This window comes from Canibacter oris, from assembly GCF_014197205.1.
Lineage (GTDB): Bacteria > Actinomycetota > Actinomycetes > Actinomycetales > Microbacteriaceae > Canibacter > Canibacter oris.
In genome coordinates this window covers 1-57671 of the sequence record NZ_JACIFD010000009.1, presented here as the reverse complement: position 1 = coordinate 57671, position 57671 = coordinate 1, and the positions used below count along the sequence as shown (strand labels likewise).

At 55.8% G+C, this 57671-nt stretch carries 47 protein-coding genes, 1 tRNA gene, 3 rRNA genes and 1 other RNA gene (1 of these 52 running past the window's edge); 17 read left to right on the top strand and 35 right to left on the bottom strand.

From position 1 onward, the window contains the following. The 3 genes from F5897_RS05285 to F5897_RS05275 form a co-directional block, all read right to left on the bottom strand. A protein-coding gene (locus F5897_RS05285; RefSeq protein WP_183304752.1) for an aspartate kinase crosses the window boundary here: on the bottom strand, positions 1 to 1152 show its 5' portion. The gene continues 123 nt to the left of window position 1, outside the view; only the first 1152 of its 1275 coding nucleotides appear in the window; the start codon lies at positions 1150 to 1152; its stop codon lies off the left edge, out of view. A 66-nt stretch (positions 1153 to 1218) separates the two neighbouring features. After that, positions 1219 to 1824 (bottom strand): recombination mediator RecR, encoded by a 606-nt coding sequence (gene recR, locus F5897_RS05280; protein WP_183304751.1) that lies wholly within the window; start codon positions 1822 to 1824, stop codon positions 1219 to 1221. Then, positions 1824 to 4433 (bottom strand): DNA polymerase III subunit gamma and tau, encoded by a 2610-nt coding sequence (locus F5897_RS05275; protein ID WP_183304750.1) that lies wholly within the window; start codon positions 4431 to 4433, stop codon positions 1824 to 1826. The genes recR and F5897_RS05275 overlap by 1 nt, the downstream gene beginning before the upstream one ends. A gap of 86 nt (positions 4434 to 4519) precedes the next feature. On the opposite strand from F5897_RS05275, the gene pta reads away from it, so the two are divergent. The 3 genes from pta to F5897_RS05260 are packed head-to-tail and all read left to right on the top strand — an operon-like array spanning position 4520 to position 8732. Then, on the top strand, positions 4520 to 6631 hold the full coding sequence (pta, locus tag F5897_RS05270) for a phosphate acetyltransferase (RefSeq protein ID WP_183304749.1): 2112 nt from the start codon (positions 4520 to 4522) through the stop codon (positions 6629 to 6631). Positions 6632 to 6633: 2 nt separating this feature from the next. Further along, on the top strand, positions 6634 to 7824 hold the full coding sequence (locus F5897_RS05265) for an acetate/propionate family kinase (protein WP_183304748.1): 1191 nt from the start codon (positions 6634 to 6636) through the stop codon (positions 7822 to 7824). 5 nt (positions 7825 to 7829) lie between these two features. Beyond that, the gene (locus F5897_RS05260; protein WP_183304747.1) at positions 7830 to 8732 is read left to right on the top strand and encodes a DUF808 domain-containing protein; all 903 of its coding nucleotides are present in this window, start codon (positions 7830 to 7832) and stop codon (positions 8730 to 8732) included. 102 nt (positions 8733 to 8834) lie between these two features. Here F5897_RS05260 and F5897_RS05255 read toward each other — a convergent pair whose 3' ends face one another. The 3 genes from F5897_RS05255 to ffs form a co-directional block, all read right to left on the bottom strand. Further along, positions 8835 to 9227, bottom strand: coding sequence for a hypothetical protein (locus F5897_RS05255; RefSeq protein ID WP_183304746.1), 393 nt, complete (start codon positions 9225 to 9227; stop codon positions 8835 to 8837). Positions 9228 to 9231: 4 nt separating this feature from the next. Then, positions 9232 to 9777, bottom strand: coding sequence for a hypothetical protein (locus F5897_RS05250; RefSeq protein ID WP_183304745.1), 546 nt, complete (start codon positions 9775 to 9777; stop codon positions 9232 to 9234). 130 nt (positions 9778 to 9907) lie between these two features. Continuing rightward, an RNA gene (ffs, locus tag F5897_RS05245) (signal recognition particle sRNA small type) lies at positions 9908 to 10004 on the bottom strand. Positions 10005 to 10176: 172 nt separating this feature from the next. On the opposite strand from ffs, the gene F5897_RS05240 reads away from it, so the two are divergent. Beyond that, entirely contained in the window at positions 10177 to 11508 is a 1332-nt protein-coding gene (locus F5897_RS05240; protein ID WP_183304744.1) for a hypothetical protein, read from the top strand. Continuing rightward, a complete protein-coding gene (locus F5897_RS05235) occupies positions 11454 to 12011 on the top strand; it encodes a hypothetical protein (protein WP_183304743.1) in 558 nt (185 codons plus the stop codon). Before F5897_RS05240 ends, F5897_RS05235 begins: the two co-directional genes overlap by 55 nt. On the opposite strand, the gene F5897_RS05230 is transcribed toward F5897_RS05235, so the two are convergent. The 6 genes from F5897_RS05230 to F5897_RS05205 all read right to left on the bottom strand — a co-directional run bounded on the left by F5897_RS05230 (position 11956) and on the right by F5897_RS05205 (position 16414). Further along, positions 11956 to 12597 (bottom strand): SA1002 family membrane protein, encoded by a 642-nt coding sequence (locus F5897_RS05230; protein WP_183304742.1) that lies wholly within the window; start codon positions 12595 to 12597, stop codon positions 11956 to 11958. The two genes, F5897_RS05235 and F5897_RS05230, sit on opposite strands and share 56 nt — an antisense overlap. Before the next feature lie 217 nt (positions 12598 to 12814). Continuing rightward, complete coding sequence (gene rplL / locus F5897_RS05225; RefSeq protein ID WP_124825154.1) at positions 12815 to 13198, bottom strand: 50S ribosomal protein L7/L12; 384 nt, start codon at positions 13196 to 13198, stop codon at positions 12815 to 12817. A gap of 93 nt (positions 13199 to 13291) precedes the next feature. Continuing rightward, positions 13292 to 13807 (bottom strand): 50S ribosomal protein L10, encoded by a 516-nt coding sequence (gene rplJ, locus F5897_RS05220; RefSeq protein ID WP_124825155.1) that lies wholly within the window; start codon positions 13805 to 13807, stop codon positions 13292 to 13294. A gap of 303 nt (positions 13808 to 14110) precedes the next feature. Next, on the bottom strand, positions 14111 to 14824 hold the full coding sequence (locus F5897_RS05215) for a response regulator transcription factor (protein WP_183304741.1): 714 nt from the start codon (positions 14822 to 14824) through the stop codon (positions 14111 to 14113). A gap of 61 nt (positions 14825 to 14885) precedes the next feature. After that, entirely contained in the window at positions 14886 to 15533 is a 648-nt protein-coding gene (locus F5897_RS05210) for a PH domain-containing protein (protein WP_183304740.1), read from the bottom strand. Positions 15534 to 15589: 56 nt separating this feature from the next. Next, entirely contained in the window at positions 15590 to 16414 is an 825-nt protein-coding gene (locus F5897_RS05205; RefSeq protein WP_183304739.1) for a biotin--[acetyl-CoA-carboxylase] ligase, read from the bottom strand. A gap of 59 nt (positions 16415 to 16473) precedes the next feature. Here F5897_RS05205 and F5897_RS05200 point away from each other — a divergent pair, with 59 nt between their 5' ends. The 3 genes from F5897_RS05200 to mscL all read left to right on the top strand — a co-directional run bounded on the left by F5897_RS05200 (position 16474) and on the right by mscL (position 18980). After that, complete coding sequence (locus F5897_RS05200) at positions 16474 to 18072, top strand: acyl-CoA carboxylase subunit beta (RefSeq protein WP_124825159.1); 1599 nt, start codon at positions 16474 to 16476, stop codon at positions 18070 to 18072. 18 nt (positions 18073 to 18090) lie between these two features. Next, a complete protein-coding gene (locus F5897_RS05195; RefSeq protein ID WP_183304738.1) occupies positions 18091 to 18354 on the top strand; it encodes a hypothetical protein in 264 nt (87 codons plus the stop codon). A gap of 227 nt (positions 18355 to 18581) precedes the next feature. After that, positions 18582 to 18980, top strand: coding sequence for a large conductance mechanosensitive channel protein MscL (mscL, locus tag F5897_RS05190; protein ID WP_124825161.1), 399 nt, complete (start codon positions 18582 to 18584; stop codon positions 18978 to 18980). A 124-nt stretch (positions 18981 to 19104) separates the two neighbouring features. Here mscL and F5897_RS05185 read toward each other — a convergent pair whose 3' ends face one another. The 4 genes from F5897_RS05185 to F5897_RS05170 form a co-directional block, all read right to left on the bottom strand. Then, a complete protein-coding gene (locus F5897_RS05185) occupies positions 19105 to 19311 on the bottom strand; it encodes a hypothetical protein (RefSeq protein ID WP_183304737.1) in 207 nt (68 codons plus the stop codon). Then, the gene (locus tag F5897_RS05180) at positions 19286 to 23782 is read right to left on the bottom strand and encodes an AAA family ATPase (RefSeq protein WP_183304736.1); all 4497 of its coding nucleotides are present in this window, start codon (positions 23780 to 23782) and stop codon (positions 19286 to 19288) included. Before F5897_RS05180 ends, F5897_RS05185 begins: the two co-directional genes overlap by 26 nt. A 165-nt stretch (positions 23783 to 23947) precedes the next feature. After that, positions 23948 to 25219 (bottom strand): uracil-xanthine permease family protein, encoded by a 1272-nt coding sequence (locus F5897_RS05175; RefSeq protein ID WP_183304735.1) that lies wholly within the window; start codon positions 25217 to 25219, stop codon positions 23948 to 23950. A 143-nt stretch (positions 25220 to 25362) separates the two neighbouring features. Further along, positions 25363 to 26157, bottom strand: a complete 795-nt coding sequence (locus F5897_RS05170) for a CYTH domain-containing protein (RefSeq protein WP_183304734.1) — start codon at positions 26155 to 26157, stop codon at positions 25363 to 25365. 151 nt (positions 26158 to 26308) lie between these two features. Between F5897_RS05170 and F5897_RS05165 the strand changes: the two genes are divergently transcribed. After that, entirely contained in the window at positions 26309 to 26815 is a 507-nt protein-coding gene (locus F5897_RS05165) for a hypothetical protein (RefSeq protein WP_183304733.1), read from the top strand. On the opposite strand, the gene F5897_RS05160 is transcribed toward F5897_RS05165, so the two are convergent. After that, positions 26798 to 27463: an ATP-binding cassette domain-containing protein gene (locus F5897_RS05160; protein ID WP_183304732.1), complete on the bottom strand. Its 666-nt coding sequence runs from the start codon at positions 27461 to 27463 to the stop codon at positions 26798 to 26800. The two genes, F5897_RS05165 and F5897_RS05160, sit on opposite strands and share 18 nt — an antisense overlap. 239 nt (positions 27464 to 27702) lie before the next feature. Between F5897_RS05160 and F5897_RS05155 the strand changes: the two genes are divergently transcribed. The 6 genes from F5897_RS05155 (at position 27703) to F5897_RS05130 (ending at position 31567) form a co-directional block, all read left to right on the top strand. Next, positions 27703 to 28671 (top strand): tyrosine-type recombinase/integrase, encoded by a 969-nt coding sequence (locus tag F5897_RS05155; protein WP_183304731.1) that lies wholly within the window; start codon positions 27703 to 27705, stop codon positions 28669 to 28671. Beyond that, complete coding sequence (locus F5897_RS05150; RefSeq protein ID WP_183304730.1) at positions 28668 to 28892, top strand: hypothetical protein; 225 nt, start codon at positions 28668 to 28670, stop codon at positions 28890 to 28892. The genes F5897_RS05155 and F5897_RS05150 overlap by 4 nt, the downstream gene beginning before the upstream one ends. A 5-nt stretch (positions 28893 to 28897) precedes the next feature. Then, a complete protein-coding gene (locus F5897_RS05145) occupies positions 28898 to 29218 on the top strand; it encodes a hypothetical protein (RefSeq protein ID WP_183304729.1) in 321 nt (106 codons plus the stop codon). Between the two features lie 281 nt (positions 29219 to 29499). Further along, positions 29500 to 30222: a hypothetical protein gene (locus tag F5897_RS05140; RefSeq protein ID WP_183304728.1), complete on the top strand. Its 723-nt coding sequence runs from the start codon at positions 29500 to 29502 to the stop codon at positions 30220 to 30222. Positions 30223 to 30408: 186 nt separating this feature from the next. Beyond that, positions 30409 to 30597, top strand: a complete 189-nt coding sequence (locus tag F5897_RS05135) for a helix-turn-helix domain-containing protein (protein WP_183304727.1) — start codon at positions 30409 to 30411, stop codon at positions 30595 to 30597. Between the two features lie 202 nt (positions 30598 to 30799). After that, positions 30800 to 31567 carry a hypothetical protein gene (locus F5897_RS05130; RefSeq protein ID WP_183304726.1) on the top strand — a complete coding sequence of 256 codons (768 nt, stop codon included), beginning with the start codon at positions 30800 to 30802 and terminating at the stop codon, positions 31565 to 31567. Positions 31568 to 32399: 832 nt separating this feature from the next. On the opposite strand, the gene F5897_RS05125 is transcribed toward F5897_RS05130, so the two are convergent. Next, a tRNA-Arg gene (locus tag F5897_RS05125) sits at positions 32400 to 32472 on the bottom strand. Between the two features lie 107 nt (positions 32473 to 32579). Between F5897_RS05125 and F5897_RS05120 the strand changes: the two genes are divergently transcribed. Continuing rightward, positions 32580 to 33155, top strand: a complete 576-nt coding sequence (locus tag F5897_RS05120) for a hypothetical protein (RefSeq protein WP_183304725.1) — start codon at positions 32580 to 32582, stop codon at positions 33153 to 33155. 125 nt (positions 33156 to 33280) lie between these two features. Here the strand turns inward: F5897_RS05120 and F5897_RS05115 are convergent, their stop codons facing one another. From F5897_RS05115 to F5897_RS05035, 17 genes are all read right to left on the bottom strand, one after another. After that, the gene (locus tag F5897_RS05115) at positions 33281 to 34531 is read right to left on the bottom strand and encodes a hypothetical protein (RefSeq protein WP_246332250.1); all 1251 of its coding nucleotides are present in this window, start codon (positions 34529 to 34531) and stop codon (positions 33281 to 33283) included. 251 nt (positions 34532 to 34782) lie between these two features. Then, positions 34783 to 34899: ribosomal RNA gene (gene rrf, locus F5897_RS05110) — 5S ribosomal RNA — on the bottom strand. 172 nt (positions 34900 to 35071) lie between these two features. Beyond that, positions 35072 to 38185: ribosomal RNA gene (locus F5897_RS05105) — 23S ribosomal RNA — on the bottom strand. 458 nt (positions 38186 to 38643) lie between these two features. Next, positions 38644 to 40164 (bottom strand): 16S ribosomal RNA (locus F5897_RS05100). Together the 16S, 23S and 5S rRNA genes form the textbook arrangement of a ribosomal RNA operon. Positions 40165 to 40531: 367 nt before the next feature. After that, positions 40532 to 41329, bottom strand: coding sequence for a 6-phosphogluconolactonase (locus tag F5897_RS05095; RefSeq protein WP_183304724.1), 798 nt, complete (start codon positions 41327 to 41329; stop codon positions 40532 to 40534). A 3-nt stretch (positions 41330 to 41332) separates the two neighbouring features. Beyond that, complete coding sequence (locus F5897_RS05090; RefSeq protein WP_183304723.1) at positions 41333 to 42055, bottom strand: N-acetylmannosamine-6-phosphate 2-epimerase; 723 nt, start codon at positions 42053 to 42055, stop codon at positions 41333 to 41335. Then, positions 42048 to 43034, bottom strand: a complete 987-nt coding sequence (locus F5897_RS05085; protein WP_183304722.1) for an ROK family protein — start codon at positions 43032 to 43034, stop codon at positions 42048 to 42050. The genes F5897_RS05090 and F5897_RS05085 overlap by 8 nt, the downstream gene beginning before the upstream one ends. A gap of 7 nt (positions 43035 to 43041) precedes the next feature. Continuing rightward, positions 43042 to 43965 (bottom strand): dihydrodipicolinate synthase family protein, encoded by a 924-nt coding sequence (locus F5897_RS05080; RefSeq protein WP_183304721.1) that lies wholly within the window; start codon positions 43963 to 43965, stop codon positions 43042 to 43044. 58 nt (positions 43966 to 44023) lie between these two features. Next, positions 44024 to 44839 carry an ABC transporter ATP-binding protein gene (locus F5897_RS05075; protein ID WP_124824862.1) on the bottom strand — a complete coding sequence of 272 codons (816 nt, stop codon included), beginning with the start codon at positions 44837 to 44839 and terminating at the stop codon, positions 44024 to 44026. Next, positions 44839 to 46818, bottom strand: a complete 1980-nt coding sequence (locus F5897_RS05070; protein WP_246332251.1) for a dipeptide/oligopeptide/nickel ABC transporter permease/ATP-binding protein — start codon at positions 46816 to 46818, stop codon at positions 44839 to 44841. The genes F5897_RS05075 and F5897_RS05070 overlap by 1 nt, the downstream gene beginning before the upstream one ends. A gap of 6 nt (positions 46819 to 46824) precedes the next feature. Beyond that, positions 46825 to 47781 carry an ABC transporter permease gene (locus F5897_RS05065; RefSeq protein ID WP_183304719.1) on the bottom strand — a complete coding sequence of 319 codons (957 nt, stop codon included), beginning with the start codon at positions 47779 to 47781 and terminating at the stop codon, positions 46825 to 46827. Between the two features lie 165 nt (positions 47782 to 47946). Further along, the gene (locus F5897_RS05060) at positions 47947 to 49512 is read right to left on the bottom strand and encodes an ABC transporter substrate-binding protein (protein WP_183304718.1); all 1566 of its coding nucleotides are present in this window, start codon (positions 49510 to 49512) and stop codon (positions 47947 to 47949) included. Between the two features lie 173 nt (positions 49513 to 49685). Next, positions 49686 to 51002 carry a tyrosine--tRNA ligase gene (gene tyrS / locus F5897_RS05055; protein WP_183304717.1) on the bottom strand — a complete coding sequence of 439 codons (1317 nt, stop codon included), beginning with the start codon at positions 51000 to 51002 and terminating at the stop codon, positions 49686 to 49688. A gap of 146 nt (positions 51003 to 51148) precedes the next feature. Beyond that, positions 51149 to 51550 carry a hypothetical protein gene (locus F5897_RS05050; RefSeq protein ID WP_183304716.1) on the bottom strand — a complete coding sequence of 134 codons (402 nt, stop codon included), beginning with the start codon at positions 51548 to 51550 and terminating at the stop codon, positions 51149 to 51151. Positions 51551 to 51799: 249 nt separating this feature from the next. Beyond that, the gene (gene sucD, locus F5897_RS05045; RefSeq protein WP_183304715.1) at positions 51800 to 52702 is read right to left on the bottom strand and encodes a succinate--CoA ligase subunit alpha; all 903 of its coding nucleotides are present in this window, start codon (positions 52700 to 52702) and stop codon (positions 51800 to 51802) included. 39 nt (positions 52703 to 52741) lie between these two features. After that, positions 52742 to 53905: an ADP-forming succinate--CoA ligase subunit beta gene (gene sucC, locus F5897_RS05040; protein WP_183304714.1), complete on the bottom strand. Its 1164-nt coding sequence runs from the start codon at positions 53903 to 53905 to the stop codon at positions 52742 to 52744. 179 nt (positions 53906 to 54084) lie between these two features. Next, positions 54085 to 56517 (bottom strand): ATP-dependent helicase, encoded by a 2433-nt coding sequence (locus F5897_RS05035; protein WP_124824870.1) that lies wholly within the window; start codon positions 56515 to 56517, stop codon positions 54085 to 54087. A 153-nt stretch (positions 56518 to 56670) separates the two neighbouring features. Between F5897_RS05035 and F5897_RS05030 the strand changes: the two genes are divergently transcribed. Then, a complete protein-coding gene (locus F5897_RS05030; RefSeq protein WP_183304713.1) occupies positions 56671 to 57513 on the top strand; it encodes a Bax inhibitor-1/YccA family protein in 843 nt (280 codons plus the stop codon). Positions 57514 to 57671: the final 158 nt, after the last annotated feature.

Below are 57671 nucleotides of genomic sequence, written 5' to 3'. Positions count from 1 at the left end.
ACTGGTTGAGATCATTTCGATGTTGATTCCAGCTTCAAACAGTGCTTTGAAGAGTTTCGTGGCCACGCCCGCATTAGTGCGCATCCCAGCGCCAACGACCGCGATTTTTGCGATTTGGTCGTCAAACTGCAGCGACTCGTAGCCGATTGCGCTCTCTGCTGCGCGCAGCGCGGTGACCACGGCTGGACCGTCTTGCATCGGCACGGTGAAGCTGATGTCGGTGCGTTTGGTGTCGTTTGCTGACACGTTTTGCACGATCATATCCACGTTAACGTTGGTGGCGCCCACAATTTCAAAGATTTGCGCGGCACGGCCCGGGGCGTCGGGCACGCCCACAACCGTGATTTTAGCGTCGTTCTGGTCTACTGCGATGCCGGTAACGATTGACTCTTCCACGGTTGCTCCTTCTGGGTATCCTTTTTCTGGATCAAAAACTAGTGTGCCTTGCTGGTTGCTGAACGAGGATCGCACGTGAATGGTAACCCCGTGGCGGCGCGCAAACTCTACCGCGCGCAGGTGCAGCACTTTGGCGCCGGCCGCGGCAAGCTCCAGCATTTCTTCACTGGTGATGGAGTTGATTTTGCGAGCCAGCGGCACCTGCCGCGGATCTGCGGTGAAGACTCCGTCAACATCGGTGTAGATTTCGCACACGTCTGCGTGCAAAACCGCGGCGAGCGCAACCGCGGTGGTGTCTGATCCACCCCGCCCTAAAGTGGTGACGTCACCGGTTGCGGTTGTGCCTTGAAACCCGGCAACAATCACAATTGCGTCGTTGTCTAGCGCTTCGCGCACTCGGTCTGCGCTGATGCGCTGAATTTTAGCGGAGCCGTGTTTTTCGTCGGTTACGATACCGACTTGCTCACCGGTATAGGAAACCGCGTCTGAGCCCATGCTCTTAATCGCCATTGCCAGCAGCGCCATAGAGATTCGCTCGCCGGCGGTCAGCAGCATGTCTAATTCGCGTGGATCCTGCAGCGGTGTGATTTCGTTGGCGAGGTCTTGCAGCTCGTCTGTGGTATCTCCCATTGCGCTGACGACCACTACCACATGGTTGCCGGCGCGGCTGGTTTCGACGATGCGTTTGGCAACTCGTTTAATGCTGTTGGCGTCCGCTACTGACGAACCGCCGTATTTTTGCACTATCAGAGCCATTGGCTTCCCTATCTAAAATCTGTGTTTATCTTTTAATAATATCTTGCTCAGCGACGGCGTAAAGCGCTAATTTCCGCCGCCGATTTGGGTGCGTCCTTCAAAAGCGCGCCCCAGGGTGACCTCGTCTGCGAACTCCAGGTCACCGCCCACCGGCAGGCCACTGGCGAGGCGCGAGATTCGCACTCCGATGGCGGTCAGCATCCGGGTGAGGTAGGCTGCGGTTGCTTCGCCCTCGACGTTCGGGTCGGTGGCGATAATCACCTCTTGCACTGTAGTGTCTGCAACGCGACTGAGCAGCTGGGAAATGTTGAGATCATCAGGGCCGACACCGTCGATTGGGCTGATGGCGCCGCCCAGCACATGGTATAGCCCTTTGAATTGCCGCGTGCGCTCGATGGCGACCACGTCTTTGGGCTCCTCAACCACGCAAATCAGGGAGCGATCGCGGCGATCATCGGTGCAGATCGCGCATTTTTCGGCTTCGGCGACGTTGGCGCACACTTCGCAGAATTTCACACGCTCGCGCACCTCAGCGAGCAGTTCAGCAAGGCGGCTGGGGTCGTAGTTTTGGGTTTGCACCACGTGGAAGGTGATGCGCTGGGCAGACTTTGGGCCGATGCCAGGCAGCCTGCCAAACTCATCGATTAGCTCCTGCACAATTGCGGTATACACTAGCGTTCACCAATCAGTCGCGGGTTAAAAACCTGGCGCACCACCGATTCGCCGACGCGCTCGATGTCTGCGAGCTGCGGCGCTGTATCCGGCGCTGTTTCGGAGCTGCCTGCCGCTGGTGTTGCTGCCGCGCTGTCTGCAGCGGGCGTGGCAGGCGCAGCACTTACTGTTTCGGGCGCAACATGCCCAGTGGTGGGCAGTTCAGGCACGACAGGCGCAGCGGTTGCAGGCACCTCAGACGCGGCAGGCGCAGCGGTTGTAGGCATAGCAGGTTCAGGCTGCACGGCAGCGGGCTGCGGCAGCACCGGTTTCGGAGCCTGCGGCACTGCCCACGCTGATGTGGGCAGGGTGGATCCCGGCGGTGCCGCGTCAACAGCAGCCGGCGCGGGTGGTGCAGTCGGCGTAGCCGGCGCCGCAGGCTCTGACTGAGCTGCCGCAGGCTGCCCACCTGGCTGTGGCTGTTCGTTGCTCGTGACTCGCCGTGGCTTGTATCCGAGGGTCACTCCGAGGGCGCCGAAAAGCACCTCCCGCAGCGGAGTTGCGCCGTGCTGCTTAAAGTTTTCCAGATCAGCTTTAGTACGCAAACCGATAATGAAGTTACCGCCGGTGATTTGCAGCGGAGTGATGCGTTGCACAGCGCTAAACACCATCGGGTCTGCTGTTTCCAGCTCCTCTAGAATTTCTTGCCACAGCTCGGCAAGTGCGGCGCCGTGCAGTTCAATCTCGCTATTTTCAGATGCGCTCTGCTTTGCGGGCGCAGGTTCCGGGGCAGCCGGAGCTACTGCGGGCTCGAACGCAGCTGGCACCGCGGCGGCACTGACAGCTGGTGCAGTCGCTGCGGGCTCAGGCGCCGACGCAGCAACTGGCTCTGAAACAGTCTGAGACTCTTCCTGCTGCGGGGTCACCGAGACCACGGTGAAGCCACCCTGCGGCGCTGTGACAGCGGCAGGCGTGGCAGGATCGGGAACTGCCACGGGCGCAGCGGTCGCAGCCGCGGCTATTTGCGGCGCCGCTGCCGGCTCTGGTGTCGGAGCCGGGCCTGGTGTTGGCTCTTCAAGGAAAGCAGTTGATGGTGGCTGGGAAGCGATCCGGTCCATTTCTTTCTGCAAGAAAGCTCGGGCACCTGCCAAAGCTGCTGCTGCGTTCAGCCCTGTCCCGGTTTCCCCGCTTTGCGGCGGCAGGGCCTGCGATGCTTCTTGCAGCGGCGCTGCCGCCTGCGCAGCTGCATCATGCTGCGGCGCGCTCTGAGTTTGCGGCGCACTCTGAGTTTGCGGCGCGCTCTGGACTGGCGCGATGGTCTGCGCGGCAGCTGGCGCGGTCACTGGCGGAGTCGGCGGCGGGGTCGCTGGCGTAACTGGCTGCACGGGATTCTGCGTGGCAGCGGCCAAGGGCTGCTGCTGCGCTGCAGTTGGTTGGGTAGCAACACGCGGTGCTACTGCTGGGGGCTGCTGCGCACCCGCAGTTCGCTGTGCCACTGCGGGCTGCTGTGCCGCTGCGGGCTGCTGTGCGGCAACGGCGAGCGCGCGCGCCATCATCAGTTCCAACTGCAGCCGCGGTGCGGTTGCCCCGCTCATGGCGTTCAGCGCGGAGTTTACAACCTCCGCAATTGCGGTCAGCTGCGCCTGCGCAAACAGGGTGCCCTGCGCAAACAGCCGCTCCAACTCATCCTGCGGCACGCCTCGAAACACCGCTGCTGCACCGCCCGGATTAGTGGCGCTGACCACAATCAAATCCCGCAGCCGCACCAGCAAATCTTCGGTGAAGCGGCGCGGATCCTGCCCGGTCTGCACCACCCGATCAACGCTCTGAAACAGGCTTGCACCATCGCCGGCGGCGAGCGCCTGCACCACCTCGTCAATCAGCTCAGAACTGGTGTAACCGAGCAGTGCGGTGGCGCGATCCAGCGTTACAATACCGTTTTCGGAGCCGGCGATCAGCTGATCCAAAATTGACAGGGTGTCGCGTGCGGAGCCACCGCCGGCACGCACCAGCAGCGGCAGCACACCCGGCTCAGTTTGCACGCCTTCGCTGTCACACAGCTGCTGCACGTAATCAATCAGCACACCCGGAGCAATCAGCCGGAATGGATAGTGGTGAGTGCGGCTGCGGATCGTGCCGAGCACCTTCTCCGGCTCCGTGGTCGCAAAAATAAACTTCAGATACTCCGGCGGCTCCTCCACGATTTTCAGCAGCGCGTTAAAGCCCTGCGAGGTTACCATGTGGGCCTCGTCAATAATGAAAATCTTGTAGCGGTCGCGTGCTGGCGCGTAAGTGGCGCGCTCTCGTAGCTCCCGGGCGTCATCAACGCCGCCATGACTTGCGGCGTCAATTTCTACCACGTCAATCGATCCGGCACCGCCGCGGCTGAGCTCAACACAGCTCGGACACTTCCCGCAGGGGTTATCAGTCGGGCCTTCGGCGCAGTTGAGGCAGCGCGCCAACACCCGCGCAGAGGTGGTTTTTCCACAGCCGCGTGGCCCGCTAAAAAGGTATGCGTGGCCGATTTTGCCACTCCGTAACGCCGCCATCAACGGCTCAGTGACGTGCGCCTGGCCGATCATCTCAGCAAATGATTCGGGGCGGTATCTACGATAAAGAGCGGAAGCCATAAGAACAATCGTACCTGGTAAAACAGTGAATTCGCTCCGCTATTTTTCGTAGCATTTCCTCTGTTTATACCAGTAGGCTTATAGATGTGACTGCCCGAATTTACCTGACCTCTGTTGAAGGCCGCTCCGGCAAAAGTTCCGTTGCTATCGGCGTTGTTGCCGCGTTGCTGGGCGAGGCGCCGCGCGTCGGCGTGTTCCGCCCCCTGATCCGCTCACACACAGAGCGAGATCGCGTGCTGGAGATGCTGCTAACCGCGACTCGCACCGACCTCAATTACGAAGACTGTGTTGGGGTTACATATGAAGATGCGCACCAGAACCCCGACGCCGCGCTCACCGAGATTGTGCAGCGCTTTAAGCGGCTCGAAAAAATGTGTGATGTGGTGGTGATTGTCGGCAGCGACTTTACTGATGTCACCGTGCCGACCGAGCTGGCTTTTAATGCGCGGATCGCCGCCAACCTTGACGCCCCGGTGATGCTCGTGCTGGGTGGCCGGTCACACACCGAGATCGAAAGCCTGGGGCAGCTGGCGCCACGCTCCGCGGCTGATTTAGCAACGGTTGCGGAGGTCGCTAAATTCCAGCTTGCGGAAGCTCACGCGCGGCTTCTGGCGTGTGTTGTCAACCGCGCTGATCCTGAACATCTGCCCGAAATTAAGGCAGCGGTGCAGCGAGCGCTGAGCACTGATACGCCGGTGTGGGCGGTGCCAGAGAACTCTCTGCTGGTGGCGCCTTCTGTTACCGCTGTGATGGAGGCCGTCGAAGGGCGCCTAATTCGCGGCAGCACCGATTTGCTGGGCCGTGAAGTGCAGGGTTTGATTGTTGCCGGGATGACGATGGAGCATGTGCTCCCCCGCATCACCGAGGGTTATGCAGTGCTGTGCGCAGCTGACCGCTCCGAAACCCTTTTGGCGCTCACCATGGCGCATGAGGCGAGCACTTTCCCGACGCTGTCGGCGATTGTGGTTAACGGCGATTTTGAGATTTCTCCTGACGTAGAGCGGCTGCTTGACGGCATCGACTCCAGTCTGCCGATTATTCGCGTTGGTAAATCCACCTTTGAGACCGCGCAGGCGATCTCTCGCGCTCGCGGCGTGATTGAGCCGGGCGCGCGCCGCAAAATTGATACGGTTTTGGCGATGTTTAACGAGCATGTTGATATCGGCCTGTTGCGCAGCCGCCTTGCAGTTGACAAGGGCGGTGTGCGCACCCCAATCATGTTTGCCTACGAGCTGTTTGAGCGCGCAAAAGCAGCCGGCAGTCATATTGTGCTGCCGGAGGGCGATGACGACCGGATTCTGCAGGCAGCCAGCACACTGCTGGCTCGCAGTATTGCGCGCCTGACCATCCTCGGCGATCCCGCTGCGGTGCGCCAGCGCGCCAGCGAGCTGGGTCTTGATATCAGCGCTGCACAGGTGGTGGATCCACGCACCAGCGAACTGCTGCCACGGTTTGCCGAAGAATACGCCAGGCTGCGCGCCCACAAGGGTGTCAGCTACGATGATGCTCTCGATAGATTAACCGACGTCAGCTATTTCGGCACCATGATGGTGCACCTGGGCTATGCAGATGGCATGGTCTCCGGCGCAAAACACACAACCGCTCACACTATCCGGCCGAGCTTTGAAATTATCAAAACTGTGCCTGGGGTTTCGGTGGTGTCGAGTGTGTTCTTTATGGCGCTGGCTGACCGGGTTTTGGTTTACGGGGATTGCGCTGTGAACCCTGATCCAACCGCCGCCCAACTGGCTGATATCGCGATTTCCTCCGCTGACACTGCGGCGCAGTTTGGGGTGGTGCCGAAGGTTGCGATGCTGTCATACTCCACCGGTTCTTCCGGTTCTGGCGCCGATGTTGATAAAGTGCGTGAGGCAACCCGGCTGGCGCAGCAGAAACGCCCTGATCTGCTTTTGGAGGGCCCGATTCAGTACGATGCCGCGAGCGACCCCAAAACCGGCGCAAAAAAGATGCCTGGCAGCGAGGTTGCGGGGCAAGCCACAGTGTTTGTGTTCCCTGATTTGAACACCGGCAACAACACCTATAAAGCGGTGCAGCGCTCCGCCGGCGCGGTTGCTGTGGGGCCGGTTTTGCAGGGGCTTAATAAACCCGTTAATGATCTCAGCCGCGGCGCCACTGTTGTGGATATTCTCAACACGGTTGCAATCACCGCGGTGCAGGCGGGGATGGGCAAGGAGTAACAATGGCAACTATCCTGGTAATCAACAGCGGCTCGTCTTCGCTGAAGTATCAGTTGATTCGACTCACCGCTGACTCTGGCGAGCGTCTCGCCAAGGGACTGATTGAGCGGATCGGCGAAAGCGCCGCTAATATTAGTCACAGCGGCGGCGATAACAACTATCAAAAGAGCATTGCGATTGCTGATTTCAGCGCCGCGATGCGGGAGATGGAGCAGGCTTTTGCCGCAACCGGAATGCCGCTTGCGGAGCTTAATCTGACCGCGGTTGGGCACCGCGTAGTGCAGGGCGGCAGCCGCTTCACAGAACCAACCGTTATTACACCTGAGGTGGTGCAGGAGATTACCGCACTCTCCCCCTTAGCGCCGCTGCACAACCCGGGTCACGTCGCCGCGATTACCGCTGCGCTAGAAATTTTCAAGGTGCCCCATATTGCGGTTTTCGACACCGCTTTCCATCAGACGATGCCCGCTGCCGCATACACTTACGCAATTGCTGCCGATGTTGCTGAGGAGCAGCAGATTCGCCGCTACGGTTTCCACGGCACCAGCCATCAGTATGTCTCTCGGGCTGCTGCAGAGTTCTTGCAGCGACCGCTTCCCGATTTGCGCCAGATAATCCTACACCTGGGTAATGGTGCTTCTGCTTGCGCGGTTGCCGGCGGAGTTTCCATCAACACTTCTATGGGCTTAACTCCGCTTGAGGGGCTGGTCATGGGCACTCGCAGCGGCGATGTTGATCCCTCAATCATTTTTTATCTGCAACGCCAAGCAGGCATGAGCGCCGAGGCAGTAGATGAGCTGTTAAACAAGCGCTCTGGGGTTTTCGGCATCAGTGGATCAGCCGATATGCGAGATGTCACCGAGCGAGCTGCGGCGGGTGATGCTGCAGCCGAGTTAGCCCTGCAGATTTACGCGAAACGGGTGCGACACTACATCGGCGCTTACACCATCGACTTGGGTGGCTTAGACACTCTTGTGTTCACTGCCGGCGTCGGCGAAAATAATGCCCCCGCACGCGCGGCTATTTGTGCTGGGCTTGAGCCTTTCGGTATTGTTTTAGACCCGGAGCTAAATGCTTTGCCTAACACTGGGCCGCGCATCATTAGCACCGCCGCTTCTCGGGTGCAAATTCTGGTTGTGCCAACTAACGAGGAACTAGAAATAGCACGGTTGACACAGAAAGCACTAGGTTAAAACACATGGCATCAGGTTTAGCTGCTCTCCTTGACGATATCGCAGCGATTGCGAAGGCTGCGGCGGCGAGTGTCGATGATGTAGCAACCCTCGCGGGTAAGGCCACCGTGAAAGCTGCCGGCGTTGTGGTTGATGACGCGGCCGTGGCGCCGCGCTTCGTAGACGGTGTAACCCCGGCACGGGAGTTGCCAATTATCGGCAAGATCACTCTCGGTTCGCTGCGCAACAAGCTTTTGATTATTCTGCCAGCAATTTTGTTGCTGAATCACTTTTTGCCGTGGGCGCTGACTCCGCTTTTGATGCTGGGCGGTGCCTATTTGTGCTTCGAAGGCGCCGAAAAACTGTGGGAGCTGCTTTTTAAGCGGGGCCACCATGACGCGGTTGGTGCAGCAGAGCAGGATGAAAAGACCCTGGTGCGGGGCGCGATCCGCACCGATTTTATTCTGAGCGCGGAGATTATGGTTATCTCCCTAAACGAAGTCGCCGCAGAGAGGTTCTGGCAGCAGCTAGCAACCCTGGTGGTGGTTGCTCTGGGTGTCACCCTCGGTGTTTACGGCGTGGTTGCGCTGATCGTAAAAACTGACGATGTGGGGTTGCGTTTCGCGTCTCAGCCGCAGCCGGCTATGCAAAAACTGGGGCGGCTGCTGGTGCACGCGATGCCGGTGGTGCTGCAGGTAATCAGCACGGTGGGGATTTTTGCGATGCTGTGGGTCGGCGGGCATATTATGCTGAGCGGCGCTAACACTCTGGGGTGGCACGCGCCTTACGAGCTGGTGCATCATCTCAGCCACGTCACCGCCGTACCGGTTTTGATGTGGCTAATCGAGACTTTCCTCTCTCTGGTTGTTGGTGTAATCGTCGGCAGTATTCTGATGCCTGTGGGTAAACTGCTGCACAAAAAACACTAATAGCGCCGGTTGCAAAGCAGAAAGCATTTCCTGTTTTCAAACGTAAAAGTGTGGGGCTACTTAAATAGGAGTAACCCCACACTTGTTATCATTTAGGACTTGTTATCTTTTAGGTTCCAGCAATGGTTTACAGTGAGGAATCCACTTTGAAGAGGTTTCGCGAAACTCCCTGCTGTAAATTTCTTGCGATGAATAGGGCAGTGGCAGACCGGATCGAGAAATACCCAGCTTCACGATACCATTTTCGTCAGGTTCACACTGCACAACTATGGTCATAAACATGCGTCCTTCGGGGTCAAGATAATTCTTGTAATCCTCGCCGTACACCTGCTCTGTGACATCATAGATGATTACATTCTCTACACCGAGCTGTTCAATGTACCAGGATGCATCAGTTGTAATCCCTAACTGTTGCGCCGGATTAACCGGGTCGCTCCACCCCGGAACACTCAAGCCGAGTAGTAAGCCAGCAAATATAGGTATATTTCTCCACATGATGTTACTCCACTACGCAGTGAATGCCCCAAGGGTCAAAGGCGTATAAATACCCACTCGTGGTTGAACCCACGCGTGAAGTGGTTTTCTTAATCTGATAGCGCTTCCATGTACCGTAAGGATAGACCACTAATCTTTGTCCTTGCGCAAGTGTTCTGGTACAACTTCCAGTGACCGTCTGGGCACTAGATGAAGAGATACCGAGTTGAGATGCAGTTGTACCCCAATTCGCCCCCAACGCCAATTCAATTGATCGTGTTGCACTAAACGCAACATGATTACCGCATGTTACGCCGTGTGATCCAGCACTACAAGCGAAATACCTTTGATTGAAATTAGCGCCTGACCAAGAACTCACGTTAACAACCTGATATGTCGTTACTGGAAGCGGTGCTGATGGTTCATGGACACGACCAGTTTCTCCAGCATAGCCAGTCTCGCTTGATTCATGTGCTTCGTCTACACCTGTCTCTGTTGCATAAGTCGGCGAAGCTGCTAAAGGCGTAAGCACAAAGAGTGCGGAGAAAATTAAAACAAATATTTTTTTCATTTTAGTCCTCCTTTGAACTTCCTCACTCATTGCCTCTAAGTGAGTTAACGAAATGGTACATCAAAACACTTTATATTGCAACAATAACCCCGAAGCCATAATCTACATTGCACATGGCGGGCAGTTAGAAAGCAAAAGCTCCTCACGCACCCGCAAGAGCTCAGGTACCCTTGCTGCGTTTCCGCCCTGGGGGGGTTAACCAAGATTGCGTCACATGAGGAGCAACAACAACTTTACCGGGTTTAACACCTAACAGCCAAATCACCCTGCTCCCCTAGCTTCAAAACCGCTAACAACAGTGGGTCTAATCAGAGTGAGAAATAAGTTTCTATTGACAGCAATTTTTTCAGTTTGATATTTTATTCCACAAGACGTTGTTCAAATACAAGGAGCTTTCATATGTTAAAGAAGACTGTTATGATTACGCTCACTTCTTTTCTACTGTCTCTGTTTTTAGTCCATCAAGAAGAGTCGCCTGATTTTCAAATTGTGCAAGATGGTCAGGGATTTAAAGTTGTAGATAGCACTAACAACCCGGTTGAGATTTTGTCGTCTCGCGAAGAAGTTGGGCAATCTTTATTTTACGTCCGCAACGACTCCGGAGAAATCGGATTGCTGCTGACTCTAGAATGGGTTTCTTCGAAAAACAAAACCGCGAAGATGACTTACACCGAAACAACGCCGGTAGTCGATGCGCAAGGCAACACAGTGGTTTTCGGATCAACAACTGGTTTTGATATAACACCCGCAGCAGAAGATTTCGAAAGAACACCGTTCGTTGCGATTATGTCAACAAAAAATTCTGTAACAATCAGAATCTCTGACGATTTTAAAGAGGGTTACGTCTATGAAGACACAAACACGGGACAAAAGCTGCACAACAACGAACTCACAGTCAATAATCTAGCTCCCGGAAGCCACCACACTTTTAAGTTGCAGGGGCACCTTCAGAATTCCTCACCTGACACGACAAATACTGTCAAACCGTCAGCTAACACCGAGATAGACACCTCTGCATCACTAGATTTAATTAAAGAACCTGAATTTATCAGCCTCAGTTTTGATGCACCCACGCTCAGCGAAGAACATATTATAAAACCTGATGTTTCGTCAGTGCCATATCATGACTCTCCGTTAGGCTCTTGGGTACATCTAACATATATACCCACTGACACTGTCACCATTGAGCCTCATCTCATCGGAGAAATAGGGTGCAACAACTCTACAACCTTCTCCGGAGACAATCGAGGAGATATAACTCCTAATCCGTGGGTTTTCCAACCACACCGCACAGCTATCAAAGTTTTATCTAACTGGCATAACCCAATCAATCAACGAATTTATTGGTTCAAAAGTGTCGGCGCAACTAAAAAGCTGGAGAATGGCGTCGTGGTTGAAACCAGAACCGCGAGCGATGCAGGGATTGCGGTAAACAACCTGTGGTCAAACAACGGGGCTTCAGGTTTTGAAATTAATCACTCCGTTGGTAACCCTTTTTGCTCATTAGGCAGTATCGCATATCAAGAAACCGTACAAATTTGGCGTTTTGGAATGGTCGCAGCAAATGGTAGCCATTTTGGCGTTCCAAATCATGAAGCCTACGGTTCTAAAACTATTAATTCCTTTGGACAACAAGTTTTCCAAAAGGTTTTTAGCTTCGGCAGCCCAAATTACACTTGTCTAATCCACTTTCCACACTGCAAGAAAACATATCAGGGGAACGTGCACTAGCAATGTTGTCAACTTGGTTTAAGCAGAAAGTCCTTGACAAAATCAGCGCCGCAGACATAGTTGCAAGCAGCGTCGGGATAGCAGCTGGATTTGTTATGAACGCTCTTGTTCGCAATAGTTTCGCACACACACCAGAAAATATTTTAGATATTCTACCGCTCAATTTTTTGCACACGGTTTTTTGGCTAGTGATGCTGGGCAACATGCAGTCCCGCCATTCATGGGCTCGTGTTTTACTCACCTACAGGTTTATTTTTCTGCCTTTGCTGGCATACCCTGAAGGCGTCATATGGTTTTTGGGCATCTATGCATATCCTTTAGCGTTAAACCTTCCGATAATTATTGTGATTATGCTTGCAACTCCTTTTGCCCCAACATGGATGGCAATTTGGGGCTGCCATGTGTTACACACAGAACGCAAAGCGCTGAAACGCAACACTACGTTATTTACTGCTGACTATTACGCAGCCGCAGTTTTTCCATCACCACTAAAATCCAGGTAGAAATCAAAACCGGCTGCGCGATCAGGTTAATGTTTCGTGGCGACAGCGCAATGTCAAATACCTCTTTCGCGGTTTCAGCTGTTACCGCAAGCGCAATCAAATCTTGCAAACCGTCAAAGAAGAACTGGTAAACGGCAAGGTAAATAGTGATCCACTGAATAAAATACTCGCCGATTTCGTAGCCCTCCTCGTTGAGCTGCCACTTATCGGTTCGACGACGAATTTTCTTGCGACCCAAAAAAGTAACGATTGCTGTAGCAAAAATCAGAATTAATAGCGTCAGCAAAAAAGCCCCTCCGGGGAAACTCCCGATAGCGTTTTCAAGAATCTGCCCGCCACCAGCGATATCCTGATAAGATTCCGGGGTGCTCAAGAAATCGTAAAGAGTTAGTAAGATAACTGCAAACACGGCCAATAACGCAAAAACAAACCCGTTAATGCAAAACATCCACAACAGTTGCACTAAAGAGTTTATAAATTTATATTTGCCTCCGTTATCGATTTTTCCCACCCCGCCGTATGTTAAACGGCCGATAGCATAAAGCAGGCCGATAACCACAACCAGCTGCACCAGATTAAAAAACATTTTCCCAACTCCCTAGGACTTTTAATCACGCCCGTATTTTGCGCTGCACTAAACCCCTTAAATCATTGAAGTGATGCAGAGCCGATACAGCGTAATAGTTTTATACACTCGACTGTAAATCAAGCAGTTTCCTGCTGCAACTGCTGTTACATCACCGGCCATAGCAAAGACCGGGGCCTAAAGACCCCGGTCTTAAAATGCTTTCGCGTCGCAGAAGTTATGCGAGCTCTACCTCAGCGCCAGCCTCTTCCAGCTTAGCCTTTGCAGCCTCTGCATCTTCCTTCTTAGCACCCTCAAGAACTGGCTTTGGAGCCTCTTCTACAAGTGCCTTTGCCTCGCCCAGGCCCAGGCTGGTCAGCTCGCGCACTGCCTTGATAACAGCGATCTTTGAGCTACCTGCACCCTTGAGGATAACGTCGAATGAGTCCTTCTCCTCAGCAGCTGGAGCGTCGCCACCAGCAGCTGGAGCAGCAGCAACTGCAACTGGAGCAGCAGCTGAAACCTCGAAGGTCTCCTCGAATGCCTTAACGAATTCGCTCAGCTCGATGAGGGTCAGCTCTTTGAACTGCTCGATAAGCTCTTCAGTTGAAAGCTTAGCCATTTTGTTTCTCCTTGATTTTCACCCCAACACCTTATGGTGTGGATTCGCCCGCGTAAACGAGCAATTTAAATGATTTTGGGGAAGCAAACTAAATTAGTTTGCAGCCTCTTGCTTGTCGCGCAACGCGCCGGCAGCACGAGCAAGGCCCGAAGCTGGTGCGTTGAACATGTAAGCAGCGCTGAACAGTTTCGCCTTCATAGCACCTGCAGCCTTCGCCAGCAGGACCTCGCGGCTCTCCAGATCAGCAAGCTTGTTTACCTCAGCAGCGTCAAGTGGCTTGCCATCGAAGTAGCCGCCCTTGATCACCAGTTGAGGGTTTGCCTTAGCGAAGTCACGTAGACCCTTTGCTACAGCAACGGTGTCACCTGAAACGAATGCTACAGCGGTTGGACCGGTGAAGTACTCGTCAAGCTCGGTGATGCCTGCGTTGTTTGCAGCAAGTTTGGTCAGGGTGTTCTTCGCCACGGCGTACGTCGCGTGCTCGCGAATCGCGCTACGCACAGTGCGCATAGCGGTTACGCTGAGCCCACGGTACTCTGTCAGCAGGACGGCGTTTGACTCTTCGAACTTCTTCTGAAGGTCAAGTACCGCAGCTTCCTTCGTCGCCATGGCTCTCCCTAGCTTGTTTCAGAACCTAATAACGGTTGTTATCAGGGGCCGCACACCTTAGCTTTAAAACAATAAAAGCTCCGGCGCGCACGCACGGAGCTTCACTCTCAAGGAGGATAAATCTCGCGCCTGCGCAGGTCTGCTTTCGCACGTTACGGGAGCTGGGCTCCTACCGGCGGTCTTTGGCCAAGTTCTAACTTAACACATTTCAGGCCGCTCTGCAAACAATTTTGCAGCATCGACAGTCTGCCGCCTGGCCGCAGCAGCCCCGCTCTGGCCACATGGCAGTCACCACCGCACGCCCTAAGCTTGCGGCTCTCGCAGCACATAACCCACGCCCCGCACCGTGTGGATCAGCTTCGGCTCCCCCGCGCCATCAACTTTCTTACGCAGATACGAAATATAAAGCTCCACAACCGTAATTTTTCCGGCGTAGTCATATGCCCACACCCGGTCTAAAATTTGCTGCTTTGACAGCACCCGACCCATGTTCTGTAGCAAAAACCGCAGCAGCTCAAACTCGGTCACGGTTAACTCTAACTGCCGTTCACCGCGCCGCGCGGTGAGTTGATCCTCATCAAGCACCAAATCTGCAAGCTGCAACACGCTCGTGGCGTTTGCCGCGTTTTGGGGGCGAATGCGCCGCAACAAACTGCGCAGCCGTGCCACTACCTCCGCAACGCTAAACGGCTTTGTGACATAGTCATCGCCGCCGGCAACCAGCCCGCGCACTTTATCATCGACGGTATCCAGCGCGGTCAGAAACAGCACCGGCTGCATCATGCCCTCGCGTCGTATCTGCTGTAACACCGCCATCCCGCTGATTTCGGGCAGCATAATGTCGAGCACAATCAAATCTGGCTGCCACTGCCGCACCGCCTGCAAAGCTGCACTCCCGGTAGCGGCCACCTGCGCCTGCCATCCCTCATGGCGCAGCGCCAGCTGCAGCAGGGAGGCGATTGCGGGCTCGTCTTCCACAATCAGCACCCGCACCGGCGTGACCTGGGTCTCACTCATGCTGCAACTCCTCTCTGTGTTTGAGTTTAGAGCAGTTGGCTGGTGGATCCACCCACCCTATTTACAGCTTGCGCTGCACGCTAAAGCCAGACGGCGCGATGGGAGCCTGCTCCGGTAGCCGCGCAGTGACAGCATCTGCCTGATACCCCAAAAGCGGCTGCTGCGGCATGGCACTGTAGTAACCGGTCTGTGCGCGATCTTGGCGGTAGCTTTCTGCGACGAGCTGCTGCAACACCTCGGCGATGTTTTTAACGTCTGGCACATCAGCCAGCAACAATGGCTCGTCTGCTCCCACAATATACAGCGCAATATTGCCGCTGCCGGTGAGGCGCTGCAGCAGGGAGCGGCGGGAGCTAATCGACCGCACCCGGTTAATAGCGACTTCTTGCCGCACCCGGGTGACCACGCCTGAACGCGAAATCACCCGCGTCGTGGTGATTGTTGATTTCGCCGCAAACCACCCGGCGAGCGGAATCACGAACCCGGCAATAACCAGCACCGCAAGCCCCGCAGCCAGCAAAAGATTCTGCCACGGCGCCGCAAAAGACCCCAGATACATTCCCCCCAATAGCCCGGTGAGCAGCAGCGCCACAACCGGCCAAAACAACGCTTTGCCGTGCCGCCGGAAGCGCACCAAAATTTGCTCCGGCTGATCCGCAGCATAGTAACTGGTGCCGCCGAAGCTGGCTTCCTGGGGGTTAAATTGCATACCTCTATTATGACGTATCATCGCACGCAGGGCACGGCGTATTTTACGACCCGAGGTTACGCACCGACTCGCAAATGTTCGATGTCAGCGGCCGCAATCGCGACGGTTGTGCCGTCGGACTGTTGCAGAATTAGTTCCCCGTAAGCGCCAAGCCCCTGGGCAAAACCGGTGACTGTCGCACCGTCGGGCATAATCGCACGCACTCGCTGTCCGAGAGTTGCCAGCTGTGCGGCAACAATTTCAGGGAGCCGTTCGGGCTGGCGGGTTGCTGTCGCGAGCAACTCTTGCAGCCGCTGCACATACAGCGCCAGCAGGTGGTCAGCTAGGGCCGCAAGCGGCTGTTCTGGTGCGGTAGCCCCGCAGCTGCGCAGTGAGATCGCGCCCGGGGGCAGCTGCGACACCGGGGTTAAGAGGTTGATGCCGGCACCGATGATGTAGCCACTCGCGGTCTGCTCACACAAGATTCCTGCGAGCTTGAAGCCGCCGCGCTGTGTTGCGAGGTCATCGGGCTGGCGTTGCACTCCAGCAGTGTGCAGCGGCACCAGAATGTCGTTAGGCCATTTCAGTTGCGCCGGCACCCACTTTTGTAGGGCTTGCACGAGCGCGACCCCGGCGAGCAGCGGAATCCATGTCGGAGCGGCAGCTCCCGGCGGCAGCGACGGCAAAAAATATGAGGTGGCGAGCGAGTTTCCGGGGCTTTCTTGCCACTGCCTGCCCTGCCTGCCGCGGCCAGAAGTTTGCGCAGCGGTCACCAACAGCAGGGGCGCAAGCTGGGGGGTTGCCGCCACGAGGCGCTGCATTTCTGCGTTGGTGGATCCACAAGTCTCCAAGTATTGCACGCGAACCAGCGCAGCGGTTTGTAGTAATTGCACAAAACTCATTGTAATATCCTGCCGGGTTTAATACCGCTTCTGCCAGCTTGTGCGGGTAATATCGAAATGTGACTGAGACAAAGAACCTGACAGATCTTGCCACCACTGCTGGACGCATTGCAGATCATCGCCGTAAATATCAGGAGGCCGTGGGTGACCGCGATGCCGCGGCTGCGGCTAAACAGCATCCGCGCGGCAAGATGACTGCCCGGGAGCGTATTCAAGAGCTGCTTGATCCAGGCACTTTCGTGGAGTTTGACAAGTATGTGAAACACCGTACAACCGCGTTCGGGATGGAGCAGAATCGGCCCTTCGGTGATTCGGTGATTACCGGCGCGGGCGAGATCCACGGTCGCCAAGTGGTTGTTTACTCTCAAGATTTCACCACTTTTGGTGGTTCGCTCGGCGAGGTTGCCGGCGAAAAGATTGTGAAGGCGATGGAGTTCGCGCTGCGTTGCGGAGTGCCGATTATTGGCCTGCTTGACTCTGGTGGGGCACGAATTCAAGAGGGCGTGGTGTCGCTCAGCAAGTATGCGCAGATTTTTAAGCGCAACACCATGGCGAGCGGCGTGATTCCGCAGATTTCGATTGTGATGGGCCCTTCTGCTGGCGGCGCGGTTTATTCTCCGGCGCTCACCGACTTCGTGATTATGGTTGATAAGTCTAGCCACATGTTTGTGACGGGCCCTGACGTTATTAAGACGGTTACCGGTGAAGAGGTTGGCTTTGAGGAGCTGGGCGGTGCCCGCACCCACAACCAAACCAGCGGTGTTTCGCACTATCTGGCGAGCGACGAGCTTGATGCGCTAGATTATGCGCGGTCGCTGATTAGCTACCTGCCCGACAACAATCTCGCGGAGGCTCCGGTTTATGACACCGACACCGCCTACGAGATTACCGAGGCAGACCGCAAACTCAACAAGCTGATTCCTGACAGCCCAAACCAGCCTTACGATATGAAGACCGTTATCACCTCGGTGGTTGACGGCGGTGAGTTCCTGGAGGTGCAGCCGCTGTTTGCGCCGAATATGCTGATTGGTTTTGGGCGCGTGGAGGGCCGCACCATCGGCATCGTGGCGAATCAGCCAAATCAGATGGCCGGCACTTTGAACATTGATGCTTCAGAAAAAGCTGCGCGATTTGTGCGCTTCTGCGACTCTTTCTCGATTCCTATCCTCACCCTGGTTGATGTTCCTGGCTATCTGCCGGGCACCGACCAGGAGTATAACGGCGTGATTCGCCGTGGCGCGAAGCTGCTTTACGCTTACGCCGAGGCAACGGTGCCGCTGGTTACCGTTATTACCCGCAAGGCTTACGGCGGTGCCTACATTGTGATGGGCTCTAAAGAGATGGGCGCAGACTTCAATATCGCGTGGCCAACCGCAGAGATTGCGGTTATGGGCGGAGCCGGCGCGGTTAATATTCTTTACCGTAAGGAGCTGGCCGCTGCAGCAGAGCGAGGCGAAGATGTGGAGGCACTGCGCGCAGAGCTGACGGCAAAATACACCGCCGATGTGACCTCACCTTTCCTGGCTGCAGAGCGCGGCGAGATTGACAACGTGCTGGAGCCGGCGGGCACTCGTCTCGCAGTCATTAAGGCACTGCGTGGCTTGCGTGGTAAGCGCGCGGAGCTGCCACCGAAAAAGCACGGCAATATTCCACTGTAAAGCACTGCGAGTAACCATATGAACAGTTTTCCAAGTGCAGCTGATCGCGATGCGGCAAAGCGTGCGGCTTTGCAACGAGATGAAACGCTTGTCGCTGCTGACTTCACTTTCAAAACTCGTAATCTGTCAACAGCCGAAAAAGCCGCTGCCGTAGCAGCTCTAGCGGCTTTGCGAACTGCAGAAAATAAACTATTGAAAAAACGGGAACGCATTGAACGAGATCCCTGGCGACGCTCACAACGCGCGCAGCGTCGCATTGAAGAGTTCTTCGACGGCACATAATTCTGCTTAATTTGTGCGCATAATTACTTGAAGCACTCCTATTTCCAGCATTTAAAGCACAGCTGCAACATCAGGAACAAATTAAGGATTTTGCACAAATTTGCACATAAATGGGCAAAACGGCACATTTGTGCTGCACAATTTCCCATTCTGCAATAAATGGGTGCACATATTATTTGCACTAAATAAAATACAAACATCACAGGTTTTTAAGAAAGGTTTCGAAAATGCTTAATGGTTTTAAAGATTTCATCATGCGCGGCAACGTGATTGAGCTGGCAGTGGCTGTTGTGATTGGCGCTGCGTTCAACGCGATTGTGACGAAGGTTGTGGAGTCAATCTTCAACCCTCTGATTAGCGCTATCTTCAAGGCTGACGCGCTCGACAGTGCCCTCATCGTGGAACTTCCGGGCGGTGCAGCCCTGCAGTTTGGTGCGGTAATCGGCGCAGTAATCAACTTCCTGCTGGTTGCAGCAGTGGTTTACTTCGTCTTCGTAGTTCCAATGAACAAAATGAAGGAGCGCCAGGCAGCTAAGGCAGCGGTTGAAGAGACCGAAGAGCCAGCTCCAATCGAGCAGCAGCTGCTCACCGAGATTCGCGACCTGCTCGCACAGAAGCAGCACTAATAAGCTAACCAAAAGGTGGGAGCGACGCTGAGCGTCACTCCCACCTTTTGGTTTATCTACTTGTATTGTCGCTGCCAGCGTCCTGACCCCTGCCCCAATTCGGGTTATCGCAAGTTAACCACGTTTATCCCCAGTGCGGCGGTTTGTCACGCAGATAACGCTGGTAGACGGTGTCTTCTCTCGTTGCCTTTCGTGGCTCCTGCGGGCGCAGACTCTGAGGGGTTGCTACGCTCTCGGGGATAGCGTTGCTGAGCCGCTGCGCACGACGTGGTTGCCGCTTCCCGGGGGCTGACGCAGCAGCGGTGTTATCTTGCGGTGGTTGCGTCATCATCACCCGCTGCTTTTTTTGACGCGGCAGCGCTCTGCTCGGTATCAGTTTCAGCCTCCGCTTCACCCGGTGCGGTAGCAGCATCCGCTGCTGCTGGCTCCGCAATCGCCTCGGTTTCAGCTTCCGGCAGTTCCAACTCCAGTTGGGTTTCACGCGCCAGCACGACAGCCTTGCCCGAATCTTGCGGGTCTTCCGGATCCACCACCAAAATTACGTTGCCATTGTCAAAGCTGCTGCCCTCCGGAGCATCGGTGACCTCCAGCACGGCAGGCTCCGCCTCCGGCTCTGCAGCGAAATCCTGCGCTTCGGCAGCCGCAGGCTCATCTGCAGACACCGTAGCGCTGACCTCCAGCTCTCCCGGATTCAACATCACCGGCTGCACGACACCGCCGCCTGCGGCTCGCTGGGACGCCGTCGGCAGCGGTTCAATCACCTGGGTCATGTTGTGCTCGTCGTCTGACAGTTGCAACCCTTGCTCGGTGATATTCGCTGTTTTTTCAACAGCTGCAGCCGCCGGGTCGTAACCGATAATGCTCGCAACTCGCACCGCTACCTCGGCAGGGTTCTGGAACAGGTCAAAGCTTTGGATGCGTTGATAGTGCCAGCCGAGTCGCCGCAGCACCGCCGGACGCAACCGCAAAATATGCCGCATCGACTCTTCACCACCGCTGAAATCAATATCAATCGCGATGGCTCGCTCCCCGAGCGCCGCGGCAATCGGAATCACACCCTGATAGTTCAGCGCCACCTGCAGCCCTAGACCTTCCAGGCGCTGCGCCAGCTCCGCAATCATCGGGTCCTGCTCAGCCGGGAGCTGGCTTTCTGGCACAGGTTTCGCTTCAGCACCAATCACACCAGCGAGCTGCTTCACACCATAGCGTGCTTTAACTTCTGCCAGATGTTCCGCCTCAAAGCAGCTCACGATGGTCATCGCTCGTCGTGCCCTAGTCATCGCGACCGCAATCAGTCGATCACCGCCAGGCTGCGATAGCGGCCCAAAGTTAGACAGCACTCGCCCGTGCGGCGTACGCCCGTAACCGATGGAGAAAATCACGCGGTCACGACTGAGCGCGGTCGCCTGCTCCAGGGTTACCACGGTGAACGGCTCCGCGTGATCGCCGAGCAAGAAATTACGATACTGCGGGAATTTCGCAAAGTAACTCAGGGTCGACTGCCACACTCGCACCGCGTGCTTTTTGCTCGCGGTAATCACCATCAACGACTCATTCGGCCGTTCGCTGGCGTGCTCGAGCACCAGCTGCACAACCCGCTCTACCTCAGCATCGGTGCTTTCAACCGCTCCGGTTTGCTGGTCAGGCAGCCCCTGCCCGGCGCGCACAAATTCCTGCGTCAGGCTGGAGCGCCCCAGGAAGGTGCCCGCCCACGGCATGGTTTCAATCGCACCGCTGTAGAACTTGCTGTTCACGAGGTCGGTAAGATCGGCGCCGCCGGCACGGTAGCTACGCGTCAACGTCAACTGCGGCAGCACCTTAGTGAGCGCAGCAAAGACGCTCAGCGGAGCAGTGGTTTCGGCGGCATTAAGCGGCACATCCGGGGTGATGTAATCAGCGTCACTAACCCCGATGTTAAAGTCTGCCGGGGTTTGCACCACCGGATCGCCAAACGCCACAACCTGCCCACCACGACGCAGCGCCCCGAGCGCCTCCACCAAGCTGACAGCTGCGGCATCAACCAGAATCACCGCGTCAAATTTCAGCTCCTGCGGCAACAGACTAACCTCGTACGGGCTCACCGCCCACACATGCGCCAGGGAGCGCGTCAGATTTGGTGCAGCAGCAACCAGGGAGGCCGGATCCGCACCCCCGCTGCGCAGCAAACCGCGCAACTCGGTAGCCTCAGCACGATTATCGATAAGCGCAACCCGCCACAGATCAGCCAGCTGTGCGGCTAACACCTGCCCGTTAGAGCTGGTGTGGGCGTCGTCAACCAGCCGGAAATCAGACTCCAGCCGCTCGATCACCGCACTGTTAGCGCCAAGCAGCGCCGGATTCTCGGCAAGAATTCGCTCCAGCGCTGTCTGCCACCACGCCTGCTCCAGCTCTGCGGCAACATTCTCTGCGAGCACATGCCGTTTAGAGAGATCGTCAAACAGCGCCCCCAAATCAGCATCTCGCAACCGCTCAATGATGGCGGTGCGCTCCTGAATATTTTGCAGCACTTCACTCTCCTCGGCGAGCGCCGCAACCCGCTTACTAAGCTGCGCCAGAGGCAGGTTGCGCATCCGGGCTGCCTCTTGCTCAGTGCCCAAAACCCGATCGAGAGTCTCTAGCTCGTCATACACACCTTGGAATGCGGTAACCACCTCTGCAAGACCCAACGGCAGCTCAGGCCGCGTGCCAGGCACGGTGCAGTAGCGCTGCCACAACACTCGCTGCTGCTGAATCTCAACCAAGCGCGGATACATATCGGTGATCGTGACGCCCGGGCGCACATACTCGCGCGCAAGCTTCTTCAGGCGGCGCCGGTTGGCGTTAGTCATCGTGTCGCCGGTGGAACGCGGAGCGTGCGCCGCAATGACCTCGGTCAAGGAGCGGTCGTACACTTCCGGAGTGAAACGGTCGAGGGTTTCGCCGATGCCGGTGAGCAGCCGCAAGTAAATGCCGAGCTCGTACAGGTTTTCGTATGGCTTCAGTGCGGTTTGCTGCAGCAGTTCGTGCGCCAGCGCGGTCAGCCGCGGCAAGCGTGTCTCCGAGATTTCCACTGCGCTCGTGTATGCCCCGCGCGCTTCCTCGGTGGTGCCGAAGGTAACCCCGTACCACGGTGAATCCTCTGGCCCGTACTGGAACTGCCCGAGGCGCGCTACCTCTGTGAGCAGCTCGGTGACACTGCTGCGATCCATCGCCAGGGTGTGCAGCGCGGTTTCGCTCAGCCGCACGGTGGTGCCTGGCGGTTCTGGCAGCAGTGACAGTTTAGCCAGCTCCCGCAGCGCCTCAAGCGGTGAAATACCAAGCTTCGCGTCTTTCGCGTCTAGCGCTTCGCGGTAATCAACCAGCACGCTGCGCAACCGCGTCAGCGCCTGATCAATCTCCCTGTTATTAACCGGCTGCGCCTGCTCGTTGCGGCTGATCGCGTCAACCAGGTTACGGCGCAACTTGCGCGGCGTAGTCACGAGCCCGGTCAGCCCGGCACGGTTTAAGCGGTGTGAAATCCCGTCGAGAGTTGCGGTGCGCGGTGACACCACCAGCACTTTTTTGCCGTCCCGCACCAGCTCCCCGATGGCGTTAACCACGGTTTGTGTGCCGCCGGTTCCGGGCAGAGTGTGCACGGCCAGCGAGTACCCGTTACGAATCTGGGTAATGACATCATCCTGCTCCACGTCAGCGTCGTAGAGGTAGGTGTCGGTTTCCGGCGAGCGCTGATCAAGCGGTGTCGGGGTAGTCGGATGATATGCGGTGCGGATCGCGGCACGGTCGTCACTGTCGCCGCAGATTGCCCGCAGCAGCGGAGTGTCTAAGTCTACCAAATCGCTCAGCATCCGTGCAGCAATGCTGTTGAAAGAGGAAGCAACTAGGCGCGGCTCCACCGAAAATTCTGGAATACCAGCTGCCATTTGACGCAGTCGCTCAATCACCGGCTGCGGTTTAAACACGCCTTCAACCTGCGACAGTTCAACCAGGCTGCGCGCGTCAACAGCGATGCCGTACTGGAGCCGCAGCACCCGCACCAGCTCAGGGTTGACACTAACCCCGCCCTTAAGTTTAATTTCGAAATCGCGACCATAACGGCGAATCGCGAGCGGGCGCAGCAACACGGGGGCGCAAAAATCGTCACCCTCGAAGCGCCATTTAGCCAGCCCGATACCTAGATGCACGGTTTCCAGCCCGCGCATGTTGCGCATTTCTGTTGCTTTGTCGGTGATCCGCCCCGCCGCAAACTTAGCTTTGCGCAGCGCCACCTCATCTCGCACCAGCGCTGACAGCAAGATTTTCTGCCCGGTGATGAACTGCGCGAGCCCGCCAGGGTTGGTGGCAGCAAAGTCAATGCGGTTCTGCGCCTCGTCGTCAAAGTGTAGCAGCGGGTTGTAGCCGCCAAGCTTTTTGGTTGCTTCCCGCCATTTAGCGTGAATCTCGCTGAAATCAGGGGCGATTTTCTGCGGCTCCTGTGCCGCTTCCCGCCCGGTTCCCGGTGCCGCTTCCCGTGCAGCTTCGGGATGAGATGCACCCGCACCGTGACCCGCCATTGCCGCCGCAGAACCCTCTGTCGAATACGGTGCCGCGGTACGGCGCCGCTCGTCTTGCGCTGCCGCGAGGGCCTCTTCCGGCACCGCAATAGTCTCAGCCTCCGACTGCGCGGGGGCAGCATCATACTGCTTTGCAACGTCGGCGCGCGGATAGCCAGCGGTCACCTGCTCCGCAGGGGTCTCCGCTGCTAGCTCACGCTCGTTTTCACTTGCTGCTTCTGCGGCTTGATGCTTGTCAGCATCGTTCTTTCCGCGCCCAAATAGACTCCACACACCGCCAGCTTACGCCGATTTTTTAAGCGATGCCTGTTAGCGCGCGGAGATTCCTAGCTTTACTAGCTCATTCCCAGCTGCCCAGCATATTCAACCCCGCTCGCAACAATTAAGGGTGTGACAGCGGCCCACACCACTGTCACACCCTTAATTACAGCCTATAAACTACTCGCCGCGTAGTTTTGCAGCAAAATTCATGAGGTGGTAAACCGCGATGGCCGCTACCGTGCCCAACGCGATGCCATTAAACAGAATATCGCCGCTTTGCAGCAAGAAATCAGCAATGCCCACAATCAGCGCGACCGCAGCCGTAAACTGGTTAATCGGCTTATTAAAATCAACCTTATTATCGATCCAAATTTTTACGCCGATCAAGCCAATCAGACCGTACAGCGCCACAGTCACACCGCCGAGCACTCCCGCAGGAATCGAGTTGATTACGGCGCCAACCTTCGGAGAGAAACTCAGCAAAATCGCAAAAACTCCAGCAACCCAGTAAGCTGCGGTCGAAAACACCCGCGTTGCAGCCATCACGCCGATGTTCTCACCGTAGGTGGTAGTGCCAGAGCCACCACCAAAACCAGCCAGCATAGTCGCAAAACCGTCAGCAAACAGCGCCCGGCCGGTAACCCCATCAAGATCGCGCTGCATCATCAAACCAACGCTCTTGACGTGGCCAACGTTTTCCGCCACCAGAACCAGCACAACCGGCAAGAAGGCTGGCAGGATGCCCCACAACGCTGGATTCTCAAAAGGGTTCGCTGGCGCGTGGAACTCCGGCAAACCAAACCAGTCAGCCGCAGCAATCGCCGCGGTGTCTACCTCACCCAGCAGAAGCGCCGCAACATAGCCAATAATCACACCGAGCACAATCGACAGTCGCCCCAGCAGCCCTCTGAACAGCACCGTAATCAGCAAAATAGCGGTGATTGTGATCAGCGCCACAATCGGAGACTGCCCAAAATTATTCTTCACCGCAGGCGCCAGGTTAAAACCGATGAGAGCCACAATGCTACCCATCACAACCGGCGGCATCAGTGCGTTGATCCAACCTGAGCCGACAAAATGCACTAGCACGCCGATTAAGAACATCAGCAAACCGGTCACTAAAATTCCGAAACTCGCGCTAGCGATATCACCGTGTGCCGCAGTAGCGACTCCGATAGGCGCAATAAACGCGAATGAAGATCCGAGATAGCTCGGCAAACGATTACCGGTAATCAGCAAAAATAGCAGTGTTCCAAGCCCCGAGAAAAACAGGGTTGCGGTTGGTGAAAATCCAGTCAGCAGCGGCACCAGGAAGGTAGCGCCAAACATCGCAACCACGTGCTGCGCCCCGAATCCGATGGTGCGGATCCAGCTCAGCCGCTCTTCCGGCAGCACAATCGCTTCCGGCACAACGGTTTTGCCGTTGCCGTGCAGTTTCCAAATAGCCAAATTTGTCTCCTTGTTGAGGTTATTCCTCCCCAATACTACGACAAGTTTTGGCTCGCGGTAACACTGTGCGCACGATTCACAGCGCGACATTACAACTATGTTGGGAGGGGGGATCACCCCGCCTCGCGCTCCCCGCAGCGATTTTAGGCGCCCGCCACGAGCTGCCGCGCACTGTGCCGCAGCTGCGCCGCCTGTTCCAGCGCCACGGCCGCCGCCGCGCTGTCACCCGTGTGCCGCAGCTGTAATGCCCGAGCTTCGAGCTGATCGGCACTGTCCTGTGCGGTTAAAGCGGCGATAATGCGGGCCGGTTTTGCGGCGGCCAGCGCCCCCGGCACCAACGCCCCTGCCGCCCGTGCAATTTTTGAGCCGCTCAGGCTCGGATAGGCTCCCGCTTGCTCCAGCGCGTAAGTCAGCTGCGAGAGCTCGGAGCGATCGTTTTCGTTTAGCGCTTCAATTTCCCATTCACGCCAACTGCGGCGGGCGGACAGCGCGGTGAGCGGATCCACCTCACAAAATGTTTGCACCGTGTCGTCTGCGATTTCGTACAGCGCCTTGTCGCCGCGGCCCAGCACCACGGTGGTGCGCGCAGAGTTTATTTCTGCTACCACCTCCAGCTGCTGCGGCGCAACCGCAAATTCGGTTTGCAACAGTGCCGCCACCGGCTGCGGCAGAGTGTCGCTGAGCTCCCAGGTGGTTTCTTGTTGTGCGGTATCTGAGACGCGCCGTTTCAGATGCCATCCCGCGTCGTGCCCGCCGCGCCGCATCCGCAACGCTACCCCGTGCCGCGCTAAAATCCGCTGCGGCGTGTCAAAATATTGGGCGCGCAGCTCATGTGTTTCGCGCTGCAGCACCGCGAGACCTGCCGGCCAGGTTGCGGGCAGCTCTGCCGCAGCCGCTACCTCCAACTTGATTTCAACCTCAAGATGAGTCTGTGCCATAGTATTTCGCCTCGCTCTGCGCACTCGCTCCGACAATTTTGCTGGGTTCCTTGGGCTCCTAATACTTAGGTGGCCGAGGCGCATTGCCCCGCTGTAGCTGCCATCGTTTACCCGGATACCATTTCTGCTGTTTTCATTTTAGAATAGTGACGTGGATTTCGGCGCTCAACTTCTCTCGCTTGCCGCCCAGCTGCGGCATGCCGGCATTACCCCTGAGATTATTGCGGAATATGGATCACGCCGCCACCCGGTTCTACCCTGGCGGCGCGTCCCGCATTTCCGGGTGTTAGCTGAGTGTTGGCGCCTAGGGTCGTTTTTACTGACGCCCGCGGGCGAACTGTGGTGGAGCGAAAACAGTGTACGTGCCGCCCGTCGGGAACGCCTCGGGGTGGTTTCTGACGCGCAGGAGGCGCGCCGTGACGTAGCGGGCTGGGCCTTCAAATCAGGCATTGCGGAGCGCACCCAGGTGAACTACCATGCGGTGCCGCTGCAGAATTTCCTCAGCACTCCCGAGACGCAACCCTCGCCCACTCCAGCGCTGGTCTATGCCGCTGGCGAAGTGAAGGTGCTGTGGCACGCTAGTGCTACGGTGGATCAAGCGCCCCCGCTGATCCACTACCTCACAGAACGCTGCGAACTGCTACTGCTGCGCGGCTAGCCGCCCCTCAAACAGCCGCACCCGGCTGTCGCACATCGTCGCCACTTCCGGGCTATGAGTAACAATTATCAGTGTTTTCTGGTGTTCTTGCTGCAGCGTTAAAAGCTCTGCCATCGCAGCCTGTGCGGTGCTGCCGTCTAGCGCTCCGGTGGGCTCGTCAGCCAGAATGAGTTTTCCGGGTTTGAGAATGCAACGCGCCAACGCGATCCGCTGTTGCTCCCCGCCCGATAAAGTTTTCACCCGCTGCTCTTTGAGGTGTCCAATCGCTAATTTATCTAGCATTTCGCAGATCTTTTCAAGCTTCTGTTTTTTAGACTCTGGGCTGTACTGCATACCCAACAGTAGATTCTCCTGCACGGTTTTATCTGGCAGTAAAGCGAAACTTTGAAACAGGTAACTAATGGTGTTGCGGCGCAGCAGCATCGCCTGTTTAGAACCCGGTTTTGGCAGTGTTTTCCCGTCCAGCGTAATGCTCCCTGCGTCATGTGTCTCTAAGAGCCCAATAATATTCAGGAGGGTTGATTTGCCTGACCCGGATCTTCCGGTAATTGCGAGTGAGCTGCCTGTTGGTACAGCGAGGTTCAGGCTGTCGAGAATCAAGCGATTACCAAATTTTTTAGTAACGCCCGCAAGCTGCAAAATCTTCATGTGTGTTTCTCCTCAAGGTTACGCAGTTTTAATTACCGAGGTTACGTTTCTATTTGCATAACGTCTGCTCAAAAAGAATATTGTGATGAGTTGCCCCAGCAGCATCGCAATCGCGCTAATGGTGCCGAAGGTTGATCCGGCTAAGAGCAGTATCACCAACGCGCAAAGATTGAAAACCAAAGCAACCAGATAAAGCACAGCAAAGGTTTTGGCGTAACGGTCTGAAACCGTTTTATGAAATGGAGCCGGACGAGGTGACCCCGGATATTGTGCGTGCCTGGTATTTGAAACGGCAGCAAGTAGCGCCTAGCAGTGCGAGCAGTGAAGCAGGGCATTTACGCGCTATTTTCGCGTCTCTAATCAGCGAGCGGGCATACGACCGCGTAAACCCGGTACCGTCTCACCTCACACGGATTAAAACGAAACCAAAAGAGCTAGACCGGCTCACACCCGGTCAGTTAAACGCCCTGATCGCGTTCTATGACGAGCAAGCACCACAATACGCTTTGGCGGTGTGCTTGGGAGCGTTTGCAGGGTTACGCATTGGCGAGGTGAGAGCATTAACACGGGCAGACCTAACCAGTGACGGCGAGCGCTACACCGTGCGAGTGAACAAACAGGCGGCTTGGAATGACGAGAGTGGCGAGTTTTACGAAGCAGACCCCAAGAGCGCGGACAGTGTACGACAGATACCACTACCGGCAGCGTTAAAGGAGCGTGTGGAACAGCATTTGCGGGGCATGGACAATAAACTCAAGTCTGCTATTTTGTTCACTCCACGGGCACGCAAAGACGGTAAACCGAACGCGCATAAGTTTGTTGGTAAAAGCCCGTGGCGTAATCTCTGGCTGAGGGCGTGCCTGGCTGCTGAGATTGACTACATGGTGGATAGTGACGGCGAGCGCGTGCCCTATAACCCGGCTGAGTTTAAGGGCGGTAGAGGACACAAACGCCCGGACGTTGTGCAGCGTCATGTGTTTAAGTTTCACGGGTTGCGGGGCATTTACGCCACAGCTTTAGGTGAGGTGTCTAACCAGTCTTATATGGCTGGGCAACTGTTGGGGCACTCTAGTAAGGGTGTGACGGAGCGGCATTATTTGGCGGCAGTACCTGAACAGGCGCGGGCGGCGCTCGCAGACGCGGCGTATGAGGTTTTGACGGGTGCGAGGTCTAACATTATCGAGTTTAAAGCTAGGAGCGTAGCATGAGCAGTTTACCTACCAGTGAAGCTAATAAGACTAATGCTGAGCTTGATGAGTGGCGCATAGGGCATATTATGGTGTGGCGTTTTGAGCTGACAGGTGGGCGGCTAACGCACGTTTCAGAGTGGCGGCGCACCACGCGCGGCGAATATGACGACTGCGAATACTTGAACGGTTTATGCGCTGATATAACGCAAATGACCCGCGAATATTATGCGCTGATATAACGCAAATGACCCGCGAATATTATGCGCTGTTGAAGCGGCTGCAGCAAAACGGGAAGTTGCACCCAAAGGTGTCGAAATATCAAGTTTTGAAGCAGGAACGGCTTTTTAAGGAAGCAGTAAGACCTGGCGTGCCATTGTTTACCGTGCCTACGGATTGGGGCTCTACGTTTGTAGCTGATGATAAAGGGCAGCGGTTTTTTTACTTTGAGGATGACCTAGTGTTTTCGTCTACTGGCGAGCAGGATTATGTGACTTTGGCTAAGTTGCGGCAGCTGCAATCGGCGGTGTCTGAGACGGTTAAAGTATTAACCCGTATGGGGTTTTAGCGCGCTGTTCGATAGCGACATGAGTGACGGGTCACGGCGGCGCCCTCATCGTACGGTCACATCTGCAATTATGTTAAATATGTTTAAGGGCGAATACTACATAGACGGTGTTTTTAAGGGGACAGCACCACCAGACAGAGCGCCAACGCGCGCGCACGCGATAGGGAGCACAAATACGGAGGGGGAACTCTACCCCAGACCGTGGTTGGTGGGGCGGGTTTTTAGGTGTTGGATTTTTTGGGCAACGTGTAGCGGGTCATGGCTGTGGGGGTGGCGTGAATATGTCTAGCAGTGATGTTATTCTCTCTGATTGCGTAATACAGTCAGAGCAGCAGTTAGAAGGTTTGCTGGCTGTACCGATGGAAGATTTTCGGGAGAGAGTCCCAGCGTTGAAAATTAGTTTGCATTGCGTAGGTGGCAGCAAAGGACATCGGAAAACTAGCGCAGAATTATTGATAATAACTATTGAAACAGCGTGCATACTTGGGCAGCTTAATAAAGGTGCGAAAGCGTTTTTAATTCCTGGACAGGTGAAAAATTCTAGAAACCCGGCGGCAAAAAGTATGAGCATGAAATTACACCGGATTACCACTCCGGCGGGCGTTTCTTTTAACCGCTATGTGATTACTTGCGGCGCGCCGGGCTGTAAGGTGTCGGGTCTTTTAGACCCCAAGGCATGCAGCAGCACGGTATTAGCGTTTGGGTTTTCTGGCAAGTCATCAGCTTATGACCCTGAATGGGTATCTATGTTGAAAGATTTTACAAAGAGAGCACGGGCAGGTTTAGAGGTATCGCGTAGCCATGGAATACCCGATTTTATTGCTTTCCATTATCTCTCTGAGTTGAGGTTTGCGGGCGGTGAAATCTTCACACTTGAGCCAGGGGACTTAATCAATTTTGATGCCGGAGGATATTCACGTGAAGTTCCACCATTACAGGGGAAAGAGTGGGAAGAAATACGAGCACGCTACGACGAATTACAAGACCCGCACGTTAGGAGCTAACAGGCTAGGACAGGGCATAGCAGGTGATAGTATGCTATTGTTTTTTTGGTTGCCTGAAAAATAGTTTTCAGGTTTAGCTCGCCCGATAAAGCGAGCCATGAAACACATTCAAGTTTTGGGTGTGTGTTTCGTGGTTCGCTTTTTTCATACCCGCAACACACGCCCCTGATGTTGTAAGGGCATGAAATGAAAACAAACACCGTGAAGCCTTTAGCGTACGGGATTATGCAAGCAGCGGAAATGTTGAGCGTATCCCCTAAAACGCTGCGGAAACTCATTTACGCGGGGAAACTCCACGCGGTAAAAATTGGGTCACGTTATGTGATTAAAGCCAGCGAGATTGAACGCCTGGCGAATGAGGGGGCGGGCTGCTAATGAACGTAAAAAATAAACCCCGCCAGGGAAACACCAGCGAGGCAAAGACCACCTCCATTATATCGCGTCCATATGGCGAATCGCACCCATTGGGTAATTGCGAGCGCCACACAACCATTGACCAGCTGATTAAAGATAGCGGCGGGCAGCTCATGAGAGCCAGTGACCTAAAGCTAGGAAACAGCAGCAATGGAGGTGAATAATGGCTGGAATTGTAGTTAATTTACCCATAGCTTTATTGAACTCCGAAACGTTCTGCGGACTATCGACAGCAGCCCGGGCAGCGCTAATGCAAGCCATGTTAGTCACAATGCGTGCAGAAACAGACGGGACAACTAACGTGACACAGATAAGGCGCACAATGCCGCTTGACGAGCAAACAGCGGCAGATATTAGACAAGGGCTCGCTGAGCTTGAGCAAGTCGGATATGTGCGCTTGGACGGCGACACGGTGACATTCCCGCGCTGGCTTGACCCTCTTACCGAGGGCGGGCTAGGACAGACAGCAATGGAAAAGATACGGGTTAACCGTAAAAACGCAACCAACCGCCAACGCAATAAAAGAGCTAGGGAAAAGCAGGAGCTTGAAAAAGGGCGTCAGTTACAGGCAGCGGTGGATAACGGGCAATTGGTGCGTGCGGAACATCAGCAGAGTGTCACAGGGGGTGTCACGCGTGACTCACGCGTGAGTCAAATTAAATCAAATCAAATTAAATCAAATCTAAATCAAATACAAAGAGGGGACGATGAAAAAATTAAAACAAACAATCAGCTAACGAATGAGCAAGCGGAGCATTATCGACAAGCGATAACCTCAACGTCAGATTTGAACACTCTGCATGACTTAGAGGGCGAGCTGCACGAGCTGGGAGTGCTTGATGCAGACCACTACCCGGGCGGCGGCAGTTGGCAAGCCTTAATTAACGTCCGCGGACAAAATCTCACTCGTAGCGGTTTTGGAGGTGGTTAATGTTTTGGCGAGTGTGTATCATCACTGGTTCTAGACAGCCTTTGATGAAGTTTTACGACCATGCGGGGCGTTTACGGCGGCAGGTTGTGGCGAGTGACTGGGCTCATGCTCGGGAGTTGATGTCATTAGCTGAGACTGTCGAATATCGGGAAAAATATCGGGCGCCCAGGAGCAGGCTTTAAACATCTAACAGCCCGCCAGAGAGCTTAATGGTTTTCTGGCGGGTTTTCTCATGTACCGGCTCAATTGCGAGCGCATAGTGCCGTGCCCTCATTAGTAGTGAGGGTATAGGGACGTTTTTGTCCATATACTCGGGCGGGCTAAGCCGAACTTAGGGCAACACATACGGGGTAGCGTTTCACGACCCCGCGGCAGGGCGTAAACATTATTGACACCCCACCCACCTAAAGGGGGCGGCAAAACACCACCCCCCATTAAAGGGGTGTAACGAAACGTTGCCCCTGGACTTTATTCCACAAATGGAAGAAACCCCGAAGACTTTAGCTCAAAAAAGAGCAAAACACTAAACGGGCGCGGCGCTCGCAGACCAGAAACACAGCACACCAAACAGGCGCTGAAAGGGAGTCTAACGGGTGGATACCCTTTAGGCGTGTAGACGGCGGCTAGGCGCTAAAAAATACCCCTCAGAGTCACGCACACCGCGAAATGCTGACCGGGACGACCGAGGTCAGGAAATGGGCGCGGGGAGGGTGGTTTGCCCCCGGGTTTTCGTTTCGTTTAAGACACATATAAGACACAAGCCCCATGTTATGGCCGTTCGCCCGTGCGTGGCGGTTTGTGTTTTCCCACTCTGACCTGGGGTTTTGTGTTGCGCCCCAGATAGGAATCGAACCTACGACACCTTCTTTAGGAGAGAAGTGCTCTATCCACTGAGCTACTGGGGCAACTCTCAAATTTTAACACCTTAGCTAGCCTATCTCACAGTTTCCGGACTACTATAATTTGACCCATGTCATACAGCTGCTCAATAAGAACCAGACCGGCGCTAATCATGTCATTAACCGCTGCTGCCACGCTGCTTGTGGCCGGCTGCGCACAACAGGAAGATTTAACCGCAATGCAGACAACTGACACAACACAGTTTCAAGATTATTTCCCGCCTGAGAAAACACCGCCCACAGCTAGTGTCGGCGATGAGACACTACTCCTGACGAGCAGTATCTGGCGCATCGATGGTCAGCTGCGCACCAATGAAAACGTTGACGAAAGCACGCTGCCGATCACTTTCCTGCCACAGCCCGATGGCGCGCTGCACATAACTTTAACCACCGCCCGCAATCCTATGGATTTATACTTTGCGACCTTCAGCACACTGTCCGAAAGCGGCATTCCAACCAGCAATGCGCCTGACAGCAGCACGCAGTGTGTGGCGGATCCACATTCCAAATGTCACTATCAGCTGTCTGCTGAGGCAACCCACATCACCATTGACAGTAGCCTCTTATCGCAGGGCATGAATGTTTTAACTGCGGTTTACCCGACAGCTGAGAGCGCAGATAGAGCAGCCGGTATCAATCATTATTCCGCTTCCTGGGCGTTTCGGTTCGGTGCACAAAACGCACCTTAAACATTAAACTCGCACTAGCACAATGGGCAAAACCTTCCCGGATCCGCTCCGGAACTTTACAAAACAGCACGTCGCGAGCCTGGTAACACCACAACCAGACTCGCGACGTAGCTTATATTCAAGGATTATTTACCCGACACGATTTCCATTTCCACAACAGGCTTAGACAGTGGGATTCGTTTCGTAACCTCAAAGGAGGTCAGGTCAACCACCACCAGCTCATTTTTGACCGCGTCTGTGACGTAACCCCAACTGCCTGATACTTTCAGAATCGGCCCCGGCTCCTGCCAGTCATCTTTTTCTTGCCACTCTGAAATTACAGGCACGCGCTTAGTCACCTCGCCGCTGTTCTGGTCGATGACGTTGAGGTTGCCATCATAGGTGAGCACCAGGCCTTCGCCGGCAGGGCCCCGACCCAGAGAGCGGAACCAGTAAGCAGAGCCGAGTTCTACCAGCTGCAGTGATACATTTTCGGTGTTAATCAGGGCGACACGGGTTGGGCGCTCCACCGGCTCCGCGTCTTTGTCCACCTTATAGTCACCCAACACGATAGGTGACTGCTCGCTACCTGCCAGGTTCCCAGAGCGTGCGTAAGCGTCGTTAACAGGCACCTTATGGAAAGCGCCGTCTTTATACACAAACGGCCCGTTGGTGCAGCCCATCACCACTACATCGCCGCCCGCGTTGGGCTGCGCTGTTGCTTCCCCGTGACTGCCCGGGCAGTCAGCAGTTTCAGCAACGGTCTTACCGTCTTTAGTAACTTTCAGCACGGAGCGCGACTCGGTTGTTCCCTCGGTGTGGAACAGGCTTCCATCGCTGAGGCGCAATGCAACCCCGTGGTGCGCGGCGCCGGTGCTCGCTTTTTGCGTCTCCTCGCCAGCGTGCGCGATGTGCTCGGTCTCTACCACCTGGTAGCTGCCATCACCGTCAGCGAACAGCGTGGTGTAGCCGTCATGCACCACCACGTGCCCGGCTTTAGGCGCTTTGAAGCTAATATTTGTGAGCTGTGGATCACCCTGGAAGTAGTGGTAGTGATCGTCGTGCTTTTCTGCGACAAGACCCGCATCAAACAGTTTAAACTCATCTCCCGCGGTGACTAGCAGGTGCCGGTTGTCGCCCGCTTGATCAAGGCGCAGGAAGCCCTCGTGCGCCACCTCGTTAACAATTTCACCGGTGGCTAGATTAACCGTCATCAGACCCCCGTCAACAGCCAACACAGCGCGACGCTCAAGGCTTGCCACCTCAGTAAAGTTTTCTGGAGTAACAACCCCGTGACCATGATCTACGTGCTCTTCATGTGCGGTTTCTGCGGTGCAACCAGCAAGCAATAGCGAAGCCGATGCGCCAAGCACAAATAACTGTTTCATTTTTTTCATACCCCCATAGTAACTCAATTGAAAACCGTTATCAATTAGAGGTAACAAAGTCTCAGCTGCTGCACATCTTTCAAGGGCGCAACTGGGCAGAAGCCCAAACCGGGGCACTATAAATCTACTGGACCCCCTCCCTGTGGTGGGGGGTGTTTTTCTGTGCTGTGTTGTTGTTGCCTGTATATGCGTGTATACACAAAAAAGAAGAGGGGGCTGCTCCATCACAGAGCAACCCCCCTCTCTTTCTTTAGTTTTTATTGCGGCGGTGTCCTACTCTCCCACACCCTCCCGAGTGCAGTACCATCGGCGCTGTCAGCCTTAGCTTCCGGGTTCGGAATGTGACCGGGCGTTTCCCTGACGCTATAACCACCGCAAACCTATAAACCACCAACAACCAGCCGGTCCACGAAACATGAACTGGTTGCCGTGTTGTGGCCACGCACAAAACATTGTACGTTCGAAACCACAAAGCAGACGCGAACATCGTTACACTAACTTGATTCTCTATCTCCCGCCCGTTAACAGGATTACCTGCCAGGGTTGGGTGTTTACAAGTCTTCGGTCTATTAGTACCAGTCAGCTCCACACATTACTGTGCTTCCACATCTGGCCTATCAACCCCATAGTCTGTAGGGGACCTCACACCAAACAAGTTGGTAAGGAAATCTCATCTTGAGGCCGGCTTCCCGCTTAGATGCCTTCAGCGGTTATCCATCCCGAACGTAGCCAACCAGCCATGCACCTGGCGGTACAACTGGCACACCAGAGGTCCGTCCAACCCGGTCCTCTCGTACTAGGGCCAGATCCTCTCAAATTTCCAACGCACGCAGCGGATAGGGACCGAACTGTCTCACGACGTTCTAAACCCAGCTCGCGTACCGCTTTAATGGGCGAACAGCCCAACCCTTGGGACCAACTCCAGCCCCAGGATGCGACGAGCCGACATCGAGGTGCCAAACCATGCCGTCGATATGGACTCTTGGGCAAGATCAGCCTGTTATCCCCGAGGTACCTTTTATCCGTTGAGCGACAGCGCTTCCACAAGCCACTGCCGGATCACTAGTTCCTACTTTCGTACCTGCTCGACCTGTCAGTCTCACAGTCAAGCTCCCTTGTGCACTTACACTCGCCACCTGATTGCCAACCAGGTTGAGGGAACCTTTGAGCGCCTCCGTTACTTTTTGGGAGGCAACCGCCCCAGTTAAACTACCCACCAGGCACTGTCCCAGAACCCGATCAGGGTCCGTAGTTAGATATCCAGAGTGACCAGAGTGGTATTTCAACAACGACTCCACAATAACTGGCGTTACTGCTTCAAAGTCTCCCACCTATCCTACACAAGCCACACCGAACACCAATACCAAGCTGTAGTAAAGGTCACGGGGTCTTTCCGTCCTGCTGCGCGTAACGAGCATCTTTACTCGTAATGCAATTTCGCCGAGTTCGCGGTGGAGACAGCTGGGAAGTCGTTACGCCATTCGTGCAGGTCGGAACTTACCCGACAAGGAATTTCGCTACCTTAGGATGGTTATAGTTACCACCGCCGTTTACTGGGGCTTAAATTCAAAGCTTCACACCAAAGTGTTAACCTCTCCTCTTAACCTTCCAGCACCGGGCAGGCGTCAGTCCGTATACATCCAATTGCTTGTTAGCACGGACCTGTGTTTTTAGTAAACAGTCGCTTCCCACTGGTCTCTGCGGCCACCACACCCTTTCCCCAGCAAGTGGGTATAAGCGGATGGCCCCCCTTCTCCCTAAGTTACGGGGGCATTTTGCCGAGTTCCTTCACCACGATTATCTCGATCTCCTTAGTATTCTCTACCTGACCACCTGAGTCGGTTTGGGGTACGGGCAACCAGCAACCTCACGCCGATGCTTTTCTCGGCAGCATAGGATCAGTAACTTCACCAAAACGGCTCCCCATCACATCTCACCCTAATGTCCCAAACTATTAATAAGGAACAGGCTACATGCTTAGCCCGGGACAACCATCGCCCGGGATTACCTACCTTCCTGCGTCACACCTCACGCTCACGCACCAAAACCGGGTTCGAAAACACACCCAGTAAACAACCCCGAAAGGAAGTAAACCAGGAAAAATTTTCTTAGCACTTAATGGATTGTGTTGAACGGTTACCAGCCGGTACGGGAATATCAACCCGTTGTCCATCGACTACGCCTGTCGGCCTCGCCTTAGGTCCCGACTTACCCAGGGCAGATTAGCTTGACCCTGGAACCCTTGGTCTTCCGGAGGACGGGTTTCTCACCCGTCTTTCGCTACTCATGCCTGCATTCTCACTCGTGTCACATCCACAACTAGATCACTCTGCTGCTTCACTCGTGACACGACGCTCTCCTACCCAACCAACAAACTGAACACAAAATGCTAGTCTAACTGTTGATTGCCATATCTTCGGTGGTGTGCTTGAGCCCCGTTACATTATCGGCGCGGAATCACTTGACCAGTGAGCTATTACGCACTCTTTCAAGGGTGGCTGCTTCTAAGCCAACCTCCTGGTTGTCTAAGCAACTCCACATCCTTTTCCACTTAGCACACGCTTTGGGACCTTAGATGATGATCTGGGTTGTTTCCCTCTCGACTACGAAGATTATCCCCCGCAGTCTCACTGCTATGCTCTCACTTACCGGCATTCGGAGTTTAGCTGACGTCAGTAACCTTGTAGGGCCCATCGGCCATCCAGTAGCTCTACCTCCGGCAAGAAACACATAACGCTGCACCTAAATGCATTTCGGAGAGAACCAGCTATCACGAAGTTTGATTGGCCTTTCACCCCTAACCACAGCTCATCCCCTCAGTTTTCAACCTAAGTGGGTTCGGCCCTCCACACGCTCTTACACGTGCTTCAGCCTGGCCATGGCTAGATCACTTCGCTTCGGGTCTAGGACACGCGACTCAAATCGCCCTATTCAGACTCGCTTTCGCTACGGCTACCCCACACGGGTTAACCTCGCCACATGCCGCTAACTCGCAGGCTCATTCTTCAAAAGGCACGCCATCACCCCTACAAGGAGGCTCTGACGGATTGTAAGCAAACGGTTTCAGGTACTATTTCACTCCCCTCCCGGGGTACTTTTCACCTTTCCCTCACGGTACTAGTCCGCTATCGGTCATCTGGTAGTATTTAGGCTTACCAGGTGGTCCTGGCAGATTCACACGGGATTTCACGGGCCCCGCGCTACTCGGGATACACACCACGCTGCGCACGCATTTCAGATACGGGACTCTCACCCACTCCGGTCACCCCTTCCAAGGTGTTCTCCTATACGCACAACATACGCTGAAAGTCCGGTAGAACAATCAAGCATGTCCCACAACCCCGCACGTGCAACCCCTACCGAGTATCACACACGCACGGTTTAGCCTCATCCAGTTTCGCTCGCCACTACTCCCGGAATCACATGTTGTTTTCTCTTCCTGTGGGTACTGAGATGTTTCACTTCCCCACGTTCCCTCTACCCGCCCTATATATTCAGGCGGGAGTAACAAGCAACCATATAGGCGCCTGCTGGGTTTCCCCATTCGGAAATCCTCGGATATAACGCTCGTTTATCAACTCCCCGAGGCTTATCGCAGATTACTACGTCCTTCTTCGGCTCCAGATGCCAAGGCATCCACCGTTCGCTCTTAAGAACTTGCAAACAAAATCACATCAAAACAAACAAAACAAAAACTGTTTCATTCATCTAGACCATAAGTAAATAAAACAACACAAACAAAACCCTTCAAACCCCCAAAAGGCCCAAAAAAAATTGCTCGCGTCATTCTAGATGCTCGCGTCCACTGTGTAGTTTCCAACGTACAAACACACCCAACACCAAACCACCAAAAACAGCAGCCCAGCAAAGGAGCGTAAGAAAACCCGAACCAAACCAACAAACCCCAAAAAAGGGCCCACCAGCCAAGCCCTGGTCTCCCAGAACCCCAACAGCATGCACCCGCAACCAAACACACCAACACCAGCCAGCCCTCCAACCACCAAAACAGGCAGCGTACTAACCAGACAAGCACAGCACGAAAAGTTTTCTTGCTAAATGTTCCACCCAAACACCAGCCGTAAGACCCACGCTCACGAAACCAGTGCAAAAATACTCCTTAGAAAGGAGGTGATCCAGCCGCACCTTCCGGTACGGCTACCTTGTTACGACTTAGTCCTAATCACCAGTCCCACCTTCGACAGCTCCCCCCAAAATGGTTAGGCCACCGGCTTCGGGTGTTACCGACTTTCATGACTTGACGGGCGGTGTGTACAAGGCCCGGGAACGTATTCACCGCAGCGTTGCTGATCTGCGATTACTAGCGACTCCGACTTCATGGGGTCGAGTTGCAGACCCCAATCCGAACTGAGACCGGCTTTTTGGGATTCGCTCCACCTTACGGTATCGCAGCCCTTTGTACCGGCCATTGTAGCATGCGTGAAGCCCAAGACATAAGGGGCATGATGATTTGACGTCATCCCCACCTTCCTCCGTGTTAACCACGGCAGTATCCCATGAGTCCCCACCCGAAGTGCTGGCAACATAGGACAAGGGTTGCGCTCGTTGCCGGACTTAACCGAACATCTCACGACACGAGCTGACGACAACCATGCACCACCTGTATGAAAGTGTCCAAAGAGTCCTCTATCTCTAGAGTGTTCTTCCATATGTCAAGCCTTGGTAAGGTTCTTCGCGTTGCATCGAATTAATCCGCATGCTCCGCCGCTTGTGCGGGCCCCCGTCAATTCCTTTGAGTTTTAGCCTTGCGGCCGTACTCCCCAGGCGGGGAACTTAATGCGTTAGCGTCGACACAGAAGCCGTGGAACAGCCCCTACATCTAGTTCCCAACGTTTACGGCATGGACTACCAGGGTATCTAATCCTGTTCGCTCCCCATGCTTTCGCTCCTCAGCGTCAGTAGCGGCCCAGAGATCTGCCTTCGCCATCGGTGTTCCTCCTGATATCTGCGCATTCCACCGCTACACCAGGAATTCCAATCTCCCCTACCGCACTCAAGCCTGCCCGTACCCACTGCAAGTCTAAGGTTGAGCCTTAGGATTTCACAGCAGACGCGACAAACCGCCTACGAGCTCTTTACGCCCAATAATTCCGGACAACGCTTGCACCCTACGTATTACCGCGGCTGCTGGCACGTAGTTAGCCGGTGCTTTTTCTGTAGGTACCGTCACTTACGCTTCTTCCCTACTAAAAGAGGTTTACAACCCGAAGGCCGTCATCCCTCACGCGGCGTTGCTGCATCAGGCTTGCGCCCATTGTGCAATATTCCCCACTGCTGCCTCCCGTAGGAGTCTGGGCCGTGTCTCAGTCCCAGTGTGGCCGGTCACCCTCTCAGGCCGGCTACCCGTCGTCGCCATGGTGAGCCACTACCTCACCATCAAGCTGATAGGCCGCGAGTCCATCCCAAACCGAAAAATCTTTCCACCAAACACCATGCGATGAAAGGTAATATCCAGTATTAGACGCCGTTTCCAGCGCTTATCCCAGAGTAAGGGGCAGGTTACTCACGTGTTACTCACCCGTTCGCCACTAATCCACCCAGCAAGCTAGGCTTCATCGTTCGACTTGCATGTGTTAAGCACGCCGCCAGCGTTCGTCCTGAGCCAGGATCAAACTCTCCAACAAAAACAAAACAGCACCACCCAGCCGGAATAAGACCAGGCAGCACCAGAGTTCAATCCAAGCAAACGATTCTGACATCATATCCAGAATTGTCCACCAAAAATAAGGAATCCAAAAGCCAGCCACAAAACATGACCAGCCACGAGGATAAAAATAATTTGGCATTTAACAATCAAGTGCACACTATTGAGTTCTCAAAGACCAGACAAGCCCCGTACCCGCACCAACCAAGGCACCTCCGAAACCCGCAGGAAAACCAACACACAAAAACAGCGGCCACCCAAAAACCATGTCCCTGGCGCCGCCCTCCGTCGTGCTGACAAGGAACTACTTTACGCAGTAACCAACACAGACGCAAGTGCAGCTGCTGTTACGGCGTGTCGCCCATGCTTTGCAGCAAAATAGGCCAACGCAAAGCGTAGTTTTCACGCTGCCTCAGCTCTGCGGCAGCAGCCTCATCAAGCAACACCACCACGTTCTCGTGCAACTGCAGCACGCTCGCAGGGCAGCTGGCAGAAACCGGGCCCTCAAGCGCCGCGGCAACCGCAGCGGCTTTTTGCGGCCCCTGCGCCAAAAGCAGCAACTCTTTCGAGGTCAAAATAGTTGCCAAGCCCTGCGTCACCGCGTGGCTTGGAACCGCCTCGAGATCACCGCCGAAGAAACGGCTATTATCGCGACGAGTGCTCGGCGCCAACACCTCCAGGTGGGTGCGAGAAACCAAAGAGCCACCCGGCTCGTTAAAACCGATATGCCCGTTGCTGCCAATCCCCAAGATCTGCAAATCAGTGCCGCCGGCAGCAGCCAGCTGCGCTTCGTACTCTCGAGCCGCCTGAAACGGGTCGGTTGTTGCGGCAGCCGGTGTGAACAGGTCTGTTTCACGCAGGCCGGTACGATCCTCACCCACCAGCTCCGCGCGCAAAACACTGCGATAAGATTCCGGGTGCGAGACTGGCAAACCGACGTATTCATCGAGCGCAAAAGCCCGCACACCGCGCAGCGAAAAGTCACCGCTGCTGTGCATCTGTCGCAGCTGGGCATAGAGCTTCAGCGGTGTTGAGCCGGTTGCGACACCCAAAACCGCATCTGCGCGCGCCGCTAAAGCGTCACGCACCCGCCTTGCCGCAAACGCTGCCAGTGCTGTTTCGTCTTCAAAAATTCCTACAAACACTGTTTACTCCCCCGCCGCGCTGAGCGCCTGCGCAAACCATCCGGTAATCGAAGTTGGGTGTGTAATCGCGGTTCCGACAACAACCGCGTGGGCACCATGGCTGAGAGCGGCTGCTGCCAGCTCGGGAGTGTGCACCCGCCCCTCGGCAATCACCGGAACATCCGGAAAACGCTCTACCATCTGCTGCAACAGCTCAAAATCTGGCCCGACAGTTTTTTCGCGGTCAGGAGTGTAGCCCGCAAGGGTTGTGGAAATAATGTCGCTGCCGCAAGCCACCGCACGCTCCGCATCAGCCAGAGAGCCACAGTCAGCCATCACCAGCACCCCGTCACGATGCAGCGCAGCAACGGTTTCGGCATAACTTAAGCCATCAGGCCGCGGCCGAGCGGTTGCATCCAGCGCCACCACGTCAGCTCCCGCCAAACTGCAAGCCCGTGCATGCCGCAGCGTCGGGGTGATGTAAACCCCCTCGTCGCCCTCTTTCCACAGCCCGATCACCGGCACACTAACCCGGCCTTTAATAGCGGCGATATCAGCCAATCCCTGGCAGCGAATCGCCGCCGCGCCGCCCAGCTGCGCCGCATAGGCCAGCTGCGCCATCGTCTCTGGATGCCGCAGCGGTTCACCCGGGTAAGCTTGGCAAGACACAATCAGCTTGCCGCGCAGACTATCCAACAACTCCGCCTTGCGAGCCGTTAAAGCGGTCGCCACCGCAGCTTCAGACATCATTTTCCTTCTTCTCTAAACGCTGCAACAGCTGCGCCGCCGCACCCAACAGCGGTGCGTCATCACCGCGCTCACCGGCAACTACCGGCACCTGCTCCAGCACCGGCAACACCGCGCTGTGAAAACCTTCGCGCAACTGTGACCACCACCGCTCTCCAGCCTGCGTCACCGACCCAGTAACAACCACCACGTCAGGATCTGCGGTATTCGCTAACGACCCCAGCACCTCACCGAACGCCAAAGCGGCAGCGTCAAGCACCTGCTGCGCATACCGTTCTCCGCCGGCCGCACGCTCGTGCACTTCTTTACCGTCACGCACCGGCGCACTCGGAGCTTGCCGGTTGTAAAGCAGCGCCAGCCCACTACCGCTGGCAACCGCCTCAATGTGCCCAGCTTTACCGCAGGAGCAGGGAGTTGCAACTGCCAGGGCATGCGTCACATGCCCGATATGCCCGGCAACGTGGTGCGGTCCGCTAAAAACCACTCCGTGCTGCACGAAAGCACCGCCGATACCGGTGCCAACCGCCGCGACCAGGGCGTTTTCAGCATCGGTGGCAGCACCGTAGCGAGCCTCACCGAGCGCGTGCGCATGCACATCGTTCAAAACCGCAGTAACAAGCCCGGTTGCTTCCTCCAGGCGCGCCGCAAGCTGCACCCCAGCCCAGTTACGCAGCAAACCGGTTGCGGAAACAATTTCTCCGGTGTGTGGATCCACCACCCCCGCGCTCGCCACCCCAATACCGAGCGGCCGCACCTGTAAGCTGGTGGCCGTTTCCTGCAACTGGGCAGCGACCTGCAACACCTGCTCGAGCACATTTTCGGGGTCGGTTGCGACCCGCACGGAGCTTGCAGGCAGCACCTGCAGTTCACCGGTGGCATCACGTTGCAAAATAGCACCGGCAATTTTGGTGCCGCCAATATCGAGCGCTAGCACACCCGCAACTGCATCCGCTTGCATCGCCACTTCCCGTTTACTCATCGTACCTTTAGCTGTCTAGCAGCTCTGCTTCACGCAGCACTGCAGCGATACGAGAAACGTTCTCTCCCTGCAGGGCTGCGGCTGGCACCGGCATCTGATTGGTGCTAATTACACCCAGCAACTGCAGCGCAGTCTTGAACGCCCCAACACCGGCGCTGTAACCGCTGACACCCTGAGTAACGGTAACGATGCGCATCAAATCTGCCAGATAGTCCTGCTCGCGGCGCACAGCTTCCCAGTCGCCCGCCTGGTATGCACGCCACTGCCGCACGTAAGGCTCCGGAGCCACGTTCGCAAGACCCGGCACTGAGCCATCTGCGCCTGACATATAAGCGCCATCAACAACAACCTCGTGTCCGGTCAGCAGCGACAGCGGGCTCCCAGCTTTTTCATTGGCGCGAGCCAAGAACCTGAATGCGACATCGTCACCGGAGGAATCTTTAACGCCGGCAATTAGCCCTTCGCTGCCCAGCTCCAACAGCATCTGCCCGTTGAGCTTGGTGTGCACGCAGACTGGGATGTCGTAGGCGTAAACCGGCACCTCGCTAGCTGCGCCCAGCACCCGGAAATGCCGCTCAGTTACTTCTGGGCCGCCCAGCGCATAGAAAGGGGCTGTCGCCACAACCGCGTCCACACCCTGTGCCTCTGCCGCCCGCACATGATCAAGCACCCGATCGGTTTGGGTGTCAATCACGCCCGCCAGCACCGGCACCTGGCCGGCAACATACTTCACGCCCGCCTCTAGCACCTGGCGACGTTTCGCGTCGTTTGAGAACGCTACTTCACCGCTTGAACCGAGCAGGAACAGGCCATCCACTCCAGCCTCAAGCTGGCGGCTGAGCAGCCGCTCAAAAGACGGGACATCTAGCTCTCCGGCTGCGGTGAGCGGGGTAATAATTGGCGGCACCACACCGCGAATTTTTGCAGTCATTTTATGCTTTCTTGGTTTATAAACTTTGATTTTGCGCAGCCTGGCTACGCTATCTCACCTACGGGTGCAGCAGCGCTGGCGCCGCTCCCAGCAGCTTTTGCGTATAGTCCTGTTGCGGATTCTCAAGCACCTGTTGCGCGGTGCCCTGCTCCACGATTTCGCCGCCGTTCATCACCACAATTTCATCTGAAATGTAGCGCACAGTCTGGATATCATGCGAGATGAAAACCATCGCCAGACCAAGATCACGTTTCAGATCCATCAGCAGATTCAAGATCTGCGCCCGCACGGAAACGTCAAGCGCGCTGGTGGGCTCATCGGCAATAATCACGTCTGGCTGCAGCGCCAAGGCACGGGCAATAGCCACACGCTGCCGCTGTCCGCCGGACAACTGCAGTGGCAGCGCATCAAGCGCTGAATAAGGCAAACCAACCAGCGCAATCAGCTCTTCGACACGGGCTTCACGTTCCGCCGGGGTGCCGACACCGTGCACGTTTAGTGGATCCAGGAGCTGATCTCGCACCAGCATCCGCGGGTTTAGCGCGGTTGCCGGATCCTGAAACACCACCGACACCACCCGGCCAATTTCTTTCCGGGTTGCTGCGTTACGCTTCGTAACCTCGCGCCCCTTAAAGAAAACCTGCCCGGATGTCGGCAGCTGCAGCCCGCACATCACGTTGGCCGCAGTCGATTTTCCAGACCCCGACTCACCCACAATGCCGATGGTTTGCCCAGGCATAACACGCAAGCTGATGCCCTTCAAAGCGGTTACACGATTCGGTTTAAACAGCGATCCGGTGCGGGTTTTGAAAACCACTTTGGCGTCCCGCAACTCGATGATTGGGGTCTCCGAGGTTACTACCTGTTCAGTCATTATGCTGCCTCACCTTCGTGTGCAAAAACCGTGCCCGGCTGCGCCGCAACCAGGTGTCCTGGAGCGCCTACTCGTGTCAAAACCGGTTTCACGTCCAGGCCTTTGTCCGGAGTCGATGAGCGTGGCGCGAAACGGTCGCCGCGTGGGAAGTCGCGCGGTGCAGGAACTGTGCCCGGCACCTGATGCAGTCGCCCACTACCCGCCTCAATCGACAGCACTGAACCCAGCAGCCCGCGAGTGTACTCGTGGGTCGGGTTGGTCAGCAGCTCAGCAGTGGTTGCCTGCTCAACTACCTGTCCCGCGTACATCACGGTAATCTTGTGCGCCACCTCAGCCACCAGGGCCAAATCGTGAGACACAAAAACCATCGCAAAGCCGAGCTTTTCGCGCAGGCTGTTCAGCAGCTCGATAACCTGCTTCTGCACTGTCACATCAAGCGCGGTGGTTGGTTCGTCAGCAATAATCAGCTGCGGATCACGGGTCAACGCCATCGCAATCAAAACTCGCTGCCGCTGCCCACCTGACAGCTCATGCGGGTATGACCGCAGTGTGCGCTCCGGATCAAGCCCTACCAGCTCCAGCAACTCCTCTGCGCTGCGCGTGCCGCCGCGTTTGGTCAGTTGTTTCATCTGTGAGCGGATCAGCATCGACGGGTTCAGTGAGGAGAGCGCGTCTTGATAGATCATCGCAAGCTCCCGCCCCAGCAGGCCACGTCGCTCGTTAGCGCTGAGTGTTAGCAGGTTTTGCCCGCGATACAGCACTTCGCCAGTAATTTGTGCTTTTGGATCAAGCAGCCCCATAATTGCCAACGAGGTAATTGACTTACCGCAGCCAGACTCGCCAACCAGACCCATAGTTTCACCCTTGTGCACGGTGAATGAAACGTTGTCAACAACCGCGACATCGCCGTGGCGCGGGAAGCTGATAGAGAGGTTTTTGACCTCCAGCAGCGGCTCCAGCTCGGTCAGCGGCGCATAGCGGTCGGTGCGGGTCTTTTCCACCTCGGCGAGCTGCGCCAGGCGGGCGTTCAGGCTCTCGGCCTGGGCTGCGTGAGCGGCAACCGGATCCACCAGCAAACGATCGGCGGCGCGCTTGGCGTTCTTCGCGTTCTCTTCTACTGCGCCCGTTGGTTTTGCAACCATCGCATCGGTGAGGCCCTCCGACAGAATGTTCAAGCACAGCACCGTAATCATAATCGCGAGGCCCGGGAACAGCGCCTGCCACCAGCGCCCGAAGAGCACACCCTGGCGCGCATCCGACAGAATGTTACCCCATGTAGGTGTCGGCTCTGCGATACCTGCCTGGATAAATGACAGCGAAGCCTCGAACACAATCGCGTCTGCAACCAGCACCGTCGCAAACACCATCACTGGCGCAATGGTGTTACGCGCAACGTGTTTCACTAGAATCCACGGTGCCCGCGCGCCGGATACCAGCGCCGCGTTGACGTAGTCTTCGCCGTATGCGGCGAGCACGTTAGCGCGAACCACGCGGGTCAGCTGCGGGATGTAAAGGAACCCGATGGCGATAATGATAATCGGCATGGTATTGCCGAAAACCGCTACGAACGCTGCCGCCAGCGCGATGCCAGGGAAAGACATGATAACGTCCATCACCCGCATCACAACCTCGGAAACAGCTTTGCGACTAACCGCGGCGATGGAACCCAAAATCGCGCCGCTCACAACCGCAAAGGCGGTTGCCAAAAGGCCGATTGCGAGTGAGTAGCGGGCGCCATAAATCATTCGTGACAGCACGTCACGGCCCTTTTCGTCAGTGCCGAAAAGATGTTCCGGGGTTGGCGCCTGGCGCGCTTTAAAAATGTCAAATGGATCGTGCGGCGCCACCGCCCCGGCAAAAATGGCAGCCAAAACCACTGTCAGAATCACTATCAATGACAGCTGTGCCCCGAGGGGCATCTGGCGGAACCGGCGCAGTTTGCCGGCACGCAGCATGCGGTCTGTTAGTTTCGGTCGCAGCATGTGTTACACCGCCCTGATTCGTGGATTGATCAGCAGATAAAGCATATCTACGATGATGTTAATGATGATGAATGCCAGCGCTACCACAATCACCACGCCCTGCACGAGGGTTGGCTGATTGCTCTTCACGCCCTGCAAAATTACGTCTCCCATGCCTGGTAGGCTGAAAATCACCTCGATAACAACCGCGCCGCCCATCAGGTAGCCGATGCGCAGACCCAACACGGTAACCGGGGTGATTAGGGCGTTGCGCAGCACATTGCGTGCCACCACGACCCGCTTTGGAATTCCCGCGCCGAGAGCTGTACGCACGTAGTCACGGTCAAGCTCTTCAACCATCGCGGTGCGAATAATCCGGATGAGTGAGCCGGCAACTGGCACGGCCAGGGCGAAAGCCGGCAAAATCATGCGCCGCAAATACTCGATCGGGTCAGCGCTGAACGCCGGCAGCGGACCGGAGGCAGGGAGCAAGTTGAGGTTGAATGAGAACAGCAGGATCAGCAAAACCGCGAGCCAGAATGACGGTGTTGCAATCGCGGTGATTGACAGCACGCGAATCAGCTGATCGCCGAACTTGTCGCGGTAGAGAGCTGCCAGCACACCCAGCGGCACAGCAATCAGAATTGCAATTGCGAGGCCAATAAAGGTGAGCTCTAGGGTTACTGGGAAGGCTTCGCTGATGCGCTCAGCCACTGATGCACGGTTCGCCCCGTAAGTGCCGAGGTTGCCCTGCAACAGCTGCCCCAGGAAGGTAACAAACTTAATAAACCAAGGGTTGTTGAGCCCGTGTTCTTCACGGTAGGCTTCCAGCGCTTCTGAGCTCGCTCCCTCTCCGAGAGCTGAATAAGCTGGGTCAATCTTGGAAAACGACATCAAGAAGAACACCAGGAAAGTGACGCCCAAGACCATCACAGGGAGGGCGATTAAACGTCTGCCGACGAGCCGAATGAGATTGTTCATGACAAGCAGTTTCAGTGTAAAGAATCTGAGTTTAACGTCAGCGACTAAACCAACGCGAAGAAGACATCAAAGTCGTAGTGGTGTTTCAGCGTAGTGCCGGTCTGGGCCGCAACCCAGACCGGCACAAACGCTATTTTTACCAGTTACCGGTCACACCGGACGGTATTACTTCAGGCTAACTCCCACGAAGTTCAGACCGGTGGTGCCGATTGGAGTGTAACCATCGAGCTGGTCTGCGTAGAAGCCGGTTGATACCTGACGGTGCAGCAGTGGGTACAGCGGTACCTCAGTTGCCACCAGGTCAAATGCCTGGTTCCAGAGCTTCTGCTGCTCCTCACCCTCAGCCTTCACAGAAGCCTCAAGAATGGTCTGCAGCTGCGCAAACTCTGGGCTGGTGCCCCAGTAGCTACGCTTCTGAGTCCATACGTTGTTGCCGTACCACCAGTTCATCAGCAGAGCTGGGTCGTTGCCGAACACTGATGGGTCACCCGGTGCCAGCGCCAGATCGTAGCTAGCTGCTTCAGCGTCTGCGTAGTTCGCGTACAGTGAAGATGATGCTTCGCTCTGAATGGTCACGTTGATGCCCACTGCCTGCAGATCGTTCTGAATCTGCGGAGCCATCGCTGTAATCCAGCCGTGGTCAGTTGTCAGCAGGGTAACTGAGAGATCTGATACGCCAGCCTCAGCAAGCAGCTGCTTTGCCTTCTCTGGGTTGTGATCGTAAACGTTAGCTGCCTTGTTGTAGTTAGGGTGATTCTCTGGCAGGAAGCTAGTTGCTGGCTCTGCCTTGCCTGACAGCGCGTTTTCAATCAGCTGCTCGGTGTTGATAGCGTAGTGGAACGCCTGGCGAACTTCTTTCTTATCGAAAGGCGCCTTTGAGGTGTTGAACATCAAGAATGGCAAGCCGAAGCCCTGCACTGAAGTCACAGTTGCGCCATTACGCTCAGCGGTTTCAACAGCGTCAGCTGGGATGTTCTCAGCAACCTGCACGGTGCCTTCCTGCAACGCAGTGACGCGCGCAGTGTCATCCATCAGAATCTGCCATTCCATGGTCTTTGCGGTAGCAGGCATGGTGCCGTTGTAGTGCTCGTTTGGAGAGAACTTCAGACCGGTTTCGGTAATGCTGTCGTACTTCCAAGGGCCACTGCCCACTGGCATTGAGGTGAGATCCTCATCGCTAGCTGCTGCTGGCACAATCTTGATCAGAGACAGACGCTCTTTCAGCAGCGAGAATGGGTACTTCAGTTTGATGGATACAGTGTTGGTATCAACCTCAGTCACATCCTCAATGAATGACAGCATTGAAACGTAGAGGTTGCCCTCGGCGTTGGTGCGCTTGAATGAGGCTACCACGTCAGCTGCGGTCACTGCAGTGCCGTCAGAGAATTTAGCGCCGTCGCGCAGTTTCACAGTGTACTCAGTGTCAGAAACCTTTGTTGGCTCATCATCCGCAGCAAGCGCACGGAACGGCTTAAAGGTGCCCTTCTCAAGTTCGTAAAGACCCTCAACCACGTGCCAGTTGCTGCCCAGGGCAAGCGCTGATGAAGTAGTTGACGGGTGGTAGTTGTCAGTCTTGTAACCGACAGCAGCAGTAATAGCTGTGGCACCTGACTGCTTATCAGTTGCAGTTTCAGCAGTATTTGTGCTGCCACCGCCGCTGCACGCACTGAGCACCAGCGTTGAAGCCGCTGCCAGCGCGATCAGCTTTGCTTTAGTAGAGAGCTTACGCATCTTTCCCTCTCCGTTGATGGACATATTTCCATATTGCTAACACCGGGCAGGTTGCCCGACGCGCTTTACAGTACCACGTCTGTATGAGTGGTATCAAATTTGGCACACTGTTTATAGTGTTACGTTACACAGATGTAATTTCTCACCTGTGCCTAAACATACGACTAGAATCGCTAATAGTTTAAGTACACGGCAGCTTTTTGCTTCTTCCCGCGGCCCAGCACCAAGAGTTTGCGGTCGGCGGCGTGATCCACCACCAAAGCAGCAGCATCGGCAATTTTCACGCCGTTCAGCGACACCCCGCCCTGCTGCACCGTGCGGCGCGCCTCCGAGAGAGATGACACCAGCCCGCTCGCCACCAGCGCAGCTTCCACAGTGGTAGTGGCATCAGCCTCAGCACGCGGCAAATCACCCACCGCCGCTGCCAACACATCTTCAGGCACCTCATCATAAGAGCCCGCGCCAAACAGTGCCGCAGCAGCCGCAATCGCGCCCTCCGCCGCGGTCTTACCGTGCACCAGGGCAGTAACCTCATACGCCAGCCGCTTCTGCGCCGCACGCTTATGCGGCTCGGCTTCAACCTGGGCCGCGTAATCTGCAATCTCGGCACGGCTCAAGAAAGTGAAAACTTTGAGGCGATCGATAACGTCAGCATCTGCCTGATTCAGCCAGAACTGGTAGAACGCAAAAGGGCTGCACATCTCTGGGTCAAGCCAGATAGCATTACCCTCACTCTTACCGAATTTGGTGCCGTCGCTGTTGGTGATCAGCGGTGTGCCTACCGCATGCACGGTGGCGCCTGTCGCCTTGCGAATCAGCTCGGTGCCGCCAACCAAGTTGCCCCACTGATCTTGCCCGCCAGACTGCAACACACAACCATACTGCTTGTAAAGCTCCAGGAAATCAATCGCCTGCAGAATCTGGTAGCTGAACTCGGTGTAGCTGATGCCCTCATCAGACGACAGGCGCGCCGCCACCGCGTCTTTCTTAATCATCGTGCCGACACGGAAGTATTTGCCGATTTCCCGCAGAAAGTCAAGAGCGCTGAGCCCCGCTGTCCAATCCAGGTTATTAACCATCCGCGCCGCATTTTCGCCCTCAAAACTCAAGAACTTTTCAATCTGCGAGCGCAGCGAATTAACCCACTCAGCAACAGTTTCGCGAGAGTTTAGGGTGCGCTCCGCAGTTGGGCGTGGATCGCCAATAAGGCCGGTGGATCCACCAACCAAACCAAGCGGTTTGTGGCCTGCGAGCTGCAACCGGCGCATAAACAGCAGCTGCACGAGGTGTCCTAAATGCAGAGAGGCGGCAGTTGGATCGTAGCCGCAGTAGTAAGTAATCGGGCCGGCATTGAGCGCCTCACGCAGCGCCTCTTTATCGGTAGAAACGCTAATTAAACCGCGCCACTCCAGCTCTTCTAGGAGGTCAGCGAAGGTCGAATCATTCTGTTGTGCGGCAAGTTGCTGCTCGCGCTCGGTTACTGCATTCACAAAACCATGCTAGCAACAAACGCCGCCGAAAGTTTGGGCGAAGCTTTTGCGCCCCGGAAACCCGAATATTTCGCGCAGCACGCCGCACACCAAACAACACAGCGCCCGCGCATGTTTCAGGGCGGGTGCTGTGCTGCTTGAGATGTCTAAGCCACAGCTTGCTGGCGTGGTTGCAAATCACGTAGCTTGTAGGCGATGAAGAAAATCACCCCAGCAGTGACCCAAAACGCGGCAATCAAACTGATGTGATTGTTGCCGCTGAGCGCCTGGATTACCCACGGCAGCGCTAACACATAGACTCCGGTTACGGCTGCGAGACGAATCGCCCACTTTAAGACTTTATCGCCTGCCCGCTGCGGCAGAGCCACGGTGAGGATCATCCACAGCATAAACGGCAAAGCTGCCGCCACTACCGCAAACGCCACTGCGCTTGCCGATCCGTCGAAGAAGCCGGAACTTTGCAGATAATCGGTTAAACCGTAGTGCGCAAAAAACGCCATAAAAGCGGTGCTCAACAAAGCTAGCACTGTGAAAATTTTATGTTTCATGCCGGTCTCCTTAAACTTGGAAATCTTTGCAGATTTAGTGATTAACTCGGAGGCTAACTCCGCTTGGCAAGGGATACCAATTAAGATTTTACCGACAAATAACGAATATATATATAGACAAAGTAACGATTAGGCTAAAATCTAGATATCATGCGCAAAACCGGCAGGGACAATCTCATGACAACCCCTGCCGGTTCAACTGCTTCCACCCCGCAAAACCGCACGGGCGGGAACGACTAAGCGCGCTAATTACAGCGCGGCAATATTTTCTTTCATCAGGTTTGCCGCTTCGGTTGGAGTTTTACCTACCTTCACACCGGCAGCCTCCAGCGCTTCTTTCTTCGCCTGCGCGGTGCCCGCAGAGCCTGACACGATAGCGCCGGCGTGACCCATGGTTTTACCCTCTGGAGCGGTAAACCCAGCAACGTAGCCCACCACCGGCTTGGTAACGTTGGCCTTGATAAACTCTGCTGCGCGTTCTTCAGCGTCTCCACCAATTTCACCGATCATCACAATCGCTTTGGTTTCTGGGTCAGCCTCGAAAGCCGCCAGTGCATCAATGTGGGTGGTGCCGATAATCGGGTCGCCGCCAATACCAATGGCGGTTGAGATGCCGATTTCACGCAGCTCGTACATCATCTGGTAGGTCAGAGTGCCTGACTTCGACACCAGCCCAATTGGGCCCTTGCCGGTAATGTTTGCTGGAGTGATGCCCGCGAGCGCCTCATCCGGGGTGATAATGCCCGGGCAGTTAGGGCCGATGATCCGGGTTTTGTTGCCCTTCGCGGTGGCGTGTGCCCACAGCTCAGCGCTGTCTTTTACTGGAACACCCTCGGTGATAATCACGAGCAGCCCGATCCCCGCATCAATTGCTTCAATCGCAGCGTCTTTGGTGAACGCTGGCGGCACGAACGCCACAGACACGTCAGCGCCGGTTTTTTCCATCGCTTCTGCCACGGTTGCGAAAACCGGCAGCTCTACGGTGTTGCCGTCTTTGTCGGTGTGTGTCACGGTGGTGCCTGCTTTACGGGCGTTTACGCCGCCCACGATCTGGCTGCCCGCGGCGAGCATCCGCGCAGTGTGCTTGGTGCCCTCACCGCCGGTGATGCCCTGCACGATAATCTTTGATTCTTTGGTTAGAAAAATTGCCACTTTAAAATCCTCGTCTTTGCCTAGCGATACCGGTGCAGCTTAGCGGTTAGCGAGCTCGGCAGCCTTAGCCGCGCCCTCGTCCATAGTTGCCATCAGGGTTACCAGCGGGTGGTTAGCCGCCTCCAAAATCGCGCGACCCTCTTCTACATTGTTGCCGTCAAGGCGCACCACCAGCGGCTTGTTAGCGCTGTCACCGAGCTGCTCAAGCGCACCAACAATGCCGTTTGCGACCGCGTCGCAGCTGGTGATACCACCGAAAACGTTCACGAAAACGCTCTTCACCTGCGGATCACCAAGAATAATGCCGAGCCCCTGCGCCATCACTTCAGCAGAAGCACCGCCGCCAATGTCGAGGAAGTTAGCTGGCTTCACCCCACCGTGGGCTTCGCCCGCGTAAGCGACCACGTCGAGGGTGCTCATCACCAAGCCCGCGCCGTTACCGATAATGCCAACTTCACCGTCAAGCTTCACATAGTTGAGGTCGAACTCTTTAGCCTTTGCCTCTAGCGGGTCTGTTGCTGCCTTATCTTCCAGCGCCGCATGACCTGCCTGGCGGAACTCTGCGTTCGCGTCCAGTGACACCTTGCCGTCAAGAGCGATTACCGCACCCTCGGCGGTCAGCACCAGCGGGTTCACCTCAACCAGGGTTGCGTCTTCCTCGGTGTAAACCCGGTACAGTTTTTCAAACACTGGAGCAACTTTTTCTACCAGTTCTGCCGGGAAGTTTGCAGCCTCGGCAATTTCTTTTGCCTTCGCAGCGTCAATGCCGGTGAGTGGATCCACCTGCACCCGCGCTAGCGCCTCCGGCTTCTCAACAGCGAGCTGCTCAATCTCCATGCCACCCTCAACTGAGCACAGCGACAGCAGGGAGCGGTTAGCGCGATCCAGCAGCACTGAGAAGTAGAACTCTTGCGCGATGTTAGCACCCTGCGCCACCATGACGCGCTTTACCACATGGCCCTTGATGTCAAGCCCCAGAATCGCTTCCGCCGCAGCGTATGCTTCTTCCGGGGTCTTTGCGACTTTAACGCCGCCGGCTTTCCCGCGGCCACCGGTTTTCACCTGTGCTTTAACAACAACCACGCCGCCAATTTTTTCTGCAGCGGCGCGTGCTTCCTCCGGAGTATCAGCGGTGATACCGGCCAGCACCGGCACCCCATACTTCTCGAAAATATCACGTGCCTGGTACTCGTATAGATCCACGCTTTTCCTATCTGTGTCGCAGCGCAGCAGCTTAGCTGCGCCGGTGTCAGCTCGATTTTAACGCCCCGTAAAAACGTAGCGTTGCACTGAATACTCTACACCCGCGCGGGCTAGTTAGTTAAATAATGGCTGATAACGCGGCTGGTTTTGTGACTAAAACCTATGCAGCTTGTGCGCGACTATGCCGCAGAGATTTTAGTCAGCGGCGCCAGCTGTACCAGCATCTTCTTCTCACCTAGCTGCTCAAAATCCACATGCGCCACCTGTTTGGCACCGACACCATTGAGCCGCACAACTTTACCCTCGCCGTAGCTTTCATGCCGCACCCTGTCGCCGACCTGCAGCTGCAACCCGGTATTTGCGCGTAGCTGGTTAGCACTGACCAGGTTGGCAAAGCCACCTCCAGCTGCCTGCTGTGCGGCTGCCCGTTTCTTACGTTCCCGCCAGGCTTGCATCGCATCAGCCATCGCCCCGGTTTTAAGGTCGGTGGTGGATCCGCCACCGCCGCTTAATCCCCGAGGTTTAGTTGCGGCCGCGCGACTGCCCGCACTAAACCCAACTCCGGAAGCTACCGCGCTCGGCTCTTGGCGCCACTCCAGCAGGTCTGCCGGGATATCGTTAAGGAACCGCGACGGCACGGTTGGCGCGATGTCACCGTAAACCGCACGGCTCGCGGCTAGCGTCAGGTACAGCAGCTCGCGAGCGCGGGTTACCCCCACGTACATCAGACGACGTTCCTCCGCTAAGCCGCCCGGCTCCTCGAATGACATTTGATGCGGCAGCAGCCCCTCCTCCACACCGGTGAGGAACACCACCGGAAACTCCAGGCCTTTCGCCGTGTGCAGCGTCATTAGAGAGACCGTGCCGCTGGCGTCGTCAAGATCATCAACCGCTGCAACCAGACTCACCTCGGTGAGATAAGCGACCAGCCCCGCACCCGGGTTTGCAACATCAAATTCCCGCGCCTGCGCTAACAGCTCTTCGACGTTTTCGGCGCGCGCCTCTTCCTGCGGGTCATTTTTAGCACGCAAAGCCAGCACGTACCCGGTTTGAGACAGCACCCGCTCCAGAATCTCCGCCGCACCAGCTGGCTGCTTATCAGCACTCGGGAAAGTGAGTTCGTGGCACTCAGTGAGCAGCTGCCCCAGCTCTACCACTGCTTTCTTGGCTTTGGCGCTAATGCCAGTAATTTCATCGGCACGCAGCATTGCCTCATGGAAAGTAATGCCGTTACGCTCTTGGAAAATTGCGAGGTGCGCTTCACTGGTGGGGCCGATACCGCGCTTCGGAGCACCCAAAAGCCGCGCCCAGGCGATCGGGTCTAGCGGATTGATGATGCTTGTGAGATAGGCCAAGATATCTTTAATTTCTGCCCGCTCATAGAACTTCGTGCCGCCCATCACCCGATACGGAATCGCTGCTCGCATCAGCATCTCTTCAAGTGCCCGCGTCTGCGAGTTGGTGCGATAAAACACCGCCATCTGCCCGTAAGCTCGCCCCCTGGCGTGCAACAGCTCAATCTCGTCTGCCACAAACCGGGCCTCGTCATGCTGCGAATAACCAGCAAAACCGGTGATTTTCTCCCCGTCGCCACTCGCCGTCCAAAGATTTTTTTCAAGCCTGTCAACGTTGCCAGAAATAATCTCGTTAGCCGCCGAAAGAATCGTCTGTGTGGAGCGATAGTTTTGCTCAAGCTTAATCACTTCAGCGTTCGCAAAATCTCGCTCAAATTCTCTGATGTTACGAATGTCAGCGCCCCGGAAGGCATAAATTGACTGGTCAGAATCACCCACCACGGTCAGCTGCGACCCGCGCACCGCCCCACCAGCGGTCAGCTCTGCCGCCTTCACCGGAGGGTTAAGCCCCGTCACCAGCCGCTCTGGAATCGGCTTAGTGAGCTCCCTAATCAGCGCGTACTGCGCATGGTTGGTGTCTTGATACTCGTCGACCAAAATCCACCTAAAGCGTCGCTGATATCGAGCTGCAACCTCCGGGAAGGTGCGGAACAAATGCACTGTCTGCGCAATCAAATCATCAAAGTCAAAGGCGTTGGCGCGGCGCAGCCGCTGCTCATATTCGCGGAAAACGGCAACAAACGCGCGCTCCCGTGGATCCGCCATATTGCAGCGCGCAGCGAAATCAGCAGCATCAACCAGCTCGTTTTTCAGCCGCGAAATTTTAGCGCCGCAGCTCGCTGGAGTGAAATTGTAGACGTCTGCCTCCAACTCTTTAATAATCTTCTTCAGCAGGGCACGGCTATCAGCGGAGTCATAAATCGTAAAACCCGAACCGTAACCGAAGCGATTGGCCTCCTGCCGCAAAATACGGACACAAGTGGAGTGGAAGGTGCTGATCCACATCCCTTCAGCGGCAGCGCCCAACAGTTCAGTGACACGCTCACGCATCTCACCGGCCGCCTTATTCGTGAAGGTAATCGCCAAAATCTCGCTCGGCCAGGCATCTTTGGTTTCAATCAGGTGCGCAATGCGATGCGTTAACACGCGAGTTTTGCCAGAGCCCGCACCGGCAACCACCAGCAAGGCGCGGGCCCGCGATAGCACCGCCTGTCGCTGCTGCTCATTTAAACCTGTTACAAGCGCTGATTCTGTCATGACAACAAGTCTACCGATGGGGGTGACAACTTCCCTCAGCCAAGCGACATGCAAAATCCGCACCAAGCGACGAAAACCGCGCCAGCCCAGCGACTTTTCGGGCAAGCAGGATAGACTGGCAACAAGATAAGAAATTGAAAGGACAACGGCCTGATGAGTAATCCAGCATTCAGCAATATGCCGGCATTCACCGACCGCACTCTAACTCAGCAAGAGCTCGAAGAGCTGTACCGCCAGCCTGCCGCCCAGAAGGGCGTAGAGCGGGCAGTGCGCACCGCGCAGGCGGGCGGCCCAATGCCAACTATGGGCAGCGTTATGGGTGGATCAGCTACCCCTATGACTTACGAAAACACTATTCAGAAAACCGCTGCGCTGTTCGGCGTGCTGCTGCTAGCTGCGGTTGTCGGGTGGAACATCCCGCTGCTGGCGCTCCCGGGCGCGCTCGTCGGGCTGGGTCTGGCGCTGGTCATTGCTTTCAAGAAGCAGATTTCAGTGCCGTTGTTTTTCGCCTACGCGGTAGCGGAGGGGCTGTTTGTCGGCGGTATCTCCGGCATTTTCAATGCCCAGTGGGCAGGCATCGTATTCCAGGCGGTGCTCGGCACCCTGATTGTTTTCGGTGTCACCCTGGCCCTGTTCCGCAGCGGGAAGATTCGCGCCAGCGCGAAAATGAACAAGATTGCGCTGATTGCGCTGATTGGTTACGCAGTGTTCTCGCTCGTTAACTTCGGCCTCATGATGTTCGGGGTGATTGATGATCCGTGGGGGCTGCGCGGCGTACAGGTGTTCGGGATCCCGTTGGGTGTGATTATTGGCGTTTTCGCTATCGGTCTCGCCGCATACTGCCTGGTGATGGATTTTGACTTCATTCAGCGCGGTGTTGAGAATCAGCTTGATCAGAAATACGGCTGGATGGGCGCTTACGGCCTGCTAGTTACCCTGGTTTGGCTGTACCTAGAGATTCTGCGCCTGTTGGCGATTCTGCGCGGCAACGAGTAAAGCTAAAAACGGCGCGAGCATAATTCTTTGCGCTGAGACACCGGCGGCGGTCACATTTAAGAAGCACAGTGACCGCCGCCGGTTTTATTTCACATCGAGCTTAACGACCGCGACTAAACATCGCGCGCAGCCCCAGCACACGCTGCTGCGGAGTAAAG

What these genes read in the sequence shown, in the direction of transcription:
- F5897_RS05035 (WP_124824870.1), bottom strand. Translation starts at nt 56,517, where the DNA reads ATGACAGAATCAGCGCTTGTAACAGGTTTAAATGAGCAGCAGCGACAG.
- F5897_RS05050 (WP_183304716.1), bottom strand. Translation starts at nt 51,550, where the DNA reads ATGAAACATAAAATTTTCACAGTGCTAGCTTTGTTGAGCACCGCTTTT.
- rplJ (WP_124825155.1), bottom strand. Translation starts at nt 13,807, where the DNA reads ATGGCGACGAAGGAAGCTGCGGTACTTGACCTTCAGAAGAAGTTCGAA.
- F5897_RS05075 (WP_124824862.1), bottom strand. Translation starts at nt 44,839, where the DNA reads ATGACTGAACAGGTAGTAACCTCGGAGACCCCAATCATCGAGTTGCGG.
- mscL (WP_124825161.1), top strand. Translation starts at nt 18,582, where the DNA reads ATGCTTAATGGTTTTAAAGATTTCATCATGCGCGGCAACGTGATTGAG.
- F5897_RS05240 (WP_183304744.1), top strand. Translation starts at nt 10,177, where the DNA reads ATGTTAAAGAAGACTGTTATGATTACGCTCACTTCTTTTCTACTGTCT.
- rplL (WP_124825154.1), bottom strand. Translation starts at nt 13,198, where the DNA reads ATGGCTAAGCTTTCAACTGAAGAGCTTATCGAGCAGTTCAAAGAGCTG.
- F5897_RS05215 (WP_183304741.1), bottom strand. Translation starts at nt 14,824, where the DNA reads ATGAGTGAGACCCAGGTCACGCCGGTGCGGGTGCTGATTGTGGAAGAC.
- F5897_RS05210 (WP_183304740.1), bottom strand. Translation starts at nt 15,533, where the DNA reads ATGCAATTTAACCCCCAGGAAGCCAGCTTCGGCGGCACCAGTTACTAT.
- F5897_RS05115 (WP_246332250.1), bottom strand. Translation starts at nt 34,531, where the DNA reads ATGAAAAAAATGAAACAGTTATTTGTGCTTGGCGCATCGGCTTCGCTA.
- F5897_RS05155 (WP_183304731.1), top strand. Translation starts at nt 27,703, where the DNA reads ATGGAGCCGGACGAGGTGACCCCGGATATTGTGCGTGCCTGGTATTTG.
- F5897_RS05130 (WP_183304726.1), top strand. Translation starts at nt 30,800, where the DNA reads ATGGCTGGAATTGTAGTTAATTTACCCATAGCTTTATTGAACTCCGAA.
- F5897_RS05135 (WP_183304727.1), top strand. Translation starts at nt 30,409, where the DNA reads ATGAAAACAAACACCGTGAAGCCTTTAGCGTACGGGATTATGCAAGCA.
- F5897_RS05120 (WP_183304725.1), top strand. Translation starts at nt 32,580, where the DNA reads ATGTCATTAACCGCTGCTGCCACGCTGCTTGTGGCCGGCTGCGCACAA.
- F5897_RS05060 (WP_183304718.1), bottom strand. Translation starts at nt 49,512, where the DNA reads ATGCGTAAGCTCTCTACTAAAGCAAAGCTGATCGCGCTGGCAGCGGCT.
- F5897_RS05140 (WP_183304728.1), top strand. Translation starts at nt 29,500, where the DNA reads ATGTCTAGCAGTGATGTTATTCTCTCTGATTGCGTAATACAGTCAGAG.
- F5897_RS05255 (WP_183304746.1), bottom strand. Translation starts at nt 9,227, where the DNA reads ATGTGGAGAAATATACCTATATTTGCTGGCTTACTACTCGGCTTGAGT.
- F5897_RS05195 (WP_183304738.1), top strand. Translation starts at nt 18,091, where the DNA reads ATGAACAGTTTTCCAAGTGCAGCTGATCGCGATGCGGCAAAGCGTGCG.
- F5897_RS05170 (WP_183304734.1), bottom strand. Translation starts at nt 26,157, where the DNA reads ATGGCACAGACTCATCTTGAGGTTGAAATCAAGTTGGAGGTAGCGGCT.
- F5897_RS05145 (WP_183304729.1), top strand. Translation starts at nt 28,898, where the DNA reads ATGACCCGCGAATATTATGCGCTGTTGAAGCGGCTGCAGCAAAACGGG.
- F5897_RS05205 (WP_183304739.1), bottom strand. Translation starts at nt 16,414, where the DNA reads ATGAGTTTTGTGCAATTACTACAAACCGCTGCGCTGGTTCGCGTGCAA.
- F5897_RS05065 (WP_183304719.1), bottom strand. Translation starts at nt 47,781, where the DNA reads ATGAACAATCTCATTCGGCTCGTCGGCAGACGTTTAATCGCCCTCCCT.
- F5897_RS05150 (WP_183304730.1), top strand. Translation starts at nt 28,668, where the DNA reads ATGAGCAGTTTACCTACCAGTGAAGCTAATAAGACTAATGCTGAGCTT.
- F5897_RS05030 (WP_183304713.1), top strand. Translation starts at nt 56,671, where the DNA reads ATGAGTAATCCAGCATTCAGCAATATGCCGGCATTCACCGACCGCACT.
- F5897_RS05230 (WP_183304742.1), bottom strand. Translation starts at nt 12,597, where the DNA reads ATGTTTTTTAATCTGGTGCAGCTGGTTGTGGTTATCGGCCTGCTTTAT.
- F5897_RS05090 (WP_183304723.1), bottom strand. Translation starts at nt 42,055, where the DNA reads ATGTCTGAAGCTGCGGTGGCGACCGCTTTAACGGCTCGCAAGGCGGAG.
- F5897_RS05250 (WP_183304745.1), bottom strand. Translation starts at nt 9,777, where the DNA reads ATGAAAAAAATATTTGTTTTAATTTTCTCCGCACTCTTTGTGCTTACG.
- F5897_RS05085 (WP_183304722.1), bottom strand. Translation starts at nt 43,034, where the DNA reads ATGAGTAAACGGGAAGTGGCGATGCAAGCGGATGCAGTTGCGGGTGTG.
- F5897_RS05265 (WP_183304748.1), top strand. Translation starts at nt 6,634, where the DNA reads ATGGCAACTATCCTGGTAATCAACAGCGGCTCGTCTTCGCTGAAGTAT.
- F5897_RS05185 (WP_183304737.1), bottom strand. Translation starts at nt 19,311, where the DNA reads ATGATGACGCAACCACCGCAAGATAACACCGCTGCTGCGTCAGCCCCC.
- F5897_RS05275 (WP_183304750.1), bottom strand. Translation starts at nt 4,433, where the DNA reads ATGGCTTCCGCTCTTTATCGTAGATACCGCCCCGAATCATTTGCTGAG.
- F5897_RS05160 (WP_183304732.1), bottom strand. Translation starts at nt 27,463, where the DNA reads ATGAAGATTTTGCAGCTTGCGGGCGTTACTAAAAAATTTGGTAATCGC.
- F5897_RS05080 (WP_183304721.1), bottom strand. Translation starts at nt 43,965, where the DNA reads ATGACTGCAAAAATTCGCGGTGTGGTGCCGCCAATTATTACCCCGCTC.
- F5897_RS05260 (WP_183304747.1), top strand. Translation starts at nt 7,830, where the DNA reads ATGGCATCAGGTTTAGCTGCTCTCCTTGACGATATCGCAGCGATTGCG.